A 57,671-nucleotide genomic window follows, 5' to 3' on the forward strand; every position below is an offset into this window, starting at 1 on the left:
ACTCCACGCGGGCCGCCCGCTGCTGGTCGAAAGCCTGGCCGTGCGGTTTAGCGCCTGGCCCGTCGGCACCTGGAAGGAGGCGCCCACCCAGGCCCTGCTGTTGCCCCTGCAGGCCGGCCCCAGCAGCACCGGCACCACCAACATCCTGATTGTGGGCCTGAGTGCCCGCCGGCCGCTGGACGAGGCCTACCACACCTTCTTCGACCTAGTGGCCGACTACGCGGGCCGGGCGCTGGCGCGGGCTACCGCCACCCACGAGGCCCAGCGCCTCAACCAGGCCCTGCGCGAGGCCAATACCTCCCTGGACTCCTTCGTGCACATCGTGGCGCACGACTTAAAAGCGCCGGCCACGAATCTGCGCAGCCTGCTGGACGTGTACCGGGAAGAGGCTCCCGGCCCCACCAAAGACCACGTCCTGACGCTGCTGGACCAGGAAATCGACCGGCTTACCGGCACGGTGCAGGGCCTGCTGCGGGTGGTGCACGCCCAGCACGGGGCGGCGGCCCCTGCTACCGAAGTAGTGGCCTTTGCCGACGTGTTTGCCACGGTGCGGGCCGAAGTGGCCGAGTTGCTGCACCAGCAGCAAGGCCGGCTCACGGCCGATTTTCTGGCGGCCCCCCGGGCGCTGTACCCGCGCATCTACCTGGAAAGCATCCTGAAAAACCTGGTGCACAACGCCCTCAAGTACCGGGCCGCCGACCGGGCGCCGCTGATTCACGTGCGTACCCAGCGGCAGGGCGCGGAAGTGGTGCTCACCGTGGCCGACAACGGGCGCGGCATCAACCTGCCCCGGGACCGGGCCCGCCTGTTTCAGGCCTTCACCCGCCTGACGGCCGAGGGCGAAGGCGCGGGGCTGGGCCTGCACATGATTCAGTCCATTATCCAGCAGCGCGGCGGCACGCTGGACGTCAGCAGCACCCCCGGCCTCGGCACAACCTTCACCGTGACCCTGCCCGAAGCCGGTCCGGCGTAAGAGGCGGCCCAACGCTGCCCATCATTTCCCTGGGTTTGCTTCCGCCACCCGGCCGCGTGCCGACCAACAATGCAGCCGCAAGGACGGCCGGCCGTGGGGTAGGCACACTATGCAATCCGCTTTCCATCCTAAGACATAGACGACGGGCATTTCCGACCCCAGACCTGCCTGCACCAAGCGGCCGGCCCACGCCGCCAAGCCCATCAGGCAGCCGCTGGTCAGCATCGTGGCCCGCAACGCGGGCGTAGCCGGGGGCGCTGGTAGAAGCGGCGGGGCGTCTGTTTCGGGCTAATAGTTCATATTGCAAGCGGAACGGCCGGCCGCGACGCGGCGGTTGTTCCCCGCTTATTATTACCACCTTATTCCCTTGTTGCATGGTTAACAACGACCCGCCCGCTGCCGAGCCGGCCCTGCTTACTTCTTTGCCCGTCGCGGCCCTGCCCATCAGCGCGGGGTGGGACCTTACGCCCGCAACTGATGCGCAGCCCGCCCAGCTGCAAGTGGCGCTGAGCTTCGACCACCGCCCCTACGAGGGCCTCTACCAGCTGGACGCGGCCGATGGCCAGCACCTGGTGGCCGCCTTCACCCTGCCCCTCGACCCGGCCTCGGCCCTCGACCCGGCCAACTATACCGTGACCCGACGGGTTCCGAAGGGCGGTACATTCGTTATCGAACCAGTCGCCGTGCTGGCGGTGGCCCTGAGCCCGGATCAGCGCGTGGTGACGCTGACCGTGACGGAAATGTCACATGACCTTCGCTACCGGCAGCTCATCCCGACTCCCATCACCGTTACCCTGGGCGCTATCCAATCCAACTACGCCGCCAGTCCGCTGACTTTCTCCGGGGTGTTCGAGCTGATGTACGGCGCGGTGAAAATGCTCGTCAGCCTCCCCGTGGCGACCCGCGCGGCCCAGGCCCGGCAGCAGCTGGCGCTACTGCTCCAGCCGCTGGGCCAGGGCGCGCGGCTGGGCGTAGCCACCGGGCTGCTACAACAGCCGCTGTACTGGGAGCCGGCCCGGGCGACGGAACTGGTGGAAATCTGGCTGGTACCCCTCGATAAATTTCTGGCCGACCGGGCCGCCGGGAAAGCGGAAGTGGCCACGCCGTTCCTCGACTACAGCATCGAGCTGCCGCTGACCAACCTGGCCGTAACCGACGCCCCGCTGGTGGAGCTGACCTGGCGGCTGACGCTGGCGCCGCCAGCCCCGGCTCCGGGTCCTGCGCCCCAAGCACCGGCCCACGCCAGCCCTAGGCTGGAGGTGCTCATCCCGCCAGCGGCCAACACGGCGGATGACCTGGCGGCCCTGGCCGGCAAGCTCGAACAGCTCCTGTACCAGCCGGGCCAGCACGAAATCAGGGTGGCACTGGGCCCCGAGCCAGCCGGGGGCGGACAGTCGCTGTGGGGCATCCGCACCGAGGCCAACAAGCGGCCGGGCCACCAGCTGGCGGAGCCCGGCCAGCCCGTGGTATTTGCGGCAGCGGCGCTGGCTCCGCCGCTGAGCTCGGCGGCCGACGTGCCCCTGTATGATTTTCAGCCGGCAACGGGCATCGACTTTACCCGCCCGGCGCAACACGTTTCCTTTGCCCAGGTCGACGTGAATGAGTGGGAACGGCTGGTAATTGACACCTTCGACGCGCTGACCACGCCCACTTACCAAGCGGCTATCCGGCGGCTCGACGAGCTGGCCGGCACCTCCCACGAAGCAACGCTGCGAACAAACAAGGACCGGTGGGCCGGCGTGCTGCAACACCGGCTGCGCCCGGTATTCGCGGCCCAGGCCGCTACCAACCCGGCCGCCGCCCGGGCAGCGTTCCGCCAGCACCTGGGCGCCGGGCCGCTCGGGGCCGTGTACCGCGTAGCCGCCCTGCAGTTTGCCACCCCGCCGGCACCGACGTCAACGCGGCCCTTGGGCCAGGTGCCCCACCTGGTTGGGGAGGTCAGCCAGACAGAGCCGGCCGGCCAGGCCCTGACCACGCCGCCGCTACCCCTGGCCCCGGCGGCGCCCCTGTTGGTCTTTGCCGAGTCGCCGGCCACCGACCAGGCCGGGGAGCAGCCCCACTCAGCCCCTTTCTTCGACTTGGAACTGGCGTATACCGGCCGCCAGCTGGAGCTCTGGCCCGGCGGTGAGAAACCAGCCGATCCGGCCGCGGCGGAGCTCCGCTTTCTGACGCCGGCCGGGCAGCAGTGGGCCGCCACCCCGCTTACCTCGAACCTGGGAAAATGCCGGGTTCCGGTATTCCAGCACGATTTCCGGCCCCTGGTGCTGATTGCCCAGGAAATGCTGCCCGCGGCCGGCTCCACCCCCGACGCCCTGCTACGGCGGGACTGCCGCCTGACCTACCAGCAGGACGCGCACTACCCGCCGCAGCAGCTCACGTTTACGGTTGCCGCCAACATGGCCGCGGCGGAGTCCCAGTCCCAGCTCCTGCCGGCGGCTCCCCCGGTGCCGGCCGGCGTTTTTGCCGAACTGGCCCAGCTGCGCAGCGTCTACCCCGCCCTGGCGCCCAACCTGCTCCCGGTGCTGGCCGGCATCAACGCCACTACCGCCGCCGACCAGCCGGCCGTAACGACCGGCGCGGTGGCCCTGGGGGCATTCAATACGATGATAAGCCGCCTGGTGGCCGCCTCGGAAGGCGCGGCCCTGGTGCAGAGCCCCGCCGACGCGGCCGGCCAGCCCCCGGCTGCCCCCGGGGTAACTACCTTCGGGCTGCGGGAAGGCACCGCCCCCATCGACGCGGTGGAGGCGCTGGTTATTCACGTCAGCCCGCCGGCCCCGGTGGGGCTGCCGATGCCCGTGGTAGCGCTGGAAGGCTATACCACGCAGGTCCATACGGCGGACCAGGAGGGCACCTGGTACTACTTCCAGGATGCCGAGGGGCGCGTGCTGGCGGCCGCCGACAGCCTCCCGCTGACTCAGCGCGTGCTCACTCTGCCCGGCCTCCGTATTCTGGCCTACCAGAGCTTACAGGTGCAGGTAACGGCGACCTACAACGCGGAGCTGGTGCCCGGCCAGGCTTCCGCCCCGGCCTTTGTGTATACGGCACCGCCCCTTTATTTCCCCACCGACTCCCGGCAGCCCAGTGACCCGCCAACCGAGCCGCTGGATATTGCCACGCTGCGGCCCGATGGCGAGCCGACGCACACCCGCCGGACGCTGGCCGGGCATCTGCACCAGCTCTTTGAGTACTTGCTGCCCCCGCAGATGCCCCCGGCCCTGTACCTGCGGCTGGCAGGCGTGTATACCTCGCCCCTGGCCCCGGGCCTGCCGCCGGTAACGACGCCGGTGCTGCAAATGCCCGTTACGCTGCTCCAGCTTCCGCCGGCTCCCGCCCACCCCACCGCCGCCCCGGACCTGGCCCGGATAATCAGCGAAGTAGCGGCCGGGCTTGCGGCCTGGTACCAGCAGACCCGCCCCGAGTCGGCCGAGGGAGCCTTCGTCTTCGACCTGGACCTGCTCTCCGGCCTGGGCCCGCAGCCGCAGCCCCTGCTCCAGCTCACCGATCTGAGGCTGGGCGTAGCCGACATCACGGATTTGCCGTGAGCCGGGCCGGTTGAAGATTCGGTGAAGCCCGGGTAGCACTAAGGCTGCCCCCTAATGCCCAACAGCCGCTTCGAGCGTATCGGAGCGGCTGTTGGGCATTTTAGAATAGACTATCGGTTGCCGGTAATCTATTGAGGCGTATCGGCTGCTACAGCAGCGCCGTAATATCGCGCACGCCCACGGGCCGCTGCCGGGTGAAGCCTTCCCCGAACTCGACGCCGATGATGTGGCCGAACTCCCGGGCCCGGGCTTCCATAAACTGGGTAAACACCGGCGTGGACAGGTACGTGACCGGCTCCTGGCTGTTGGGGTCGAAGAACTGGGTTTTGTAAGCTTGGATGGACGCCCACTTGCCGGGCCAGAACTCGGTGATGTCGACCACGAAGTCGGGGGCAATCTGCCGGTCCTGGATGTAGTGGTACACGGTACGGGGGCGCCAAGGCTGCTGGGGCTGGCCGTCGGCGTCGAAGGTTTCAATCATGCGCAGCCCGCTCAGAAAGCAGGCTTCCGAGGCCAGGCTGGCCCCGCGGCCGTGGTCGGGGTGCCGGTCCTGAATGGCGTTGCAGAGGACCACGTCGGGCTGGTAGCGGCGCAGGGCGGCAATCAGGGGCAGCTGGTGCTCCCGGTCGTTGCGGAAGAAGCCGTCGGGCAGCCCCAGGTTTTCGCGCGCGCTCAGGCCCAGAATCCGGCTGGCGGCCTCGGCCTCGGCGGCCCGGGTGGCCGGCGTACCGCGCGTGCCCAACTCGCCGCGGGTGAAGTCCACGATACCGATTTTCTTGCCCAGGGCCGCGGCGGCCAGCAAGGTGCCGGCGGCCGACATTTCAACGTCATCGGGATGGGCGCCAAAGGCCAGAATATCGAGTTTCATGCGGGGTGGGATGTTGGGGTGGTTTATTGCAAAAAAAGAACTGTCATCCTGAGCACAGCGAAGGACCCTACAACGGCAGAACAAGTCGTTGTTACGCTTGTCGTACGAACGTGATAAGGTCCTTCGCCGTGCTCAGGATGACAGCTGTTTAAAAACTACTGCGGTTTCTACTCTACTTAATCCGCAGGGTTTTGCCGGGGCGCAGGGTTTTCACGTTGCCGTTCAGGCGCCGCAGCTGGGCCTGCGACACGCCGTACTTCTGGGCTACTTCCGACAGGGTGTCGCCGCTGCGGATGCGGTGCGTGACCACGCGGCGGGCCGCCGAGGCCGCCGCTGCGCTGCGCTGCTTGGCGGCGGCTTTGGCCCGCAGGGCCTTGCTGTAGTAGTCAAACAGGGCCGAGGTAATCTGGAAATTGTCCTTGAGCAGCTTGTAGTCGGGGAAGTCGTACATCCGCTCCGGGTCGATGGGGTTGCCCTCGTAGCGCACCTCGAAGTGCAGGTGGGAGCCGGTACTACGCCCGGTGCTGCCCCCGCGCCCGATCAGCTGCCCGGCTTTGACGAAGGTGCCCGGCGCCACCAGGGCTTTGCTCAAGTGGCCGTAGAGGGTTTCTACGCCGTTGTAGTGGCGCACGAGCAGGTAGTTGCCGTAGCCGCCGCCGTCCCACTTCGAAATGCGCACCACCCCGTCGAAGGCGGCCCGCACCGAGTCGCCGGTTTCCAGGTCCAGGTCCACGCCGTAGTGCCAGCGGTAGCCGCGGAAGCCGAAGTCGGACGTGAGCGGGGTCGTGCGCAGGGGCATTTTGGCGAAGCGCTGCTTGCTGGGGTCGGTGAGCCGCAGGTTTAGGGTATCCCGGATGCGGCGGCCATCGACCCGGTAGGGGTTGATGTTGCGCGTATCCCAGATAGCATAATAGCCGGCCACCTTAATCCAGGAACTGTCGATCAGCACTTCCTCCGACATTTCCACGATCTGCTGCTCGCCCTCGTTGAGCGTCGTGGTATCCTCGCTGACGATGGAGAGCTTCTTGGCGGGGTTAAAGAAAATCGATTTGGCCTCGTCCGAGGTGTCGTCGGGCAGGTCCTTGGTTTCAATCAGCACGGTCGTGTCGGGCCGCACGTACCGGATTTTGGGCGACTTAATGCGGAAGAAGTCTTTCCGCTTGCCCGCCGAGCCGGCCTTGGCTTTGGGCTGAGGCACCTTGCGGCGCTGCGCCAGCCCCTGCTCGGGCGCGGCCACCAGCAGCACCAGCAGCAGAAACGGCCCCAGCCAGTATTTCACAAATTTCAACAAGAGCAAAAGCTATTTAGTGATTTAGTGATTTAGCGACTTAGTGAGTTAGTGAGTTTGACGTTCGATACTGCGCAATTGGCGCAAGCCGAACGAAAACTCACTAACTCACTAAATCACTAAATCACCATTAATGAACTCCCAGCGCAGCCAGGTAGCGCTCGGCGTCGAGGGCGGCCATGCAGCCCGAGCCGGCGGCCGTGACGGCCTGGCGGTAGGTGAAGTCCTGCACGTCGCCGCAGGCAAACACGCCGTCCACGTTGGTTTTGGCCGAGCCGGGAATCGTTTTGAGGTAGCCCTGCTCGTCGTGGTGCAGGTAGGGCTGAAAAATCTTGGAGTTGGGCTCGTGGCCGATGGCCACGAAAAAGCCTTCAACGGCCAACTCGCGCGTTTCGTGCGTGAGCAGGTTTTTCACCCGCACGCCCTCCACGGCAAACTGCCCCAGAATCTCATCGGTCGCCGTATCGAAGAGCACCTCAATCTTGGGATTGTCCAGCACCCGCTTCTGCATGATCTTCGAGGCGCGCATCTCGCCTTTGCGCACCAGCATGTATACTTTGTTGCACAGGTTAGCCAGGTAGGTGGCTTCCTCGGCGGCCGTGTCGCCGGCGCCCACAATGGCCACGTCCTTGCCCCGGTAGAAGAACCCGTCGCACACGGCGCAGGCCGAGACGCCCGAGCCGTTCAGCCGCGCCTCCGACTCCAAACCCAGCCACTTGGCCGAAGCCCCGGTGGCAATGATGACGGAGTCGGCGGTAATCTGCTTGGTTTCGTCGATAGTCACCCGGTGCGGGTGGCCCGAGAAGTCGACGGCCGTGGCCAGGCCGTAGCGGATATCGGTGCCGAAGCGGGCGGCCTGCTTCTTGAGGTCTTCCATCATTTCCGGGCCCATAATGCCGTCGGGGTAGCCGGGGAAGTTTTCAACGTCGTTGGTAATCGTCAGCTGGCCGCCGGGCTGCAAGCCCTGGTACATAACGGGCGCCATGTTGGCTCGGGCGGCATAAATAGCGGCCGTGTAGCCCGCGGGCCCCGAACCGATAATCAGACACTTTACGTGTTCCGTGGTATTCTCCATGAGAGTAGGAATGGCAATTTTGAACTGCAAAAGTAAGCTTCCCGCGGCTTTTCAACCGTCGGGGCCAAACATTGATTGGGCGCTAGCCGAAACTGAGCCATAACCCCGAGTATGCCGAATCGTCAGAGCCGCCGGGGCTGGCTTATCCAGAACGGCAGGAGCCCGGGCGCGGGGCAGCACCCTGGCCGGACCCGACTGTACTTTTCCGGCGTCATTGACTTACCACCAAAGAAAAACCCCAACGTTCTGCTGGGGTTTTTCTTTGGCGGATAAGTAGAAAACTTATCCCAGGTAGGGCTTCAGGGCCTTGCTGCGCGAGGTGTGGCGCAGGCGGCGAATGGCTTTTTCCTTGATCTGGCGCACCCGCTCGCGGGTCAGGTTGAACTTCTCCCCAATTTCTTCCAGGGTCAGAGAATGCTCGCCGTTGAGGCCGAAGTAGAGCGTAATAACGTCGGCTTCGCGCTTGGTGAGCGTGCTCAAGGCGCGCTGCACTTCCTTGCGGAGCGAGTCGTTCATCAGGCCGGTGTCGGGCGACTCCTCGTCTTCGTTTTCCAGCACGTCCAGCAGGCGGTTCTCTTCGCCTTGCACGAAGGGAGCATCCACCGACACGTGACGGCCCGAAATCTTGAGCGTGTCCACAACTTCGGAAGTCGTGAGCTCCAGTACTTCGGCAATTTCTTCGGGCGAGGGCTCCCGCTCGAATTTCTGCTCCAGCTCGGAAAACGACTTGGAAATCTTGTTCAACGAACCTACGCGGTTCAGGGGCAAACGCACGATGCGGGACTGCTCGGCCAGGGCCTGCAGAATCGACTGGCGAATCCACCACACGGCGTAGGAAATGAATTTAAAGCCCCGGGTCTCGTCGAAACGCTTGGCGGCTTTGATCAAACCCAGGTTGCCCTCGTTGATCAAGTCGCCCAGCGACAAGCCCTGGTTCTGGTATTGTTTGGCCACCGACACCACGAAGCGCAGGTTGGCTTTGGTCAGCTTTTCCAGCGCTTGCTGGTCGCCTTCTCGAATGCGTTGCGCCAGCGTTACCTCCTCGTCGGGGGTTAGCAAATCCACCTTGCCAATTTCCTGGAGGTATTTATCCAGCGACTGGCTTTCGCGGTTGGTGATTTGCTTGCTGATCTTTAGCTGTCTCATTGCGGGCGCGGAAGTAGAGTATTTCGGAAAATGTTAAACATCGGGTACCCTTTCTACGGGTATCGGCTAATTGTGACCAACAGACCGATACCCGCGAAAGTTCTACGACGGGAAAATGGTTAGGCTTGCGCTTCGCCGTTGCTGCTGGCGGCCCGCTCGGGCTTGGGCAGCAATACTTTGCGCGAGAGACGGTATTTACCCGTTTTCTTGTCGATATCCAACAGCTTCACGTCGATTTCCTGGCCTACTTCCAGCACGCCTTCCAGCGTGGCCAGCCGCTCGTGCGACACCTCAGAAATGTGCAACAGACCGTCTTTGCCCGGCATGATTTCCACGAAGGCGCCGTAGGGCTGAATGCTGCGCACTTTGCCTTTGTAGGTTTCGCCCACCTCGGGCGTCGCGGCAATGGCGCGGATCCGGCCGATGGCGGCCTCCATGTCTTCCTGGTTGGAAGCGTAGATGCTCACGTGGCCTTTCTCGTCCTTCTCCTCGATGATAACCGTGGCGTTGGTGTCCTTCTGGATCTGCTGAATAACCTTGCCACCGGGTCCGATGACGGCGCCGATGTACTCCTTGTCGATCAGCATCTTGTGCGAGCGGGGCGTATGCGGCTTCAGCTCGGCGGCGGGCTGGCTGATGGTCTTAGCCATTTCGCGCAGGATGTGCAGGCGGCCCTCACGAGCCTGGTGCAGGGCGGCCGTCATGATTTCGGCGCTCAAGCCCTGGATTTTGATGTCCATCTGGCAAGCCACGATACCCTTCTCGGTACCGGTTACCTTAAAGTCCATGTCGCCGAGGTGGTCCTCGTCACCCAGAATATCCGAAAGCACGGCGTATTCGCCGGTTTCCTTGTCCTGCACGAGGCCCATAGCAATACCCGAAACGGCCGCGCGGACGGGAATACCCGCATCCATCAAAGCCATTGAGCCGGCGCAAACGGTAGCCATCGACGAGGAGCCGTTCGACTCCAGGATGTCCGACACGATACGCACGGTGTAGGGGTTCTCGTCGTCCGAAGGCATTACTTTCTTCAACGAGCGCAGCGCCAGGTTGCCGTGGCCGATTTCGCGGCGGCCGGGGCCGCGGTTGGGCTTCACCTCGCCGGTCGAGAAGGCCGGGAAGTTGTAGTGCAGCATAAACTTGCTGTAGCCCGAAGTCATGGCCGTGTCGATGATCTGCTCATCGAGCTTGGTGCCCAGGGCTACGGTGGTCAGCGACTGGGTTTCACCGCGGGTAAACAACGCCGAGCCATGGGCGCCGGGCAGGTAGTTCACCTCGCTCCAGATGGGACGAATCTGGGTCAGGGCGCGGCCGTCGAGGCGGGTGCGCTCCTTGATCATCATGTCGCGGATGGCCTTCTTCTCGGCCGACGAGTAGTAGCGGCCGAACATCTTCATGTCCAGCTCGGGCTGCTCTTCCAGCAACTGCTCGGTCAGCGTCTTCTTGATAACACCGAAAGCTTCCTTGCGGCCGGCCTTGCTGGTGTTGCCCGACTTGGCTACTTCGTAGGCCTGCTGGTACACGCCTTCCTGAATGCGCTTTTTCAGGTCGTCGTTTTCCTCGTACTTGGGGTACTCGCGCTTCACGTGGGACTTCTCCACTTCGGCGGCCAGTTCCTGCTGCACGCGCACCTGCTCCTTGATGGCTTCGTGGGCGTAGGCAATGGCTTCCACCATTTCTTCCTCGCTCACTTCGTTCATCTCGCCTTCCACCATGGCAACCGAGTCGGCGGTAGCACCCACGATCAGGTCGATGTCGGCGCGGGCAATGTCGGCGGTCAGGGGGTTGATTTGCAGCTTGCCGTCGATACGGGCCACGCGCACCTCCGAGATGGGGCCGGCGAAGGGAATATCCGAAATCGAGAGGGCAGCCGAGGCGGCCAGGGCGGCCAGGGCGTCGGGCTGCACGGTCTTATCGGCCGAAATCAGGGTAATCATTACCTGCACCTCGTAGTGATAGTCCTTGGGGAACATCGGGCGCAGGATGCGGTCCACGATGCGGCACACCAGAATCTCGTAGTCCGAGAGGCGGCCTTCGCGGCGCTGGAACGAGCCGGGAATGTTGCCGGCGCCGCCGAACTTCTCTTGGTAATCAACCGACAGGGGCAGAAAATCCACGTCGCCGCGGGCGCTGGGCTGCGACACGACGGTAGCCAGCAGCATGGCGTCGCCGAGGCGTACCACTACGGCACCGTCGGCGAATTTGGCCAGCTTGCCGGTTTCGATGGAAATCTGCCGACCATCGGGCAGGGTAATGCTTTTGGTAATAGCGGTGTAATTGGGCATCTTCTCAGTTTGCTTGAAAAAGCGACAGCGGGCGAGCAGCCTGGAAAAACAAAGTCCGGCATCGGACCTGGTTTTGCTCTGGGGTAAGCGCGAATCGTAGGGGCAACAACCCGCTGGCACCGATTCGTTACCAGCTAGGCCAAAAAAAGAGCAGGGAACCTTCGTAAAAAGGCTCCCTGCTCCAGGCGGGCGAGGTTACTTGCGGATACCCAGCTCTTTAATGATTGCGCGGTAGCGGTTGATTTCGCGGTGCTGCAGGTAATCCAGCAGGCGGCGACGCTTACCAACGAGCTTCAGCAGACCCAGGCGGGTCGAGAAGTCCTTCTTGTTCACCTTCAGGTGCTCGGTCAGGTGAATGATACGGTGGGTAAACAGGGCAATTTGCGATTCAGCCGAACCCGTGTCGGTTGCAGTCTTGGTCAGGCTGTTCTTCGCGAAGATTTCCTGCTTAATTTCGGTAGTGAGTTTCATCGGCAGATAGGTTTTCCCCGTCTTGGATTAAATATGAAAAGAAATGTCACCCCGCACCTCGGGGTGGCCGCAAAGGTAGGGATTTAATGGTTAATGTGCTAATGTGTTAGAATGTGCTCATATGCTAATACGTTGAAATGACCCATGGGCTGGTCATCCGTCCTGGCGCGTCGCTGATGCTTACTCTGCGCGGCAACCAAAGCCCTTTGGCCGAAAAGCCCTCAACCGTAACCACGATTGAGGGCTTTTCAGGAAAGGATGCTCATCCCACGTTGCAGGACGAATTGCTCCGTCTCAGCTTCATCCGCGGAATGCTTGCATCACGCGTTTAGCACATTCAACCCCATGAGCACTTGAGCACATTACATCAAACCGCCTTCTTGTAGCCGCGGAAAGGCAGCTTGATTTTGCGGAAGAGGCGGCCAAAGATGTCGGTTTCGAGCAGGCCGGAGTCGCGGCGGGCCTGGTTGAGGAAGAACAGCCCCACGGGCAGCAGCAGGGCCGTGGCCATCCACATGCCCGCCCCCACGGGCATCACGCCTTCCCGGCCGTACTTCTCGCCGATGATGGACAGCACGTAGTAGACGATAAAAAAGACGATGGAAATCAGCACCGGCACGCCCAGGCCGCCCTTTTTGATGATGGCGCCCAGCGGGGCTCCGATCAGGAACATGAGCAGCACGGCAATGGACTGGGTGTACTTGCGGTAGATTTCGATGCGGAAGTTACCGGCTTCCTTGGCCAGATTGCTCATGTGCTCGGAGGTGCTGCCCACGTAGGTCCGCAGGTTGCGCACCCGGTTTTCGGCCTGGTCGACCAGGGCCGTGTTCAGCACCGGCAGCTTGGCGGGCGGCACCTGCCAGCCTTCCACGCGCCGGTTGAGGGCCCGCCCGGTGGTATCGAGGCGGATGTAGGTGTAGTAGGGGTTCAGCTGGCGCGGAAACGTGCGGCGCTCCACCACCAGCTTGTCGTGCAGCGAGTCGGTGAACTGCTCCAGCTCCGGGATGTTCTTCATCATCTTGTTATCGACGAAGAGTTCCTTTTTGGTGCGTCCCAGGTCGAAGGAGGCCAGCGAGAAGGTAATGAGGTTGCGGTCGAAGCCCTGGCGGATAAAGCTGGCCCCGGCCCGGTCGCGGGAGTCGGGCTGCTCCACGTAGGTGCGGCCGTGGTAGAGCTCCAGCCCCAGGTAGCTGCCCCCGAAACGGGTAAACATGCGGCCCGAGTCGGCCAGAATCACGGTGGAGTTGCCGCGGCCGTTGGTGTGGTCGTAGATCATGACGCCCTTGAGCAGGTCGCCATTTTCGCCTTCCTTCTTGTTGACCTTGATGGTGTAGCCGGGCAGGCCGTTGTAGAACACGCCTTCCCGGATGTCGAGGGCCAGCTTCTGCTGGCGCACGTCCCAGAGCAGGCTGAAGGTTTCCAGGTTGGCGCTGGGCACGATGCGGTTGTTGAACCAGAAAGCCAGCCCGGCCAGCAGCACGCTCACAATCAGCACCGGGCGCAGAATGCGGATCAGCGAAATGCCGGAGCTTTTAATGGCCGTCAGCTCGTGGTGCTCGCCCAGGTTGCCGTAGGTCATCAGCGAGGAGAGCAGCACGGCCAGCGGCAACGCCGTGGGAATGGTGATGACGCTGAAAAAGAAAATCAGCTTGGTAATCACCTGCCAGCCCAGATCCTTGCCGATCAGGTCATCCATGTACTTGAGCAGGGTGACCATGAGCAGGATGAACTGCACCACGGCGAAGGTGAGCAGGAATGGCCCGGCAAAGGCCCGCAAAATCAGCTTATCGAGTTTTTTCATGGCAGGCTCTCCCCTGCCCGGCTACCGGGTGTGGCCGCCGCGGGGAGCAAAAGACAAACGAAGATACGGCTCGTTTTGCTCTTGCTCCCCCAAGTTTATTTTTTGGCAACTCAGCCGCCCACCAGCTCGCGCAGCTTCAGAATGAGGCTTTCCCACATTTCCTGCAGCTCGATGTCGTCGGTTTCCTCCGAGTAGTCAATCACGCGCAGGTACACTTCTTGGGTAAGCTGCGACTCCTCCAGGCTAAAATCGAGGTAGTTGGCGTCGGGCGTGTGGCGCTTGTTCTGATCCAGGAAAACGTAGCGCACCGAGCGGTTGGTGCGGTGCGAGTTCATTTCCGCGTAGTGCGACTGGTTGTCCCAGATAAAATTGTAGCGGTGGTCTTCATCGATCCGCACGTCCTGGCAAAACCACTGGGAAAGGCCGGAGGCCGAAGCCAGATACGGGTAAAGGATTTTGGGGGAAGCATTTACGGGAAGTTCGACCGTAAACCGATGCTTGGAACGAGTAGCAGAAAGAGGCATAAGCGGAACAAAACAAGGAAAATAGGGAGAGCCCCCAGCCAGGCAGGCCATGGGTTCAGCCAATATACACGGCTTTTTTTTTACACAAGGCTTGCGACAGTCGAAATCTTGTCATTACCTTTGCACCACCAAAACAGGGCGGGGTAGCTCAGTTGGTTAGAGCACAGGATTCATAACCCTGAGGTCACGAGTTCAACTCTCGTCCCCGCTACACGATAAAAGGCCTTCCTAATCCAGGAAGGCCTTTTTGTTTTTCTGGTCAGTATGCTTCTTCTCCTGGCTGATCCGGCTCCTACGGATGAGACAGGATTTGCGCCGGCGCAAGTAGCACCGCTTTTCCAGCGTGGCCACTTATCGTACGAAGGAAATAATCGACCTGATCCGGCAGGCCGGCGGCAGCAAGGCCGGCCACACGGCTGCAGTTGTCGCCGGCGCGGCCAATTCCTGACTACTGCTACGCGCGGCAGGATACCTTATGAGCAATGCCTCGACCCTGCTCTTAGGGCACCAAAGCTACCAGAGAAGTCATCAGTTGCCCAGCCAGGCCAAGAGGCCACTGCTACCGCCGCCGGAACCGGATAACCCAGACCCACTCGTTTCGCGCCCAGGCCGTCGGATAAATGGCCGTAATCAAGGCGCGAAAGGCTGCTACGGCCGACCCCGCGGGCAGACTGTCCGGATGGCGCGGAGGGGCGCCGCAGCCCGTAGCGGGCCCGGTTCCCGGGGTGGATTCCCTGAGGCAGAGGTCTACTCCTTCAGCCCATGCTTCGGCTTCGGTAATGGCCTGCACCGGCTCGGCCCGCACTTCCGTTATTTCCAGAACAAGGTCGGGCTCTTCGGTTACGCGCAGCAAACTACCCGGCGGGCCAAAAGGACAGGGAATACGCGCGGGATGCGGGGCCGCGCCAGGCTCACCCACTTCAAAGAGGGCGCTTCCCTTATCCATGCCAAGAAACCGGTAATGGGCCGGCTGCTCTTGGATACCGAACCCGGCAGCAATGCGGCGCCGGGTAACGGTTTTCCGGTTGGCCCGCAGCGCCTCGCGCATAGGCCCGTTGAAGGAAAGTAGGCCGGGAACCAAGCCAGGCATAGTCTTCTAGAATAAGAGCGGTGATTAGGTCGTCAAGATAGCGCAGCCAAGCGAAAACGTCGGCGGCGAAGCGGGATGGTGCCCGGCGCGGCTTGCGGATAACAGCCTTGCCCGAGCTAGGCGCGTGAGCTGGCTTACCGCTTCTGAGGCAATGACGCGCAAAGCAAAAGCCCGCTGGCAGGGCGGGCTTTTGAAGGCGGTGAGCAGCTGTTAGCTAAACAGGGCAATGAACCCCCGGTTCGGGTTACCAGGCCCTTTATAGCGTTTGTAGTTTGGCCGGTGGATAGTGCGCCCGGATTTTGCCTTATCCCGGGGTGTTCTTTTCAGCAACGACACGGAGGGCTTAGCTGAACCACTGCCGACGGTGGCTGTACCAGCGGCCGAAGATGATGCAACAGCACCCAGCAGCAGACCAAAAACAAGAAGTAGCGTTTTGTACATAGTAAGTTTGTTTAGAGCTCGGAGTATGTACAAAGATAAATTCAAACAAACACCATATCAAGCACTTATCTTATTTTATAGTATAAGTCAAAGCTCGTAAAAATTAAATCCACTTTCGCTTTTATATAACTATTCAACTACTCTCTTGATCAGCACGCCTACGTTTATATTCTAAAATAATTTAATCCCACTGAATACAATTATCGCAACAGTAATCAGATCATTTACAATTTTATTTTTCACTTTTCCAGTACTCGCCTACCCTTCGTCGCCGGTGGTTGCCTAGCCAGATTTGTTTTGTCCCTGCTCCTACTTGCTATACTTTACAGCCATTGTTCTAGCCCAGATTTCGCCTAGCCACGGCTTTAAAAGCAAAAGCCCTCGACCAGCAACTGGTCGAGGGCTTTTGGTAAGCGGTCGGGCTGGCAAGCCAGCCAAGGCTACTTACTTAATCTTGTCCACAATGCCTTTGAAGGCAGCGGGGTGGTTGAGGGCGAGGTCGGCCAGAACCTTGCGGTTCAGCTCGATGCCAGCCTTCTTCAGGCCACCCATCAACTGCGAATACGACAGACCATGCTCGCGGGCACCAGCGTTGATACGCTGAATCCAGAGGGCGCGGAACTCCCGCTTCTTGGTTTTCCGGTCGCGGTACGCGTAGAGAAGACCTTTCTCAACGGCGTTCTTGGCTACGGTCCATACGTTCTTGCGACGGCCGAAATAGCCTTTCGCCAGACGCATTACTTTCTTACGACGGTGGCGCGAGGCCACGTGGTTTACACTTCTTGGCATAACCTACTCTTTTTTGGCGGCCGGTGACTATACAAGTGAAGTCTTCGAGACCGGACGCCGGGTTGAAAATTGGGTGATTGTTGATAGTTGGTTGTTGATTGTTAAACGAATAACAGTCAACAATCAGCTTTCAGCAAATCAGATAACCAGCATGTCCTTCACGCGGTTCATGTCCGCGGAGCTAACCAAGGTTACGTGCGTCAGGTTACGCTTCTGCTTGGTCGACTTCTTGGTCAGGATGTGGCTTTTGAAGGCGTGCTTCCGCTTCACCTTGCCCGAGCCGGTGAGCGTGAAACGCTTCTTAGCACCGGATTTCGTCTTTACTTTCGGCATTGTGGTATGAATTGAGAAAAAAGAAAAAGCGGATTGAGAGGCAGTTGCCTACTCCTGGGCTTCCTTGGGCTGCGCTTCTTTCGGGGCCGGAGCTCCGTCTTTCGCGGCCGGGGCAGCGGGCTTCGGCTTGGCCACCGACGGCGCTACTTTGGGAGCCAGGTACAGGAACATGCGCTTGCCTTCGAGCTTGGGCAGCTGCTCGACTTTGGCCAAGTCTTCCAGAGCCTGGGCAAACTTGAGCAGCAGGATTTCGCCCCGCTCCTTGAACACGATGGAACGACCCACGAAGTGAACGTACGCCTTGATTTTGGCGCCTTCCTTCAGGAATTCCTGGGCGTGCTTGAGCTTGAAAGCGAAGTCGTGGTCGTCGGTGTTGGGTCCGAAACGAATTTCCTTCAGGACTACTTTCGTAGCCTTGGCCTTCATTTCGCGGGTGCGTTTCTTCTGCTCGTATTTAAACTTCGAGTAGTCGATAACGCGACACACCGGAGGAGTAGCCGTGGGCGAAATCTCGACCAGGTCGAGGTTCTGCTCCTGGGCCATCCGACGGGCCTGCTCGATAGAATAAATGCCTTGCTCGACGTTTTCGCCGACCAGGCGTACTTCCCGGGCCGTAATCTTCTGGTTGATTTTGAACGGCTCCTCGACCTGAGCGCGGGGAATGTAGCGGCGGTTTGGGGTTGCTATGAGTTGGTCCTCCTTCTGAAAGGTGAGCTGATTGTCTTGATGAGCTGGTTGAATCTGACACGACCTAGGCCGCGAGGGTTCAATCAGCGGGCAAATATCCGCCTTTTTTTCCAAACCCTCAATATTTTAATGGGCTAATGCTAGGTTAATGTGCTGATGTGCTAATGGGAAGAATGTGAAGAATGCCCTGGGGAAAGGCTACGGAATGTCCTTACCAGAAGACAACACTTTGATTTTTAACAGAATACTATTACAGAAAACCCCGCTACCTTTCGGTAGCAGGGCTTCTTATAATAGCAGAGACGTATTCTTAGGTATAGGGAGTCATTTCTCCCTTTTCCCACACTAGCACATCAGCCCATCAACTCAGACCGCCGTCATTTCGGCGACCTGCTCCTGGAAGCTGCGGATGAAGGAATCCAGCGGGACGCTGCCGATGTCGCCTTCGCCGTGCTTGCGCACCGAGACGATACCGTTTTCCTGCTCCTTCTCCCCTACAATCAGCATGTACGGAACTTTGGACAACTCAGCATCCCGGATTTTGCGGCCGATTTTCTCGTCGCGGCTGTCGAGGGAGCCGCGCAATTCGGCCTGCACCAGCTTGTCATATACCTGCTGGGCGTACTCCTGGTACTTCTCCGAAATGGGCAGCACGGCAAACTGCTCGGGCGAGAGCCACAGCGGGAAGTTGCCGGCGCAGTGCTCGATGAGCACGGCCACGAAACGCTCCAGCGAGCCAAACGGGGCGCGGTGCAGCATCACGGGGCGCTGCCGCGAGTTGTCGGGGGCCACGTACTCCAGCTCGAACCGCTCGGGCAGGTTGTAGTCCACCTGAATGGTGCCCAGCTGCCACTTGCGGCCCAGCGCGTCGCGCACCATGAAGTCGAGCTTGGGGCCGTAGAAGGCGGCTTCGCCCAGCTCTGTTACCGTAGGCAAACCCTTCTCGGCGGCAGCTTCCTGGATGGCGCTTTCGGCCAGGGCCCAGTTCTCATCGGAGCCGATGTATTTAGCCTTGTTTTCGGGGTCACGCAGGGAAATCTGGGCCGTATAGTCTTCGAAGCCCAGCGAACGGAACACGTAGAGTACCAGGTCAATAACCTTGATAAACTCTTCCTTTACTTGATCCGGGCGGCAGAAGATGTGGGCGTCGTCCTGGGTGAAGCCGCGCACCCGCGTCAGGCCGTGCAGCTCGCCACTTTGCTCGTAGCGGTACACCGTGCCGAACTCGGCCAGGCGAATTGGCAGGTCGCGGTACGAGCGGGGCTTGGTCTTGTAGATTTCGCAGTGGTGGGGGCAGTTCATCGGCTTGAGGAAGAACTCCTCGCCGGGGTTGGGCGTCTTGATGGGCTGGAACGAGTCGGCGCCGTACTTCTCGTAGTGGCCGCTGGTCACGTACAGCTCCTTGGAGCCGATGTGGGGCGTCACCACGGGCAGGTAGCCCGACTTGATCTGGGCCTTGCGCATGAACTGCTCGAGCCGCTCGCGAAGGGCGGTGCCCTTGGGCAGCCACAGCGGCAGGCCTGCCCCGACTTTCTCGGAGAAGGCAAACAGCTCCAGCTCCTTGCCCAGCTTGCGGTGGTCGCGGCGCTTGGCTTCCTCCAGCTTTTCGAGGTACTCGGTCAGCTCCTTGGCTTTGGGGAAGGTGATGCCGTAGATGCGGGTGAGCTGCTTGTTCTTCTCGTCGCCGCGCCAGTAGGCGCCGGCCACGTTGAGCAGCTTCACGGCCTTGATGGGCGAGGTGTCGGGAATGTGGGGGCCGCGGCAGAGGTCGGTGAAGTCGCCCTGCTGGTAGAAGGTGATGCTGCCATCGTCGAGGCGCTCCAAGAGGTCGAGCTTGTAGGGGTCGGCCTTTTCGGTGAAGTACGCAATGGCGTCGGCCTTGCTTACCTCGCGGCGCTCGTAGCGGCTCTTGTTTTTGGCCAGCTCCAGCATCTTCTTCTCGATTTCGGGGAAGTTATCCGTCGAAATCGTGCGGCCTTCGCCCAGGTCGATGTCGTAGTAAAAGCCGTTTTCGATGCTGGGGCCGATGCCGAGTTTCACGCCGGGATACAGCGCCTCGAGGGCTTCGGCCATCAGGTGGGCCGAGGAGTGCCAGAACGTGGCCTTGCCGGCGGTGTCGTTCCAGGTCAGGATTTCGAGGTTGGCACTGGCGTCGATGGGGCGGTTCAGGTCGCGAACCTCCCCGTTGACGCGGACGGCCAAGGCATTGCGGGCCAGGCCCTCGCTGATGCTGGCGGCCACGTCGTAGCCCGTGGCGCCGGCTTCGAACTGGCGGACCGAGCCGTCGGGAAGCGTGATGTCAATCATGAGTGGGAAATAAAGTAGCTATACAAACAGCGTTAGCCCGCAAGTTAGCAGCTTGGGGCGGTTTTTAGCGGGCAAGAATAGAATTGACCCGATATGAGCCCTGATTTTTGCCGGTCTACCGGTAAACAACCGGCAGTTCCTGCGGCCTAACCGAGACGCAACTGGCGCTGCTGCTCCCGGCCTTAGTCAATAGCCGAGGGCTTGAAACGCTGCACCAGGGGCGCGATTGGCTCCACGGCCCGCCGCCGGAACAGCGTGTCGTTGCGCAGCTGCCGGGCCTTTTCCCCAGCTTTCCAGACTTTGAACGTCCAGTGGCGGTTGCCGGGGTTTTCGGCCACCAGCAGCCGGTACTGCGCCAGGGCGTCGGCGTTACGCCCCAGGCTTTCGTAGCTCTCGGCCAGCATCTGCCGGGCTTCGGGCAGGCGCGGCGCCCGGCGCACGGCCCGTTGCAGGTGCGGAATGGCCACCGCGTACTGGCGCTGCCTGAAGGCGGCCAGGGCCAGGCGGTAATCGGCGCGGTAGAGGGTGGTATCGAGCAAAATAGCCTTGCCGTAGCAGCGCAGGGCACTGTCGGGCTGGTTCTGAAGCTCGAACTGCCGGCCGTGGTCGTACCAGAGCAGGCCGTAGGCAGGGGCCAGCTTCAGGCCCCGCCGGGTGTAGACCACCGCCTCGGCGGGCAGGCGGTAGGCATTGGAGAGAAAAGCCAGCTGGTGCAGGGTTTCGGGCTGGCGCGGGTCGCGGGCAATGCTGGCGCGCAGGTATTGCAGGGCCTGAGCGGTGTCGGTCAGGGCCTGGTAGGCCACGCCCTTGTAAAACAGCGCGGCCGCATGGTCGGGCTCCTGCTGCAGGGTCCGGTCGAGCTGGTCGATGGCGTCCTGGTAGTGGCGGGCGGCCAGGTGGGTTTCGCCCACCAGCAGGTTGAGCTCGGGGGAGGAAAAGCCGCGCCGCGAAGCTTCCTGCGCTGCTTCCAGGGTGGCCTGGAGGCGGTTTTGGGCCCGCAGGGCCCGGGCTTTGGTAAAGTAAAACTCCCCCGGGGCGTCGTCGAGGTCCAGGGCTTGGTTGATGTCCTGCAGCGCGGCCGGCACCTGGCCCGCGTCGAGGCGGAAGGCGGCCCGGCGGGCATAAAGCGAGGCATTGCGGGGCTGGCGGGCAATGGCCCCTTCCAGCTCCTGGGCCTGAATGTGGGGGCCGCTCTGCACCGAGGTCAGGTTGACCATCGTTTCGGCCCGGCTGGCCGGGGCATTCTCGCAGGCGCTCAGCAGCGGCGCCCCCAGCGCTAAACCCAGAAAAAAACGAAGAAGGCGCACGGCAGGCAGAGGAAAAAAAGGCAACGACAGCAAAGATACTCGGCCGAGGCACAATGCCGCCGCTACAGCGTCTTTTTGACTTTGTGGTGCAGCTGCTTGAGCATTTTCTTGTTGAGCTGAATCAGCATCACGCGGCAGCGGCGGCTCATTTCCAGCTCCTCACTGGTCACGGGCGTGAGCTGGGCGGCCTCCTGCAGCACGTTGCTGGCGCGGGTGCGCTGCCCCTGGTTGAGGTGTACCCGCGCCAGGTCGTAGCAGAACTGAATCTTTTTGGGCTCCAGCTCGTGGGCTTTCACCAGGGCTTCGATGGCGCGGGGCGTGCTGGCGCTGCCGGGCATGCCGCCCAGAAAAAACTGGCTGTAGAACTTTTCCAGGGGGTTGTAGTGGTCGACGCGGTAGTGCCAGCGGCCCAGCAGCTGCCAGGCATCGGCCCAGCCGGGCGCTTTGTCGACGGCCTTGAACACGTGGGGCTTCATTTCCTTGTAGGCCACCAGCCGGCCGCGCGAGCTGAGCAGCGTGGCCTGATTTACCAGGGCCAGAGCCTCGGCGTAGTTCGACTCGGCGCCTTCCGGCTTCACGACCAGGGCGCGGGTGGAATACAGGCGGGCGGCGGCGAAGTAGGCCGCTTTCCGGGTTTCGTCGGTGTAGCGGGTGCCGATGTGCACGCTCAGCACCGAGGCCTGCCACAGAGCTTCGTAGTGGCCGGGCGCCTGCCGGAGCACCTGCTCGTACTTGGCCAGGGCCTCCGATTCCTTGTACTGCTGCTGCAGGCTCCGGGCCTCGGCCAGCAGCTTGCTGATGTCGGGCGCGGGGGCCTGACTGAACGCCCGGGCGCTACCGCTCAGCTCCGCTCCCGCTACGACCAGCAACAGCAACAGCCACTTTTTAGCAAAACGAACCAGGTAAGCAGGCATGAATAACAAAGAAACGAACCACGGCCGCCCGGACTTGGGCCACCAAATCTGGCCTTGTTTCGCAAGAACACAAAAAAGTACCCCAGCTTCTCAACCGGGGTACGTTTTAATTTAAAACAAGCCGAGCTGGGCCTTGGGTCGGCGCAGGATGGCCTGGGCCCGCTCAATGTCTTCATTCGTGACATCCACCGGGCCGGTCAGCTCGGGCAGGGGGCCGGTGGCTTCGGGGCCAGGCGCGGCCGGGCGCGGAATGGTGGCCGGACCTTTCTTCTTGGCCACCTGCCGGCGCTCCGGCTCGGGGCCTTCATCGGTGAGCAAGGCCACCGAGTGAATCTTGAAGTAGTTGAGCTTGTTGCCCATAGCCTTCCACCCTTTCACGTCGATGAACTCGTGCAGCCCGATTTTCTCGGTTTCCTTGTCGGCCTTTTTGTCGCGCTGCAGCTTCACTTCCACCTGCGGCTCCTGGAAGCAGGTGGCGCAGAGCAGCTTCGAGCCTTTGGTTTCGGAAATGAAGGTAAAGCGCTTCTCCAGGGTGCTGGTTTCAATCTTGAAGCGCTTGACGTAGTGGATTTTGGTTTCGCCCTCGGCGTACACGGCGCTGAGCACGGTGTCGGGCTCCAGCTTGCGCAGCAGCACGATGTTGGGCACGTCGAAGTGGTAGGCCGGGTCGGGCGACTTCAGCTCGTAGCTGCCGTCCTTGTAGACCACCAGCACCGTGTTGTCGGTGTCGAAGGTGCCCAGGTAGCGGCCGTGGCCGGCGGTGTTGAGGCGGCCCACCACGGAGTCAAAGAACACCTCCCGGCCGCCCAGCGTCGAGTCGCCGAGGCTTTTCTGGGTGATTTTCTTGATGGGCTGCTTGGTCACGATGTTGCCCATCGAGCCCTTGCCCTTGATGGCCAGCTCGGCAAAGTCGAAGTCGAACTGCTTGACGCGGGCCGGGGCCTTGTCGGAGAGCTGCACGCTCACGATTTCCGACTCCGAGTTAGGGTTCGCCGTCAGATACAGCGTTTTGGTACCCTTGGTGCCCTTGGTCAGGTCGTAGACTTTGTCGCGGGTGATGCCCGTGACCAGGAAGCGCTTGGCGAAGCTGATGCCCGAGGCGCCATCCAGGTAAATCATGTTGTAGACCAGCCGGTCGTCGTTCTTGTTGTAGACGCCCACGTGCAGGATATCCTTGCCCACGAAGGTCTTCTCGGCGATTTTAGTCACCACAAACGTGCCGTCGCGGCGGATGGCAATGATGTCGTCCAGGTCCGAGCAGTCGCAGACCGTGACGGCGCTTTCGTCCTTTTTCAGGCCGTAGCCCACGAAGCCGTCGGCGTAGTTCACGTAGAGCTTCTGGTTGGCCACGGCCACTTTCTGGGCCGTTACCACGTCGAAGGTGCGCAGCTGGGTTTTGCGCTCCCGGCCCGCGCCGTACTTCTTGAGCAGGTTCTCGAAGTAGGCAATGGCGTAGCGGGTGAGGTGGGCCAGGTTGTCGGCCACCTCGGCCAGCTCGGTTTCCAGCTTCTGAATGTACTCGTCGGCCTTGAAGCCGTCGAACTTGGAGATGCGCTTGATGCGGATTTCGGTCAGGCGCGTGAGGTCGTCCTCGGTGATGGGGCGGCGCAGCACGATGCGCTGGTCGTCGGCCTTGGCCTTGGAGCCCTCCACGCGCACAAACTTGCTCAGGCCCTTCTCAATGGTATCGAGAATGTCCTGCCAGGTTTCGCACTCCTCGATTTTGCGGTAGATGCGGTTTTCGATGAAAATCTTCTCCAGCGAGGCCGAGTGCCACTTTTCCTGAAGCTCATCCTGGCGGATTTCCAGCTCCCGCTCCAGCAGGCGCACCGTTTTCTGGGTGCTCAGCTTCAGCATGTCCTCCACCCCCACGAAGCGCGGCTTCTCCTCGATAATCACGCAGGTGTTGGGCGAGATGGAGATTTCGCAGTCGGTGAAGGCGTACAAGGCGTCCATCGTGAGGTCGGGACTCACGCCCGTGGGCAGGTGGACCTGGATTTCCACCTCGGCGGCCGTGTTGTCGACCACCTTTTTGATCTTGATCTTGTTGGCTTCCGAGGCCTTCACGATGCTTTCCATCAGCGCCGTAGTGGTGGTGCCGTACGGAATGTCGCGGATGACGAGCATGGTCTTGTCGACCTTCTCGATGGTGGCCCGCAGGCGGATTTTGGCCCCGCGCAGGCCCCCGTTGTAGTTGGTCACGTCGCAGAGGCCGCCGGTCGGGAAGTCCGGAAACAGCTGGATTTCCCGGCCCCGGAGCACGTCGATAGAGGCCTTGCACAGCTCGCGGAAGTTGTGGGGCATGATCTTGGTGCTCAAACCCACGGCAATGCCTTCCACGCCCTGGGCCAGCAGCAAGGGGAACTTCACCGGCAGCGTGGTCGGCTCGCGCTTGCGGCCGTCGTAGCTCATCTGCCACTCGGTGATGTCGGGGTTGAACACCACGTCGAGGGCAAACTTCGAGAGGCGGGCCTCGATGTAACGCGGGGCGGCCGCGCCGTCGCCGGTGCGGATGTCGCCCCAGTTGCCCTGGGTTTCGATCAGCAGGTCCTTCTGGCCCAGGTTCACCATGGCGTCGCCGATGCTGGCGTCGCCGTGGGGGTGGTACTGCATGGTCTGGCCGATGACGTTGGCGACTTTGTTGAAGCGGCCGTCGTCCATTTCCTTCATGGCGTGCAGAATGCGGCGCTGCACGGGCTTGAGGCCGTCCTCAATGGCGGGCACGGCCCGCTCCAGAATCACGTAGGAGGCGTAGTCCAGAAACCAGTTCTGGTACATGCCGGCCACGGTGGCCACGTCGTGAATGGTTTCGCCGGGGGCAAACTTGGGCTCCTCCTCGGTTTCTTCCTCCGTCACGGGCTCGGCCTCGGTGTGAGTTTGCACGTCGGCGGACGACTCGGCCAGCAGCAGCTCGCCGGCTTCACTGACGACAAACTCGGGAGTTTCCGCGCCGGCGGCAGCGTCGGCGGCGGCATCCGGGGGCGTGGCGGACCCGAACTCAAAGGAGTCGCCGGCGCCAAACAGGTTGGGCTGCTGCTCTTCGGAATGGGGGTCGTGGGGGTTCTTCTCTTCTGACACGGTGGGGTGTGGCGCCTGCCACGGTTTATGTTCTTGTACCTCTCTTCCGGCGGTGGGGCCGGAAGGCTTTTTACTCTAAACGGCCTGATTCCCAGCGGAAGCCGGCCAAACGACGAACTCCGCTGAGCCAGCCAGGGGAAAAGCTACGAAGAAAATCGGAGCCGGCCGGGCCGCCAGGGGGGGCAGCCCGGAATATCAAAAGTACCGTTAGCTGCGCAGAACGCAATATTTCTAATGCGGCAGCCGGCCATAAAGTTCCTAAAAATATTAGCCAAAGACAAATTCACCACGTAGTTTTAGCTCGGCAATACTCCTCTTGCGCTTATCTAACCACGAAATACATACCAAAATAATTAGTACTCTAAAAGCAGGATACTCCCTTTCATCCGCCTACCGGCACAACTGGCGCCGGGCAAAGTACCATCTGTTACCAGCGGCAGGCCTGCACTCCGCCGATCTGAGGCTATAGCTCATCTTACGGCTGCGGACTTATGCTTTTCTTTCCGGCTTTCACTCGAACCCGGTGGAATTGAAAATGAATCTTCTTCCGCTCGGTCAGCCGGTACCCAAGGCCTTCAGTTGGCCCGGATGGAATTGCCCCCCGTGGGCGAAGCCGACGCGGTAGGGCTTTCAAACAGGAAATCGGACCAGCTAGAATCGAAACTTGCTCATTTCATTGGTGACGGTATCAGCCAGCACGCAGGAAATCGGACCAGCTAGAATCGAAACAGGTAGTCCATCGTGCCATTCGGGTAAAACCAGTTACCTCAACCGGACCAAGCCGGAATAGCGGCGAAGAGTATATCTGGCAGCAACTTTGTTACCGGTTTTAAAAAAACAAAAACTTGTAACGGCATTCCTGTTACGGGTTTTCGTATTTTTTAAAACCGGTAACCAACCTTCTCTATTATGACAACTGCTCCGGGAGAGCTTCTTCCCCTTATTCGCTCCTACCTGGGAGTGTCCCAATTGACCCTGAGCAAGTATCTGGGAATTGGGCGCGAGCAGCTTGCCTACGCCGAGTTGGGCACCCGCCCCCTACCACGCGTCGCCTTGCTCCCTCTGAGTCGGTTGGTGCAGGCCCTGCCAGCGGAGGCGCTGAGTCCGTTAGCTGCCGGAGAGGCGGCGGCTAACGGCGGCCCGCTGCCGGAGCTGCCCGCGCCCGCAGCCCTGGTGCAACGACAACAGGAGTGCCTGCGGGAAGCCGGGCAGCTGCGCACCGAGCTGGCCCGCTTACAGATTCGGGCGAATCAGAGTGCCGCCCGCCTGGTCTTAGCCACGGCCTTACGGGCCGCCCCACCACCCCCGCCGGCCGGATCACTGCAGGAGCCGGAAGCGGTGTGGCTAGGCCGGCTGACGCGGCAGGCTGTCGCCCAGCTCGCCGCGGGTGGTGCCACGGCTCAGGCCTTGCTCGGGCTGCGCATCCGCGCCCTGGAGTACGAAGCTGACGAGGCCCACAAACTGGCGGTAATTTATTTGCAATAAACGCAATAAGATGCGTGCAGATCAGTTTAAACCGTGCAGCCCGCGGGTGCGGGCTGGCATAATACTCACCCTTCTTATTTTTCATTACCGTATGAATTATTCCCTAAATCAGTTGGGTTCCGCCGCCGAGTGCGACGAGGTGCTGGCCGCCGCCCAGAAGGAGCGGGCCATCCTGACCAACCGCCGGCAAAACCGGGAGTTTGAGAGTGGCAACCTGGCCACCACGGCGCCCCAGGTGCAGGCGGAGCTCACCACCATTACCGCGCAGCTTACGGGCCTGGCTACCATGCTGCCCACGCTACCCGAGGGCCCAGCCAAAGACAAGTGGCTGACCGAGAAAGAGCGCCTGGAGTATCAGCAAAAGGTACTGAACCGGCGCGTAGGCAGCAACGGCATCCTGGCCCTGCTCGGCCGGGAGCTGGACCTGGCCCGTCTCAACGCCGAACTGGCGGAAGTCGATGCCTTTATCGCCGCCGTGCAAGCGCGCAAAGCCGCCCTGTAGAGCACCTCACTACAAGTACACTTATTGCTATTTCGACGCCCCTCCCAGTTACCGGGAGGGGCGTTTTGCGTACCAGAAGCCGAGGGCTGAACTGATGCGAGCGGGGTAGCATCTCTGGCGAGGCCTCGGCTGCAGGGTATGGTAACGGCCGCCGGCCGCTCCGCAGAATGGTATTTGATCCTACCTACCTACCTACCTACCTACCTACCCTGGGCACCGTGCTAATACAACTTGCAAAACCAGCCCTGGTGCAAGTGGACAAGCTACGTGCCGCAACCATCAGTCAGAACGGTGTAAGACAGCAATAAAGCACGAAAAAAGATAAAAATATAGTTGTATAGCTCAAGCTAATCCTTCTTCTTGTGGCTACCTAATGGCTAATATTTTTAGCTGCTATTTACCGTCCTATCAGAAACCAGAAGAATGCGCTTACAGCTTTACCTCACGGGCAGCCAGGCTGTTCCGTTCGACCACCTTCCCCTGCTCAAAGGAGCATTCCATCGTTGGCTGGGTCATAATGACGAGCTGCACGACGGGCTTTCGCTGTACTCCCTCTCCTGGCTGCGGGGCGGCCAGGGCCGCCGCGGCGGCCTCTGGTTCCGCGACGGGGCGCACTGGAGTATCTCCGCCCACGACCCGCAGCTCATCCACACCCTCGTCGGCGGCGTTGTCCGGGAGCCGGAGCTGGGCCTGGGGCTGCGGGTGCGCGATGCCCAGCTGCTCACTCCTCCCCCTTTCCAGGACGGCGAGCAGGCGTTCCGGGTGCTGAGTCCGGTGTTTATCAAGTGGGAAGCGGAGCCCGGCAAACCTGCCGACCACCTCACCTACGAAAACCCACGCACCGACGAGCTACTCACCGCCACCCTGCGCCACAAGCTCCGGCAGGCTGGACTGCCAGACGCGGGTGCATCCGTCCGCTTCGACCGGGACTACGCCGGGGCCAAAACCAAGCTGTTCCGCTATAAAGCCGTGCAGTGCCGCGCCAGCCAGTGCCCCGTCATCGTGACGGGCACGGCCGAGCAGATTCGGTTTGCCTGGTGCGTGGGGGTCGGGAATAGCACGGGGCTGGGGTGTGGGGCTTTGGAGTAGGGTTTTACACGATTTATTGAGTTTGCACTATGCTTTACGTGGTAAAGTACACAGGCCCGTTCGGCTATCTAAAGCCATGGACGGCTGTTCGGGATGGTGAGACATACTCCCAGCAATTCCTTACCCCCTCCGTCATTGAAGGAATGCGGCAGAAGCTGGGCGTGACACAGATCCTCCGTCATAAACTCAGTTACACCGGGTTGAGTATGCAGCAAGAGCAGACGCAGCCCCGTGGTTGGATTCATGAGAAGAAAAAGCAGCAGATGACGCGACCCCACGCTATTCTGGTGCGGGGAGTTCTGCTAGAACCGGAGCTACATCTGGCTTTTGCCAGCGCAGAGGATGCTGACCTAGCTGCGACCCAGCACCTGTGCTTGTGTCGTAACGAAGACATTGTGCTGCCTGTTGAGCACCGAACGTTGGAAGAAGCCGACTTTGATGCCTTGATCGGCTTCGAACTGCGGCCCGCTGACGCCTCCGAAACTGGAGCATTTCTGGTAGGTTTCAACCGCTTCGCGGAAGGTGCCCCAATGCACGGCCGCTTGGAAATTACCGGAAACCCTATTCGCCAGGTGGCAGCGGTATTATGAACACGGACGATATCCTAGCCAAGAGCGCCAGTCATGGGGGTGAGCTAAGTCTGGAAGATCATACCCGGCATGTGATGGAGGCCGCCGTCGCCGTGGCGCGGGCTACCGGGCACGATGAACGATTGGCGATGCTTGGAGCCGCACTACACGATTTAGGCAAGGCGCACCCGGCCTTCCAGAGCAAGCTACGGGCCATGAAAACCGTCCAGGCCTCCAATACCATCCTACACCGACATGAATTATCGTCGCTGGGGTTTCTGCCGCTGGTCGACAGAAGCGACTGGCCAGCTATCATCGATATGGTGGTGGCTCACCATAAGCCCATGCATCAGCCCAACGATATGTTCGGCAAAGGCATTCTGGACTTGGAAGACCGGAGCCACACCTGGCAGCAAGACCATCTGGCTGGTTGGGACGCCTGGGCACCCGGTGCGCTGGCCGTGCTGGAAAAGCTCGGCGTTGCCACCCACCCCATCCCCCGGGCCGAAGCCGAAACCGCCATACAATTTGCCGTGCAGCACTGCGAAACTAAGCGTAAAGGCTGGTCGGCATGGCGGGGCGTGTTGCAAGCCGCCGACCACTTCGCTTCCGCGCTGCAACATGATGCGGTCGGGCAACTGCCGACGCTTTTTGACGCACCGGACTTATCATTCTTCAACCGGACAGCCCCGCTCTACCCTCTTTCGCTGGAAGGTGCCGACCAACCTCAGCAGCATACGCTGATAGTGGCCCCTACGGGCGCGGGTAAAACCGATTATCTGCTGCGCCGGTGCCGGGGACGGGTATTCTATACATTGCCCTTTCAGGCATCCATTAACTCCATGTTCCGGCGAATGCTGGCAGCTAATACAGGGGGGCATGTGCGGCTACAACACGCTATTTCGCAGCTGGTGGAAGAACGGGGCGCGGTAGAAAAGCAGCTGCAATCCTTGGTGGGGGCTTCGGTGAAGGTGCTGACTCCTCATCAACTGGCGGCCGTCGTGTTCGGGACGCCGGGCTATGAGGCCGTGATACTGGACGTGCGCGGGGCCGACATTATTCTGGACGAGGTGCATACCTACGCGGCCCAGGCCCAGTCGATGGTACTGGAAATTGTGGCGGCGCTGGCCCGGTTGGGTTGCCGTATCCACATTGGCACGGCCACCATGCCCTCGGTACTGTACCAGGAGCTGCTGCGCCGCCTGGGTGGCCCGGCGGCCGTGGCGGAAGTAGCCTTACCCGCCGAAACCCTCCGGCAGTTTGACCGCCACGCAGTGCACAAGATTGCCCGCGACCCCGAAAACCCAGCTGCCTGGCCCGAGGAAGCCGACGATATCCTAGCAGCGGCGCTGGCAGCCGGCGAAAAGGTGCTGGTCATCTGCAACACGGTGCAAGGGGCGCAGCAGCGCTACAAGCAGCTTCGCCGCCAGTTTCCCGAAATCAAGCGCCTGCTGCTGCATAGCCGCTTCAAGCGCGGCGACCGGGCCGAGCGGGAGCAGCGCCTCGAACAAGACTTCAACGACCCCGCCAAGCCCGGTCCTTGCCTCGTGGTTTCCACGCAGGTAGTGGAAGTGAGTCTGGACATCAGCTTTGACCGGATGCTCACCGAAGCCGCGCCGCTGGATGCGCTGGTGCAACGCTTCGGGCGCGTGAACCGCCGCCGCACCACTGAAACCATCGGTAAGCTCAAGCCGGTCCACGTACTGGAACCCGCGCCCAGCTGCCTGCCCTACGACCGGGCCATCGTGCAGGCCAGCTTCGCTCAGCTGCCCGAACACGGGCAGGGACTCCCCGAGCAGGAACTGCAGGCTCGCATTGATATAGTATACCCAGCCCTGGAAGTGTCCAACATCAGTACCCACGTCATCTGGGATGGCGACCGGTGTAGGCTGCGGGAGCTATGCAATAATGCCCGCTCAGTATTGGTGGATGTACTCGATATCGAATCTACGGCTTGCATTCTGGAGGCTGACCGTCAAGCTTACCTTGATGCCAAGTGGGAAGCACGCACGATGCTGGAAATTCCAGTCAGCTGGCGCAGCATGTACGCCCACAAAACCAAATACGAGCGGCTGGAGGTCGGCAATATGCCCTTTGTGGTGCCCGGCAACGAGGACTACGAGGAACTAGGCCTCCAGTTTGAAGACCATGATTCATTTTTATAAACTCTTCCGCCATGTATACCAGCTATATCGGCCGGCGGCTGCTCATGCTTTACCGGGAGAGAACCGGCGAGGACCTGACGGCCCGGCAGTTTTTTGAGCAGCAGCTTTACCCGCTTTTCTATGCCCATAAGCGCTACCTGCAATGGGTGCCTAATTCTCCCTTCGCTCAAAAAGTAGCACAGGGCAACTTAGTTGCAGGTAAAACAGAGTCGGATATTCAGTTGGCGACATTCCACCATAAGGTTGCCTCTGTCGTTCCAGATGCAAGCTTTGTTATTGGATTTCCGGCAGCTGGCGTAGAAGGCACCACCTCAGGCCAAGTATCGAACATCGGCCCGAAAATCGATAACGAAGACATTTACTGCTCCTGGATAGGCGGAGCATTAGGTGTTGGAGTAGGTAGCGGGTTTTCACTATTAATTAGTGAGGACGATGTTTTATGGACATTATTCCAAGGGTGGAAACACTACCGAACCTACCTGGAGCAACGGCCTGGTTTGAAGGGTAATCAAATTGATACTTGGAATGGCCATTGGTTGGCCCATTCATTCAACCGTCATTTCGAGCCAAACCATCCGCTAGATGAGTTTGAAATCAAGCTTGTGGAAACAGCTGGTGTCTTGTCCATCCCTACTCGTGAGTGGGTGCAAATTTTGTTTTCGCTGGCATATCACTACCCTGATCAGAATCTCATGGCCTATGCTTATTGTCTGGCAAAGGATAATAAAACTATTGGCTTTGTGCCTTTGCAGTTAGGCAGTATAAATCGGCTATGCGACCTGAATAGCAAACTGTTCCTGTTCCCGGAAGCGGTGCAAAGTGCAGGCACAGATGCGCTGTTGCGGCTTTACGCTACTCATTATGGCTTCGCCCGGGCCTGTCAACTGGGGGCAATTGGTCTGGCGGCCATCGAGCCGGCCAAGCTGCGCGACTACGTGGGCGGCCCCGACTACGCACCCAAACCCCTTTCCATTAAAACCGAAGAAGCTGCCATTCAATTTGCCTTTCAACAAATCTGGATACTTGCCATGCTCAACAATCAGGAACTCTATACCGCTGCCGACCGATTGGCGGAGGCTCTGCATCAGTTTACCCAACGTAACGACCACCGCGACAGTGGGCGCGGCAAGAAAAATCTGGACCGGCAAGCGGAGGGCGTATTTGTGCGTAACCGCGCTGCCTTTATTGACCGCCTGACCGACATTCTAGCCGAATCCGGCAGCCAGGCCGGGTCCTATCTCGACGTGTTTGATGAGGCCGTCCGTCAGGCCACCCTCATGCCCGTGGATAATTTCCCCTTGTTCATCATTCTGACGCGCTTCCGCTACGTCGCGCGCCAAAGCCAGGGCAGCCTTGCTATTCCAACCGAATCTTCTCCCGCTTAATTTCTTGCTTATATGAATCCCTACATCTACCTGCGAGGCCTACGCCACGCCGAACACACCGTCTTTGCCGTGCAGGATGGTCAGAAATATTATACCGACGCCCAGTTTGGGGTTCGGCAAGCCTATTCCAGCGGCCAGCAGGTAAAGCGCAGTATTATGGATGCGCTGACTACCGGCCTGAACGTGCCACCCGCGCCCATTACCTTCAACTGGCAAATCAAAAAGGGCAAGAATGCCGAAGTGCAGTTCGAGCAAAAGGAGCCCTGGTCGCCCTGCGACCCGACGCACGTAGACCAGTTGCTGGGCGGCTATATGCGGGCCGAAACCGGGGAGTTCACCATCAAGCGACGTAGCCCGCTCTCTATATCGGCTATGCGGCCATTGCACCCGCTGCTGGGCGGCCTGGAGCGGGAGCGGGAAAACCTGACTTTCGACCGGACCTCTCACCCTACTCACCACCCGGTGCGCGTGCGCGACGAGAAAGGCAATGAGCTGACGCAGGAAGACGTGGACACCCTGCTGCTGAATACCAAGCGCAACCTACCCAACCGCATCTGGATTCCCGACCACAGCCGCGCCTCTGGCCTATTCGTGTACGATGTGTGCGTGGATTTGCGCACCTTATTCTGCGTTTCCACCAATACGCTGGAACCGGAGTTGCACCCGTCGAAAGTGCAGGAGCTGAAAGATAAAGGCTGGACTGAAACGCGTAACGTGTTCGGCCCTTGCCTGCTAGCTCCCAAAGAGCACCGCGACAAATACATTCCGGCCCTAGCCCATGCCCTCATCAACTGGCGCATCACCAGCAACCAAGCCCGCACGTTCAGCCTGATGGAAACGCTGGCTCTGGCTATAAGCGACAACGCCAATCATCTGGCCGGAGCTATTCGGGGCCAATTGCGCGAAGACACCGAAAAGCCAACGGCGAAGCCACTGCTGGACGAAACGGCCGGAGCCTCCATTTATGTTGCCCTACCTGCGGGTGGCTACATTGCCGGAGCATATGGCGCCGCCGACGCCTTGGACCGAGCCGAGCAGCAGCTAATTGCGCGGCTACAAGCTTTTGACTATGAAAATCAATTAGCCGGCTGACAAGAAAGGAATGAGCCGTTTCAGCACTGAAACGGCTCATTCCTTTCTTGTAAATCTATAGCAGTGCCATGCACATCACGGGCAAGCATATCAACTACTACCACATCTGCCACCGTAAGCTATGGCTGTTTCATAACGGCATCAGCTTTCAGCACACGCACGCCAATGTGGCCGACGGCTCACTGCTGCACCTGACTGCCTACCCGCAGCGGGCGGCCCGCTACCGCGAAATCCAGATTGACGGTATCAAAATCGACTTATATGATCCGCACGAGCGGGTAATTCATGAAATCAAGCGCTCCGATAAATTGGAGCACGCCAGCATCGCGCAGCTGCAGTATTACCTCTTTGTGCTGGAGCGGCACGGCGTGGCAGGCCCCACCGGCATTCTGGAATACCCCAAGATCCGGCAGACGCAGACCGTAGTCCTCACCGACGCCGACCGGGCAGCCATTCCGCAGTGGGAAGCCGGCATTGAGCAAGTCGTGACGGCCCCCGAGTGTCCGCCGGTCATCAACAAGCCGCTGTGTCGGCAGTGCAGCTACTACGAGTTCTGCTACGTGGGCGAGTGAGCGGGCTTTGCTGAATGCCACCGCGAAGCGCACGTATCCCAACTACACCCGTAATTCTATGCGTAAGACCTACTATTTGTTCAACCCCGGCCGGCTTAGCCGCAAAGACAATACGCTGCAATACACGGCCTACGACGAGCAAGGGCTGCCGGGGCAGGTGAAGTATCTGCCGGTGGAGGACGTGGCCGACCTGTACGTGTTCGGGTCGCTGGACGCTAACTCCTCGCTCTATAACTTTCTGGGCAAGCAGGGCATTTCGGTACACTTCTTCGACTACTATGAGCACTATACCGGCTCTTTTATGGCGAAGGAATACCTGCTGGCCGGCAAGCTGCAGGTGCAGCAGACGCAACACTACACCTCCAAAACCAAGCGTATTGTCCTGGCCCGCAAGTTTGTGGAGGGCTCGGCCTTCAACCTGCTTAAGAACCTGCGCTACTACCAGGGCCGGGGCCGCGACGTGGCGCAGGAAATCGGCCAGATTGAAGGCTATGTGGCGGCCCTTTCCTTCGCCCCGGCCGCACCGGAGCTGATGGGCTTGGAAGGCAACATTCGCCAGACCTACTACGGGGCCTTTGACCGGCTGGTGCCGGCCGACTACGCTTTTGGCACCCGCACCACCCAGCCCCCGCAGAACGAGCTAAACGCGCTGATGTCGTTTGGCAACATGCTCTGCTACTCGGCCTGCCTCTCCCAGATTTACCACACCCAGCTCAACCCGACCATCAGCTTTCTGCACGAGCCCGGCACCCGCCGCTTCTCCCTGGCCCTGGATCTGGCCGAAGTCTTCAAGCCGCTGCTGGTAGACCGGCTCATCTTCCGGGTGCTCAACAAAAAGGAAATCCGCCCCAGCGACTTCGTGCAGGACCTGGGCCGGTGCGTACTCAAGGAATCGGCCCGCAAAACGGTGGTGCGCGTATTCGAGGAGCGGCTGAAGGAAACAATTCAGCACCGCAGCCTCAAGCGCAGCGTGAGCTACCAGCACCTGATCAAGCTGGAGTGCTACAAGCTCACCAAACACCTGATGCAGATGGAGGAATACAAACCGTTTAAAGCCTGGTGGTAAGATGTACGTATTGCTGGTGTATGATATCCGGGAGAAGCGCGTGGGCAAGATGCTCAAGCTCTGCCGCCGCTACCTGAACTGGATACAGAATTCAGTGTTTGAAGGTGAAATCTCGGAGGTCAAGTTGAAAGAGCTCCTGGCCAAGGCACACGAATTTCTGAACCCCGATGAGGATAGCGTGCTGATATTTAAAAGCCGCAGTCAGCAATGGCTGGAGAAGCAGGTCGTGGGCCAGGAGCGCAACCGGCTGGATACCTTCCTGTAGCCCGGGAGTCGTCTATCAGCCCTAAACCTTGTAGCTGCACTGCTTAAGGAAGTTGCCGTAAAGATTAAGTAATTGATTACCATGGGTCGTCGCTGCCTGGGTAAAAGCTTGTTATTGCCGAGCGACGACTTCGTGCGTTCAGTTTACGGACAAAAATGTAGCTTCAAGCTTTAGTAAGAGCCTTTTTGCGTCGGGCCTCAATCGGACTGTGTGGAATTGAAATAACAATCGGTCGTTGTGGGGCACCCGGGCGGCGTTGCCTCAATCGGACTGTGTGGAATTGAAATGACTGGTTAATCAGCAGCACGTCGATGACGTTGTCGGCCTCAATCGGACTGTGTGGAATTGAAATTATGAAATGATGGAAGCTAAGGACGGGAAAGAGCCCGCCTCAATCGGACTGTGTGGAATTGAAATAGGCTTTTGCCGAAGCCGACAGGCTCGACGCGGCAAGCCTCAATCGGACTGTGTGGAATTGAAATAGGTGAAGATTCCATAATTGTCAGTGGTTTAGTGTTGCCTCAATCGGACTGTGTGGAATTGAAATCTTTCGGAACAGGGCAGTGTAATTAGGGGTGTTCCAGCCTCAATCGGACTGTGTGGAATTGAAATAACCTGAACGACGCCGCGCTGCGGGCCACGTTGCAGGCCTCAATCGGACTGTGTGGAATTGAAATAGGAAAGTTGTATCGAGCTGCTTTTTCAGGTCGCCGGCCTCAATCGGACTGTGTGGAATTGAAATGCCGGCACCCACGTTGCAGCAAGCCCTGGCCGCTCAGGCCTCAATCGGACTGTGTGGAATTGAAATATTTCCAGGGAGCGGGGCTGGCGGCCTCCGCGCGTTGCCTCAATCGGACTGTGTGGAATTGAAATAGTAGAAGAACACTACAAGACCAACCCCGAACGAGCGCCTCAATCGGACTGTGTGGAATTGAAATAGCGTTGGCCAGGGCTTTTTCCTATTTACGACACCAGCCTCAATCGGACTGTGTGGAATTGAAATAGCATCAGGCCCAGGCTGCCTTCCCCATCGGCCGGGCCTCAATCGGACTGTGTGGAATTGAAATGTTAAGATGAAGTCGCACAGGGCCAGGATGCGCCGGGCCTCAATCGGACTGTGTGGAATTGAAATGCTTTACTTCTTGCTCGGCAGGGGGCGGGGTGGCAGGCCTCAATCGGACTGTGTGGAATTGAAATGGGCAAGTTCACTGTGAGCGTATCCCAGCACCTGTGGGCCTCAATCGGACTGTGTGGAATTGAAATGTAGCCAGAATGTAGTTGATGATGCTGTAGGCGGTGGCCTCAATCGGACTGTGTGGAATTGAAATAAGTCAACCCGCCGCGCCTACGCGCTTCCTTGCAAGGCCTCAATCGGACTGTGTGGAATTGAAATCGGTGACGGGGTGCGGTTCAAAGGCCGGGGGCTGATGCCTCAATCGGACTGTGTGGAATTGAAATGGCGCTGGCTTTCACGCGGGCGGTATCCGAATCGAAGCCTCAATCGGACTGTGTGGAATTGAAATTTCGTAAATAACCACCGGGGAAACCGGAGCCGAGAAGCCTCAATCGGACTGTGTGGAATTGAAATTGCAAGAAGAGATCTGGGCTGCCCTGTTCGGGTGCCGCCTCAATCGGACTGTGTGGAATTGAAATAGGTTCGGGCTTTGCTGAGTGGCGGGGTGTTCGTTGCCTCAATCGGACTGTGTGGAATTGAAATCGCACAGACCGGCTTTACCGTGCTGGGCGGGGCGGTGCCTCAATCGGACTGTGTGGAATTGAAATAATAGTCGCTGGGTTTGGTATCCAGCAGCGCCCCTTGCCTCAATCGGACTGTGTGGAATTGAAATTGAAGCTGACCAAGGCAGACCGGGAAGCGGCGGAAGGCCTCAATCGGACTGTGTGGAATTGAAATACCGTTTTTGCTGGCGGGAGGCGTGTAGCTTCGGCCGCCTCAATCGGACTGTGTGGAATTGAAATGCCGTAACGTTACCCGGCTGTTCTTCACTACCGCCTTACCTCAATCGGACTGTGTGGAATTGAAATAGGGGCAAAGCACCGTGGCCAGCGGCCTCAACGCCAGCCTCAATCGGACTGTGTGGAATTGAAATTCCATTTTTTCGGAGCAGTAGGTAGCCGGGCGCGGCGCCTCAATCGGACTGTGTGGAATTGAAATAGCTGCGGTACCACGTCGCCCACGCGCACAAACCAGGCCTCAATCGGACTGTGTGGAATTGAAATGGGCCAAGTTCTTCCTGGCCGGCCTCACCTATAACCGCCTCAATCGGACTGTGTGGAATTGAAATAGGTTATCGTGCCCGGGCTCCTGCACCAGGTTGCGCAGGCCTCAATCGGACTGTGTGGAATTGAAATAGCTGAGCACGGCCTTCATGAAGTCCTTCATCGGGGCCTCAATCGGACTGTGTGGAATTGAAATTCGACTTCGCCGCCGCCTCCCGTGGGCAGGACAACGCCTCAATCGGACTGTGTGGAATTGAAATAGGTGCTAAGCATTACCTACGCGACGGACACCGATGGCCTCAATCGGACTGTGTGGAATTGAAATAGTGTAGGCGCTGCTCGGGGAATCATCCCCTAACTCCGCCTCAATCGGACTGTGTGGAATTGAAATTCGACGGCTGCCAGCTTGAAGATGCGGTGCAGGCGCGGGCCTCAATCGGACTGTGTGGAATTGAAATGTTTTCTTGGCGGCGTAATCTGCCTGCGTCTTGATGCCTCAATCGGACTGTGTGGAATTGAAATTTATGTTTTCCGTCGAGGAAACCTGTGTCATCATGGGGCCTCAATCGGACTGTGTGGAATTGAAATGTTACCGACACGTCCGAAGATGGACTCCGGCTGCTGGCCTCAATCGGACTGTGTGGAATTGAAATTGGGTGTTGGCGTAGTTGAAGATGCCGCCGGCCCGCGCCTCAATCGGACTGTGTGGAATTGAAATGGGTCAAGGTCCTCCAGTAGCGGGCTGCTCTGGCGGGCCTCAATCGGACTGTGTGGAATTGAAATCCTGGCCACACTGCGCGCCGCGCGCGACGTGGTGCAGCCTCAATCGGACTGTGTAGAATTGAAATAGGAGATTAACAACTCCCTGCGCTCGATGAAGAAGGGGCCTCAATCGGACTGTGTGGAATTGAAATTGATCTGTGTACTACCCTAGAAGATGGAACAGTACCGCCTCAATCGGACTGTGTGGAATTGAAATGAGGCTTTCCAGCGCAGGGCGGGTCAGGGGTTTGTGCCTCAATCGGACTGTGTGGAATTGAAATGCTACAATCCCAACGACCCTCAGCACTTCTAGCCATGCCTCAATCGGACTGTGTGGAATTGAAATTGGGCTGCAGCGGCCCGGCTGATCTACTTGTGTCGAGCCTCAATCGGACTGTGTGGAATTGAAATGTAGATCATCACGGTTTTGTTCTGGTGGTCGGCGTAGCCTCAATCGGACTGTGTGGAATTGAAATACTACAGGCGGGAGCACCAGAAGCGTTTGCACAACGCCTTAATCGGACTGTGTGGAATTGAAATTCAGCAATTTCACCGACTCCTCAATCGGACTGTGTGGAATTGAAATACCAGCATCAGCATGTTCACGCCAGACGGCTCCTTCGCCTCAATCGGACTGTGTGGAATTGAAATCGAAGCAGCTCGGTGAATCTGTTGCCTGGGCCGTGCGCCTCAATCGGACTGTGTGGAATTGAAATGGTACATGGCTTTTATTATGCGCTCTAGCTATCAAAGCCTCAATCGGACTGTGTGGAATTGAAATTGCTCTGGGACGGGCCGCAGGGCCTGTATCAGCAGTGCCTCAATCGGACTGTTGTGTGGAATTGAAATTATCTGGTGGACTCGCTGCAACTGCCCAAGCAGGGCGCCTCAATCGGACTGTGTGGAATTGAAATGTGTAACCGCCGCGCATACTGGTCAGCACAAACGTGGCCTCAATCGGACTGTGTGGAATTGAAATAACTCCTGCGCGGCCGTAGCCTGGCTGATATACCCTGCCTCAATCGGACTGTGTGGAATTGAAATTGGATCAGCAAAATCCTGAAAATCTACCGGCCTTCGAGCCTCAATCGGACTGTGTGGAATTGAAATCTTGAAAATTCATACAAAACCTCGCTTCGTTGTTCAGCCTCAATCGGACTGTGTGGAATTGAAAGCGGCCTGCGCGAGTGTAATGCTTACGCTTCTTACTCCTTCATAGCGAGATTATTGTCATCGTTGTATTCGCACGCTTTTACACATACCAGGTATATATCCGCCACTCCGGGGGCTCGGTTTGACGGCTTGCCAAACACCTATAGCTGTTGCTTGTCGAAACCCTATAACTTACGCGGCACTCTTACCATTCTAGTTTTCCTGCCCTATGCTCGACTTAGTTATCAACGCCCGCCAGGCATCCATCAGCGCCGGCTTCGACGTGAAGCGGATTCTGCCCTTCCGGGCGCGGCGCATGGTGGGGCCCTTCGTGTTCATGGACCACGCCGGCCCCATCAGCGTGCCGGTGGCCCAGCTGCCCGACCTCGACGTGCTGCCCCACCCCCACATTGGCCTGAGCACGGTCAGCTACCTGTTCGGCGGGCAGGTCACGCACCGCGACAGTCTGGGCGTGGAGCAGATCATCCGGCCCGGCGAGGTCAACTGGATGACGGCCGGCAGCGGCATTGCCCACTCCGAGCGGTTTGAGGATCCGGCCGCCCTGGCCGGCGGGCAGCTGGAAATGATTCAGACCTGGGTGGCCCTGCCCGAGGCCGACGAGGAAACGGCCCCGACCTTCACCAACTACCAGCCCCACGAGCTGCCCATCTTCACCGAGCCCGGGGTGTGGATGCGCCTGATTGCGGGCAACGCCTACGGCCTGCGCAACGACGTGCGCACCCACTCGCCCCTGTTCTACCTGCACGTGGTGCTCCAGCCCGGCACCCGCTTCGGCCTGCCCCAGGGCTACCAGGAGCGCGGGGCCTACGTGGCCAAAGGCCAGGTGGAAGTAGCCGGCCACTTCTACGCGGCCGGGCAGCTGCTGGTCTTCACCCCCGGCCAAGACCCCATTATCATGGCCCGCGAAGCCACCACCCTGATGCTGCTGGGCGGCGAGCAGCTGGGGCCCCGCTTTATCTGGTGGAACTTCGTGTCCTCGCGCCCGGAGCGCATCGAGCAGGCCAAGGCCGACTGGGCCGCCGGCCGCATTGCCCTGCCCCCCACCGACAACCACGAGTTCATTCCCCTGCCCCCGGACAAGTCGCGCCCGGCGTCTTCGGGCCCGGCCGCGCCCGAGCCGCTGTCGTAGCGCCGGGCCGCCGGCAAAACCCGGAAGGCCCCTGCCGAGTAGTCGGCAGGGGCCTTTTTTAGGGGGTAAGCCCGGGCTTAGCGGATGTTGAGCAGGGACAGCACGCCCGGGTGCGGACCCGGCGCTTTGACCTGCCGGCTCACGATCAGCAAGCTGAGCAGGGCCAGCAGCAGCAGCCAGCCCGTGGCGCGCTGCCGCCAGGGCGAAGAACCAGTAGGGCCCGACTGCGAGGAGCCGGCGGGAAAAGAAGGTAGTGATGATGCCATAGGTGCGAGGAAATAAGGAGCGGAGTAGTGCCTATACGGGCTACCACAAATAAAGTCGCGGCCCCCATACGGCGGTATCACATAATGATGTGTGCCGCCGGCAAGAAACCGCCGGAAAGGCGCCCGGAATACCGGGCTTTTTTCGTACTCTGCCGCCGCTTACTTTCTTATTCTTATGGCTGATACCCCCGACACCCCCCCCGCTACTCCCCCATCCGGCCCCCGCTCCGAAGCCGACATCCTGGCCGACCCGCGCCTGCGCGAATGGCTCGACGCCTACCGCCCACTGTTTCACGACACCTGCCTGAAAAGCTACGCCTATCTGCTCCAGGACCTGTACGACCACGGCAAGCGCTACGAGGACAGCCTGGAGTACCTGCTGCACCAGCACGACAAGGCCGCCTACAAGGGCCTGTGGCTGATTCAGCACCAGAAGCTCTTCGACCTGGAGTGCCAGTGGCGGGCCGGGCTGCTGACGGTGCCTGGGGCCCAGCTCACCGGCAACTTCGAAGACTGGCACGACGACATCCGGGCCTGCCCGGTGCTCACGCCCGTCAGCGAGGACGAGGTGGCCGTGCTCGACGCCTTCCTGGCCCAGGCCGACTACCCCGACGAGCTGGATCTGGGCAACCCCAGCAACGACTTCTGGCGGCACCGCCGCTACCCCCACCTGCGCGACGCCGACCCGGAAGACTTGGAGCAGGACCTGACCGAGTTTACCCAGTTCTGGGATCTGCACCGGGGCACCGGCTACCTGCGCCAGCTCCCCGACCCGCGCGGCGAGCAGGAAGCCCACTACGAAAAGGTGGCCCGCGCCGAACGGCGCCGCCTGAACCCGCCCCCACCGCCCGCCCCCGACGACCCGCGCCCCCACGCGCCCACCTTTGGCCCGGAGTTCCACGACCTGGTCCGGGAGTGGCTGCGCCGCTATGAGCCCGCCCGCACCCTGCGCCGCTTCGAGGCCAAGCTCCAGATGGCCGCCCGCCTGGAGGGCAACCACGAAACCGACCTGGAGGTGGCCCTGGCGCGCCTCCAGGAGGCCGGCCCCGGCCTGGTGCCCATCCAGGCCCACGCCGACTGGCGCCAGGGCATCATCGAGGCCTCCAACCGCTACTACCTCAGCCAGGTGCGCGCCGCCCTGCCCCACGTCTACGACGAGTATTGCCAGCGCGAGCAGCTGGGCATCCGGCAGGCCCCCACCGGCGAGGGCCGCCGCCGCCGCAAGAAGGACAAGGGCCACTTCGACTGGCAGCAGGAGCTTATCCGCGAGGGCCGCCGCCTGCTGGGCGAGCCCGACGACCTGGCGTTCTAGCAAATAACCACGGACTAGCCCTACAGACGACGCGGGCCCAGATTCATTACTTGACTCACAAACTCGGCCAGGTCGAGGTAGGCGATGGGCTGGGCCCGCTGAATTTCCCGGAGCAACGCCTGCATCAGCCGGTTTTCCTCCACGTTTTCCTGCTTGCAGAAGTCGATGAAGGCCGGCAGCTCGGTGGGCAGCCCCAGCGCGGCCAGCGCCAGGCCAGCTTCTTGCGCGGCCCGGAACAGCCAGGTGTCGCAGGCCGGGTTGAGCACGATAAGGTATTGGTTGGGCAGCTCCGGGTGCTGCAGAATCTCGTGCCACTCCTCCTGCCCCCGCCGGGGCCGCTCCATCGGCCGGAACTTAGCCAGCTCCGGAGCCTGGGCAAACTTCTTGTCCCGATCGACCATGCCCACGACCACGCGCCCGGCCCGCGCGGCGGCCTGCTGCTCCACCAGTACGCGGGCCACCTGCCCGATGCCCTGGCGATGGCTCACAAACGTGTAGCGGAAGGCCACCAACGACAAGGTCAGGGCGGTATCCACGTTGCATTCGGGCACGAACAGCGCGTACTCAGCCATGGGCGGGACGCGGAATGTAGCGGGCCATGTTGTAGAACACATCCACCGAGTCGCCCCGGATGGCCTGCACTTCCTCGTCGCTGAGCTGCTTCACCTTGGTCTGGTAGTCTTCGTAATACGCCACGAAAATAGCCAGCTCCTTGGCCTGCTCCTCGTCGGGCAGCATCTGCTCCAGCACCTCAGTAATCAGATACGGGCTGTGCGTCGCCACAAAAAATTGGTTGTTGCGGCTCTCCACCATCCGCTTACCCAGCATCGACACATACATCGGATACGAGTGCGCCTCGGGCTCTTCCAGCAATATTACCGCGTCGTCGTTGCTTTCGATAGCGGCAAGGTAGAAGATAATGCGTTGGAGGGTATCGGCGATACTGGAGTATGGGTAGGAATAACTAATCCCATCCATATCCTTCACTATCTCTAAGCGGCGGGCGTCTATACGTAGAAGTAATTTTAGTCCATATAGATCAAACATTCGCGCAATTTCCTTCCGCAGCTCAGGAAATGCCTGAATAACAGTAATAAGATTTTTACCGTCAGGGGTCAATAACGAAGAATGATATGTATCAACATCGATGACGCCATTTTTCGCATAATTATAGACTTTCACTCCATATTCTATGGGCTTTTCCCCCACCTTAGCTGATGACATATAATAATGTGACTTCATTTTTTTGCCATTAAAATCCATCTTAATGTAGGCACCGGGACTAAGCCTTGCATCATCACTAAGTTTATCCTCTTTATCTACTCTGGCTTCCAAATTTTGAAGTAACCAACCATCCTCCGTGTCGAAAGGATAATTGTAGGCTGGGGATTGAGCTTTTTTAGCAGCTTCTTTCAAGCGCATAAATGCTTCCTTCGCAATCCAAAATAACTCTAATGCGTCACGCTTATCATTTACACCAAAAAAAACATACTGCTTGTCAGTTTCGATTTTAACAGAATTACGAATCAAATTATCACGAAATATCTGACGAATTTCTTCATATCGAATATATTCATTTTTTTCCCCCTCACCTCCCCCCAGCAAACTCATTGCTTCCAAAATATTACTCTTGCCCACATTAGGCATCCCGATAATTAAATTCACGCGGCGGGGCTCCATCGTTACGTCCTTGATGGACTTGAAATTCTGGATGCGCAGGGTTTTGATGTTGTTTTCCATGACGTAGGCTAGTGCCCAAAGATACTGATTCGGGCCGCTTGCCCCGGCGGGCGGGCCGCTTACCTCCTATTCGGCCCAAAACCGCTTCTACACCCTGCCAGGCCACTTTTTAGCCGTAGCAAATGCACGCGCTGAGGTTTCATACGCTCGCGGCGGGGTTTCATACGCTCGTGGCGAGGCTTCGAAAGCAGCTGCCGAGGCTTCAGGAGCAAAGGCCGCCGCTTCAAAAGCCCGGCGGCGGGTTTGGAAGGCTCCGGCGGAGGCTACGAAGCCTCGCGGCCGGGTTGCGAACGGGCGTGGTGGCCGAAAATCAGACCGTTGCAAATCTGCGGGCAATTATGCAGCTTACTGGGCCGCTGGCGGAGCGCACCGGGCTGGCAGCTATTGTTTTATCCTCTCTACTATATCCATGAAAAAGAAAGCAGAAATTGCCCATTACAACATGTCGCAGGCCGACCTGGTGACCACGGCCAGCGAGAAGCTGAGCCACCTGCGCCGCGACGTGGCCGACCTGGCCCGCTACGGCGTGACGCCCGCCCGCCTCGACGAACTCCAGCGGCTCACGGCCGCCTTCGTGGCCCTGCCCACCGAAACCGAGGGCGTGCAGCAGGCCGCCACCGCCACCCTGGCCAAGGAGGCCGCCCGCACCGCCGCCCTGGGCACCATGCAGCGCATTATGGGCATGGTGAGCCTGCTGCACAACGACCGGACGCCCCAGTACAAGGCTTTCGGCACCAGCGGCCTGAACTCGGCCTCCGACGGCGACCTATACCTGGGCCTGGTGCGCGTGGGGCGGGTGGGCCGGGCCAACCTGGCTACCTACGCCGTCAAGGGCCTCACGGCTGCCGACCTGAGCCTCTTGGAAGACCAGAACGCGGCCCTGCTCAAGACCGCCGGCGAGCAGCACGACGCCGAATCGGGGGCGGCGGGGGCCACCCAACAGCGCCTGAGCGCCGGCAACACCCTCTACGACGAGCTGGTGCAGCTCTGCGAGGCGGGCAAAGCGGCCTTCGTGCAAACCGACGTGAGCCGGCACCAGGACTACGTGCTGTACGACGCGCCGGCGGCGGCGAACTAAAGCGGCAGCCCCGGTGCGCCCCTTACCCCAACGCCCCATCTGGCCGGAGCCGGGTGGGGCGTTGAGCTGCTGGCGGCGTTAGAAGCCGCCGGCGGGCGTGTGCCAGTAGATGGTGAAGGTAGTGCCCTCCCCGAGCGTGCTGCTGACGGCCAGGTGCCCGCCCTGACTGCCCACGATGCGCTGCACCAGGTAGAGGCCCACGCCCGTGCCCTCGACGTGGGCGTGCTGACGGGCAAAAAGCTGGAAAACCGGGTGGGCCGGGTCGTCGATGTGCATGCCCAGGCCATTGTCGCGCACTTCCAGCACGGGCTCCTCGTCTGGGGTGAGGTAGCTGCGCAGCAGGATGTGCGGGGGGCGGGCCGGGTGGCTAAACTTCAGGGCGTTGCTGACCAGGTTGTGGACCACTGAGCGCAGATTGGCCCGGCTGTAGCGCAGGCCCGGGGCCTCGCCCACGTTCACATCGACGCGGGCTCCGCGCTGCATTATCTCGGGGCGCAGGCCCAGCAGGATTTCTTCCAGCAGCAGGCCCAGATCCAGCACCTCCACGGGCTCCTGCTGCTGGCGCTGGGTGCGGACGGTGGTGGCCAGGTCGAGCAGGGTTTTGTCGAGCTCAGCCAGGGCGTTGTCCACCATTTCCAGCATCAGCCCCTGCTCAGGGTCGGCGAAGGTGGCGGCCCGGCGCAGCTCCTCAAACAGGCCCCGCAGGTTGTTGGTGGGCTGGCGCAGGTCGTGGGAAGCCGCGTACACGAACGTGTCGAGGTTGTGGTGGGCGCGGGAAAGCTCGTCGTACTGGGTTTGCAGCACCTGGCGCAACCGGTACTGCTCCTCGATGTCGGAGCAGGTGCCAAACCAGCGCGGGCCGTTGGCGTCGCTGAGCTGCCGGGCCCGGATGGTGTGCCAGCGGTACACGCCGTCGTGGCGGCGCAGCCGGTACTCGCCCTCGAACGCCTCGCCGCTGGCCACGCTCTGCACCCAGCGGCGGGCCGCGGCGGCCTGCTCGTGCAGATAGAGCAGGCCCACCCAGCCGGTCGGGCCCAGCTCGTCCTTGGTCAGGCCGGTGTACTCGATAGTGAACTGGTTGTAGTATTCGACCAGACCCTCGGCCGAGGCCGTCCAGATCAGCTCGGGAATGCTGTCGGCCAGAAACCGCAGCTCGGCTTCGCCCCGGCGGCGGGCCTCGCTTAGCTCGCGCGCCAGGTGCACCTCCGTCAGGGCGCCGTGCCAGAATACGGGAGCGTCGGGCGGGTGCACCTCGGGCAGGGCGCGGCTCAGCATCCAGCGGTACACGCCGTCGAAGCGGCGCAGCCGGTACTCGTAGCTCCAGCCCGTGCCGGTCCGGCGGGCCGCCTCGGCCTCGTAGAGCACCCGCAGCCGGTCGTCGGGGTGCACCAGCAGGGGCCAGATGGCCGTCAGGTCGATGGTGGGGGGCTGGCCGGTGAAGCGGTACCACTGGGGGCTGACGTAGGTAACCATTCCCCCGGCGTCGGTGGTGAAGGTCATCAGCGGGGCCGTTTCGGTGAGCACCCGCAGACGGGCATCGAGGTGGCGGGTGGTGAGGGCCAGCTCGTGGGCGCGCTGCCGGGCGGCCTCCTGCTCGCTCACGTCCAGGGCCAGCAGCAGCAGGCCGGCCACCTGCCCCTGCTCGTCGTGGAAGGGCTGCACGGCCAGGTCGTAGCAGTGCTGGGGGCCGCAGGTGCAGGCCTTGGCCGTGTATTCGGAGCCGTCGGCGTAGATGCGCGGCAGCACGTCCAGCAGCACCGCGGGGAGGTTACCGGGCGCATCGGCTACCCGCTGCCCGGGTTGCCCGTCGCCCACCAGCTCGCGCATCCGGTCATTAATGAAGCCGTAGCGCAGGTCGGGGCCGACCAGCGTGGCCACGCCGGCCGGAAGCTGGCCCAGCATCTGCTCAAAGGGGAAGGAAGGTATCAAGGACGAATAGCGGGCTACACCGGCGCCGGGCTAGTGCGGGTTAGAGGCAAAGATACGGGGTGGCGGCGGGCCGGGAGCAACACCACGCTAGTGCGCGGTGGGCAGGGCGTGCTGGTAAGGCAACGAGGGGTCGGGGCCGAAGACGGCCAGCCGCACCAGCTCAACCAGCATCGAGTCGGCAATGGGCAGCGACTCCGGGGGGGGTGGCACGTGGTGGGGCAGCAAAAAACCCTGCAGGGCTTCGAAGCCCTCGGTTGCCAGCGGATGAAAGGCCATCGACCAGCCGGAAAAGCTGCGGGTGGTAATTGGCTTGTCGATGAGCTTGCGCACGTGCGAGTGCCGGCTATCGACGGCGATTCGCTCGAACAGCGTATCGGCCACCTCATCTTCCCCCTCAAATAGTTGGGCGATGTTGCCGTGGCTGTAAAACAGCACGCCGGTAATCCCGTGGCGGGCATTGTCGTGGCGGCTCTGGTCGAGCAGGTGTTGCAGGTCGTGGTCGGTAAGCGGGCGGACGGCGCGGCTCAGGTAGACAATATGCTTCATACGTTCCTCCTACAACGAATTAACCCGGGCCGTGGTTTGCCGCCGCCCCCGCGGCGGGCCTGATTGGCCGGATTTCGTTGCCCCGGGCTTTTGACAGCAGAACGCCCCACTTGTCCGGAGAGAAGCGGGGCGTTGGGGTAAATGGTGTCCGTGGGGCGGCTAGGCGAAGGCCAGATCTTCCTCGGCCACTTCGCTCACGGGCAGCACGTCGGAGGTCACCAGGTCTTTCTCCAGGCGCAGGTTGTCAATTATTTACTTTAAAATGCCTCTCAGCAGAGGCACTTTGGTCCAAAAACGCCGCAGTATTTCAACGTGCTTACTGGGTAGCAGTTCAAATATTCGGCCTTCATGCCAGGCTTTTGCAATTTCAGACAAGGTTTCGTTTACTAGCTGCATCACTCGTTCAGGGTCGCCGCCGCTTGCTTGCGCCAAGCGGCGGAACGCAGCCTCATCCGTCTTATCTGGTTGCTTGGAACCGGCAAAGTGCAAAGCCCATTCTGGTGACAGCCAAGCCACTACGGCCACTTGATCATACAGGGGAGTGAGTACGGCATTAACACCGTCGGGATATAGAAACGACCAGTTTTTTAGATGGGCATCGGTGTTGCCCGAAGCTACCATAAAAACCAAGCGTCGAATAAACTCTTCGTACTGAGCATTTCCGCTTACTTGGCGTACTATCGCGGCACAGGTTTCATAAGACCAATGGTCATACTTTTTGTCGGGTTGAAGCCCGGCTACCTGGGCAAAATCCTCTTGGTGAATTCGTTGGAAACCAATTCGGTCATATCGCCGAATCAGAAAAACTTCCTCATGCATACCTACTTGGGTGCGCAGCAACTCCGGCAATGATGCCCCCGGCAGTAATCGACACTCTGGCACCTCGAACCCTGCTTTGTCTGCCCACTGCATAATGGCATATTCATTGGCGGGTAGATCTGGGTACGTGGCCGAGCCGAACTTCACAATCCAGTTGCCTAGCTCATTGCGCATCGGTAGGCGCAGTTTATCAGCATCCAGGAGAACGGAGAATTTCATCTGCACCCCACCTAGCGAAAATCGAAACGCTGCCACCTCATCTGTCAGAGGTTCAGCCGCAGCATCGGCTACCAGCGGTTGTGTAGCATCCAATAAATGTGCTCCCTCCGTGCCAGGACGCACTTCTACGGCTCCGGGCAAGCCTTCACCCAATGCCACCAATAGAGCCAGGTCGTCACGAGAGGTAAGCCCCAGTGAGTGTTCAATTAATTGCCGCAGGGGTCCCTTTTCGGGAATAAGATTGGCAAAAAAGGCTGGCAGTTTCTGTGATTTGCCCACGTATCTTGCTTTGGGCTTATCCTCGAACTGTTGGCCCAGCACCGGGCGCGGCCAGAGATGACGATACTCATCCAGCAGCGTGAATACCACTTGCTGGCCGGGCGGCCGCCCAATCTTGCCTGCCAGCACGCCATTAATGAAGACGTCGAAAATCTGCATTACTCCGCTTGTAGCGTTTTTGCCACAATTTGGTCGATGGACACTCGGTCGGGCTGCCCCCAGGCGGCTAGCCGGTCGCCTAAGTTGCGTACAGCTGTCTGTACTATATTGCGCCGCCGCTGGAGAAACGTTTCGGCATCACCTTGCTGCAGAGCAGCAAAGGCGGGCTCATCAATGGCGTGGGAGGCGAGGAATTTCTTGTTATCCGCATAATTTAATTGCCGCAATTGCTCATAGGAAATACCCCGCTGGTATTGGCCTTCCTCGTCTTCTTCAAATAGATCCTGCTGCTCGTTAGTGGGCTGGGTTCCCGGCAGCAACATCCGATTCGCGGGACTAGTCATCAACTCGCTCCTGCTGGCTTTCGCGGGAATGATAGTTCGCAGCCCCGCTTTTTTTCGGCTTGCCAACAACTCCGCTAAGTCCACCGGCTCGCCAGTGTCGAGTAGTGGTTGCAATGAGTACATACCCAACAGAGCCAGCCGACTTTCGGCGGCTCGGGCGTCGAAACGGGTTGGTAGCGCATAGCGCAACTGGCCCGGCAACTCATGCGGTATTAAACGCAGTAATTTCTGGGCCTGCATTTCGTCGTTACCATCCTCCAGCGTGAGGACGCCATGCCGGAGAATAGTTCGCTCGTCAAACAAAGCGCCGCCTAACAACACACGCCACGTCCAACGCGTCAACAACTCCAAGCTGCGTTCGGAAGGATGAGGAAATAAGCTGAAATACCGGGTTAGGACAGCCATTGGCAAAGCCAGCGGCAGGAGCTTTACATGCGGTATTTCGGCTTCCTGACGCAGGAAGTTCAGAGCACGAACAATGACGGGTAATGCATCATGTACGGCATCTTCCATTTTAACCATTGCTTCGTCTCCCCGACGTTCATGTTCTGCCAACGTACGAGATGCGTCAAGTCCACGGGAGGCCATTACGTAAGTAAGAAGGTTGCGCAACGTGGGGCTACCCATTTTTTCAGCTTCAAGGGCTTCAGCTAATTGTGGCAAAGTGGAAGGATACTTACCCTTGTTACCAAATAAGGCTGCATGAACATCTGGCCAGCTCATTTTCTTGCCGTACGTGTTTGTACGGTTGAAAATATCGCGCAGAACCTCTTCGTCCTCTGTCTCAATGGTGTAAAGTGGCACGTTGTACTCCCGAAGCCGCTGACCAGCTTCAAAAACTGCGCCTCGCAACTCAGCGTCATGTACGTGCTGCCACCCATAAACCCATTCGCTCAGCACCGCTGAATCGAACAATTGCGCTACCGGAACCCAAGTGCTCGGCACACTTCCATTATAGGGAGGAGATGCAAACGTCTGGTTTTGCGCATCGAAATACACCACATAGGCATCAATGGGCTTTTCGGGAACCGGCAACTTCCGGGCTAACCCCGCTGCCAGGGAAATAAGACGCTGCTGACCATCAACCACCCAGAATGCGTCTGGTGTATCCGGAGCTTGTATTGTTAGTGGCCCAATTGATAGCAGCTCGGCCGGAGCGGCTCGTTTCTGCAGTAGCAAAGAGCCAATGGGATACCCCTTATATATGCTATCAAACAAGGCAACCACTTGAATGGCACCCCATTGCAGCGGCCGCTGAAAAGCAGGAATTCGCACTTGCCCCTTTACAACCCGCTTTACTAGGCGTTCTACAGTTAGAGTACCTGCTTCCGGTGTAACAGCCAGTTTCTTTCCCGCTTTCATCGTAGTTGAGTTATGTATGCTTAGTACGGACTAAGATGTACAATGCATCGTTTAGGCGAAGGCCAGGTCTTCCTCGGCCACTTCACTCACGGGCAGCACGTCGGAGGTCACCAGGTCTTTCTCCAGGCGCAGGTTGTCGATGATGAATTCCTGGCGGGCGGGGGTGTTTTTGCCCATGTAGTAAGTCAGCACCTGCTGAATGCTGCGGTCGGACTGCAGAATCACGGGCTCGAGCTTGATGTTGTCGCCGATGAACTTGCCGAACTCGTCGGGCGAGATTTCGCCCAGGCCTTTGAAGCGGGTGATTTCGGGGTTGCGGCCCAGCTTGCGCATGGCTTCCTGCTTTTCCTGCTCGTTGTAGCAGTAGATGGTGGTCTTCTTGTTGCGCACCCGGAACAGCGGGGTTTCCAGGATGAACACGTGCCCGTTGCGGACCAGGTCGGGAAAGAACTGCAAAAAGAAGGTCAGCAGCAGCAGGCGGATGTGCATGCCGTCCACGTCGGCGTCGGTGGCAATAACCACGCGGTTGTAGCGCAAGCCCTCGATGCCTTCCTCGATGTTGAGGGCGTGCTGCAAGAGGTTGAGCTCCTCGTTTTCGTAGACGATTTTCTTCTTGAGCCCGAAGCAGTTCAGGGGCTTGCCGCGCAAACTGAACACGGCCTCGGTTTCCACGTTGCGGCTCTTGGTGATGGAGCCCGAGGCCGAGTCGCCCTCGGTGATGAAGAGCGTGGTCAGGGCTTCGGCTTCCTGCTTGCCTTCGCCGAGGTGGAAGCGGCAGTCGCGCAGCTTGCGGTTGTGCAGGTTGGCTTTCTTGGCGCGCTGGTTGGCCAGCTTTTTCACCCCGGCCATGTCCTTGCGCTCCCGCTCGCTCTGCTCGATGCGCTTCTTGAGTGCCTCGGCCACGACGGGGTTCTTGTGCAGGTAGTTGTCGAGGTGCTCCTTGAGGAAGTCCAGGATAAAGCCCCGCACCGTGGGTCCGTCCTCGCCCATGTTGATGGAGCCCAGCTTGGTTTTGGTCTGGCTTTCGAACACGGGCTCCTGCACCCGCACCGAAATGGCGGCCACGATGCTGGCCCGGATGTCGGCCGCGTCGTACTCCTTGCTTTTGTTGGTCTTGGCAAAGAACTCGCGCACGGTTTTGACCACCGCCTCGCGGAAGGCCGCCAGGTGGGTACCGCCCTGGGTGGTGTACTGGCCGTTGACGAAGGAGTAGTATTCCTCGCCGTAGTCGTTGCCGTGGGTCATGGCCACCTCAATGTCGGGGCCCTTGAGGTGGATGATGGGGTAGCGGACCGTCTCGGCGTCGGCTTTGCGGGCCAGCAGGTCGAGCAGGCCGTTTTCGGAGTAGTACTTCTGCCCGTTGAAGTTGATGGTCAGCCCCGCGTTGAGGTAGACGTAGTTCCAGATCTGGTTTTCCAAGTACTCCGGAATGAAGCGGTAGTTCTTGAAAATCGTGTCGTCGGGCTGGAACACCATCAGCGTGCCGTTGCGCTGGCTGGTTTTCACCGGCTTGGGGTCCTGCTTGAGTACGCCGCGCTCAAACTCGGCGGCTTTCAGCTGGCCCTCGCGCACGCTCTGCACCAAAAAGTAATTGCTCAGGGCGTTAACTGCTTTGGTGCCGACCCCGTTTAAGCCCACAGACTTCTGAAAGACCTTGGAATCGTACTTGCCGCCCGTGTTGATTTTACTGACCACATCCACCACCTTGCCCAGCGGAATACCGCGGCCGTAGTCGCGCACCTGCACCCGGCTGTCGGAAATCTTGATGTCGATGGTGCGGCCGTGGCCCATCACGTGCTCGTCGATGGAGTTGTCGATAACTTCTTTTACCAACACGTAGATGCCATCGTCGTAAGCTGAACCGTCGCCGAGCTTACCGATGTACATGCCGGGGCGCAGCCGGATGTGCTCGCGCCAGTCGAGGGAGCGGATGCTGTCCTCGGTGTAGCCGTGGTCGGGAGTTGCAGCGATGGGTAGTTCTTCGTCAGCCATTGTACTTTTCGCAAATCAAATTTGAGGTAAAATAACGCAGAAAATTGGCGTTTTCCGCGCTTTGTTTTCGCTACTAAAGTTAGCAAAACCGTTCTTCACAACCTAAAGCCCCACGGCAAGGTTCCGCCTAAATTCCGCCTGCTGCTTTCCAGCGAGGCTTTTACCCACCCCTACACTCTCCAACCCGATTAGCAATATGCTCCCTCCCGTTACCCAACATCATTTGCCTCCTTCCGGCCACAAGCCCCAGCCCGAAGTCAAGCAGCGGCCCATCGTGCAGTTTACCTTCGTGCTGCTGGCCGGGGTGCTGCTGGTGTATGCGCTCAAGGCCCTGGACGACGTGCTGCTGCCGCTGGCTTTCGCGGCGGTGTTTACCTTGCTGCTGCTGCCCATCTGCCGGTGGCTGGAAAGCAAGGGCCTGGGCCGCATCTGGGCCATTATCCTGTGTCTGCTGCTGCTGATCGTCATTTTCGCGGGCATCGTGCTGGCCTTCGGCTCCCAGCTGACGCAGTTCAAGGACGAGATTCCCAAGCTGCAGACCAAGACCATGGAGTTCTTCAACCAGGCCCAGGAATGGGCCCACCAGCGCTTCGGCTACAAGCCCATGAGCATTGAGGAAGTGAAGGAGTCGACGGTGAAGGCCCTGAAGAAGTCGGGCGGCACCTACTTGGGCACCACGCTGAACACCACCACCAACGCCCTGAGCAACCTGGCCCAGGTGCTGATCTACATCTTCTGCTTGCTGCTCTACCGCGACCATCTGCGGCAGTTCATGTTCCGCTTCGTGACCCCCGACAAGCGCACGATGGTGCTGCACACCGTGGACAACATTCAGACCGTGGTGCAGGCGTATATCTCGGGCCTGCTCAAGGTCATCGTCATCGTGGCCGTGCTCAACGGTATCGGGCTGGTGGCGCTGGGCGTGAAGTTTGCCATCTTCTTCGCCATTTTCGCCTCGGTGCTGGCCGTCATTCCCTACATCGGCATTATGATCGGGGCCACTATTCCGGCCATTATTACGCTGGTCGAAACCGGCTCCCCGCTGCAGGCCCTGGGCGTTATCGGCGTGTTCGTGTTCGTGCAGTTTCTGGAAGGCAACTTCATTACGCCCATGATTACCGGCTCCCAGGTCAGCATCAACCCGCTGGCCGCCATCCTGGCCCTGATTCTGGGCAACGAGCTGTGGGGCACGCCGGGCATGATTCTGAGCATTCCGATTATGGCCGTCATCAAGGTGGTGCTCGACGCCAGCAAAACCACCGAGCCCTGGGGCTTTCTGCTCGGCGACACGGCCGAGGGTGAAGACTCCACCAAGCCCGACAAAGACAAAAACAAGGAGCTCAGCTGGTGGCAGCGGCTGCTGGGCCGCAAGCCCGATACGGCCAACTAGCCCACCCCTTTTCGGGCTTCTTTTGCTACCCCGTCGGCCTTGGCCGGCGGGGTAGTTTTGCTTTACGGGTCTTGGTATTGACCAACCCTGCCTAAATTTTATAACATCTTTTTAGTAACCCTACCGTCGGGCCCGGGGTATAAAAGCCCAGGTTGGCCACCACGCGCCGACTTTCTGAATCCTTACTTCCACCTAACCTTTTCTTGTCTTATGGCAATTATCACCGGAGAAACCGCCCGCGCTTATAACGACCTCGTAGAAATCAACAAAACGGCCGCCAAGGGCTACCAGGAAGCCGCCGAAGGCGTGAGCAGCCCCGACCTGAAGTCGAAGCTCAGCGAGCTGAGCCAGCAGCGCGCCCAGTTTGCGTCCCAGCTCAGCCAGCAGGCCCAGCAGATCGGCATTAATACCGAAGACGGCAATACCCTGGAAGGCGTCGTGGCCGATGCCGCCGCCGCCGTACACCGCGGCTGGATCAACATCAAATCGGCCATTACGGGCCAGGACGACTCGGCCATTCTGGGCGAGTGCGAAACCGGCGACGCCACGGCCCTCTCGGCCTACGAAACGGCGCTGAAGTCGCAGGAAATTCCGGCCCAGGCCCGCACCGTCATCGAAAAGCAGCACAGCGAAATTCTGTCGGCCAAAAACTGGGTAACCCAGCAGAAAGGCAGCCGCTAGGCTCTCTTTTCTTCCTTAAAAAAAGCCCGCCCGCAACGGCGGGCTTTTTTTGCGCGGGTTTTCCGTGGCTCACCCTTTTTCCGGGGCGGCGCCAGCAGGTCAACTGCTTGCAGGGCCGAAAGCAGTGGCAGAGTACTACACCGCACCAACCGGCGCGGGCGGGCCGCGGGCAAACTTCCCGGGCTGCAACCTTCAAGTGTGTTATCTTTGTTACCAATCAAATTAGCATCTTCTTTTACCTGAATCCGCGCCGCTTTTGTACGCCATCATTGACCTTGAAACTACCGGAGGGCAGCCCACGCAGGACCGCATCACGGAAGTAGCCATATTTATTCACGACGGCGAAAAGGTCGTTGACCAGTACAGTACGCTCGTTAATCCCGGGCGCCCCATCCCCTTTTTCATCACCCAGCTCACCGGCATCACCGACGACATGGTGCGCGACGCGCCCAAGTTTCACGAGGTGGCCCGCAAGATTGTGGAGCTGACCGAAGGCTGCGTATTCGTGGCCCACAACGTGCGCTTCGACTATTCCTTCATGAAAAAGGAGTTTGCCGACCTGGGCTACAACTACTCGCGCAAAACCCTGTGCACGGTGCGCCTGAGCCGTTCCCTGATTCCGGGCCAACCCAGCTACAGTTTGGGCAAGCTCTGTCAGAACATCGGTATTCCGCTGGAGGGCCGGCACCGGGCCGCCGGCGACGCCGCCGCCACGGCCGTCCTGTTTGACCGGCTGCTCAAAATCAGCCAGCAGGACGAGGTGCTGCGCAACCCCACCATTTCGGCCGCCGACACGCTGGCCTCGGTTGATGCGCTGGCGCCCGTGGGGCGCGCGCCGAAGGGCACCGCTCCGGCGGCCGCGCCAGCGGTGAAACCAGCCAAGCAGCCCAGCCCGAAGCGGGTAGCGGCCGTGCAGGAAGCCATTCGCACGGCCCTGCTCCCGCCCAACATCACCCCCGAGAAAGTGGCCGCCCTGCCCCAGGAAGCCGGGGTGTACTACTTCCACAACGAGCAGGGCGAGGTTATTTACGTCGGCAAGAGCATCAACATCTACAAGCGGATTCAGCAGCACTTCGCCGTCGATTACAAGTCGCGCAAGTCGCTGGAGTTCAAGAACAGCATCTCCGACATCACCTGGGAGCTGACCGGCTCGGAGCTGGTGGCGCTGCTCTACGAGTCGGCGGAAATCAAGCGGATGAAGCCGCTGTATAACCGGGCCCAGCGCCGCTCGGTGTTTCCGGCCGGCATCTTCCTGCGCACCGACGAAAACGGCTACAAGCGCCTGTATTACGGCAAAGCCGACGACCACGCCGAGTCGCACCCGCTCATTGCCCTGGGCAACCAGTACAAGGCCAAGGGTTTCCTGTTTCACAAGGTGGCCAAGTTCAACCTGTGCCAGAAGCTCTGCGACCTGTACAAAACCACCGGCTCCTGCTTCGACTACCAGGTGCACCGCTGCAAGGGCGCCTGCCTGGGTTTGGAGCCGGCCGAGGAATACAACAAGCGCGTGGAGGAAGCCATTGAGAGCTTCACCTACGAGCACGGCTCCTTCGTCGTGATTGGCAAAGGCCGGCGCGACGACGAGCAAACCGTGGTGGTGGTGGAGCACGGCCGCTACCTGGGCTTCGGCTACGTGGACTCCGACTTCTCGGCCCGCAAGCTCAACGACTTCAAGGAGGTCATTACCCGCTACAACGACAACAAGGACGTGCAGCAGATCATCCGGCAATACCTGCGCACCAAGCACAAGGACAAGGTGAAGGTATTCAAGTAGCCCCGCCCGGCTTCCTATCCGACGCGAGCCGGCGGCGCATGCGCCGCCGGCTCGCGGGCTTTTGGGAGAAAGTCAACCCGTTGAGCCGGCGTTAATATATCTTTTACTATATTCAATGCCCAGTACTCCGTTCTCTCCGCCTCGTAAACTGTTGATGCTATGCAAACATTGTTTACTTCTCCCTTTCTGCGTATTCACCACGACGGCTACGCCCACGCCCTGGAGCTGGAATGGCTCGATTTCGCCAATAGCCCGCAGCTGCGCACCGGCCTGAATACGGGCCTGCAGCTGGCCGAGCAGTACCACGTCCGGGCCTGGATCGGCAACCTCAAGCGGATGCACGTCATTCGCCCCCTGGATCAGGACTGGATCAACTCGGACTGGTTTCCCCGCTTTTCCCGGCTCGATATTCTGCACATGGCCGTAGTCGAGTCGGATGACGTGCTCAACCGCCAGGGCGTGACCCGGGTGATGCACAACGCCACGGGCCTGGCCCCGCTGAGCACCGCTTATTTCCAGACCGTGGAGGAAGCCCGGCACTGGGTGCGCACCTACGCCTACGCTTTTTAGTCAGCAGCCCGCTTATTTATCCGGCTTACTGCCAGCATTTTGCTGGCAGTCCGGCCCGGCGCGCCCCGTTAAAAAGCAATAAACCCCGCAAAATAACAGCCGGATCAGTGGGCTTTCCGGCAAAATTATCCGTACTTATAGCTACCCCGTTCCCGTTGCCCCGCTACCACCTTATTGCATTTGTTGATCCTTTTAGGCTTGCCCTGCGCAAGGTGTAGTTATGGCGCATCTGCTTTATCCCAACAACGCCTCGTTGTACTATCATAACGAGCTGGCCAGCGTCGTGGAACACGCCGACGGCTACGTCCGCATCGACTGGAATCCGGTGCCGATTCGCAGCAGCTCCCTGCGGGCCGTGTACGAGCAGGTGCTGACCTTGCTGCGCCAGCAGGGCTTTGCCAAAGTGCTGTCCGATCATCAGCTGCTACCTCCCATTCAGCCTTCGGACCAGGAGTGGCTCTCGCAGGATTGGGTGCCACGCGCCGTGGCCCAGGCCGGCTACCGGTGCTGCGCCCTGGTGCAGGCCCACGACGTGCTCAGCCAGATTTCGCTCACCCACATTGTCCGGCAGCTGGGTCCGGTGCCCCTCATCGTGCGCTACTTCGAAGACAGCAGTGCGGCCGAGCGGTGGATCCGCTCCTGCTAACGGGCTTGAGCTGCGGACCGGCTTTTTCATCCGCAATGCCCGGGTTAAAACAAGCGGTGCCGCAGCAGCCAGCCGGCCGCGTCAAACTCGGTGGCGGCGGGCACGTAGGGTTCCACTTTCACGGGCTTGGCCACGGTGATGAGGTTACCGTCGC

44 protein-coding genes, 1 tRNA gene, 1 pseudogene and 2 CRISPR repeat arrays (2 of these 48 only partly in view) are annotated in these 57,671 nt (G+C 60.0%); of the genes and pseudogenes, 21 read left to right on the plus strand and 25 right to left on the minus strand.

What is annotated here, in order from left to right:
- Positions 1-973, plus strand: partial view of a sensor histidine kinase gene (locus tag E5K00_RS04150; protein WP_135461982.1) — the 3' portion only. The gene continues 779 nt to the left of window position 1, outside the view; the window shows 973 of its 1,752 coding nt (coding positions 780-1,752); its start codon lies beyond the left edge, outside the window; it ends in the stop codon at positions 971-973.
- 374 nt (positions 974-1,347) lie between these two features.
- On the plus strand, positions 1,348-4,515 hold the full coding sequence (locus E5K00_RS04155) for a hypothetical protein (protein ID WP_135461984.1): 3,168 nt from the start codon (positions 1,348-1,350) through the stop codon (positions 4,513-4,515).
- A gap of 148 nt (positions 4,516-4,663) precedes the next feature.
- Here E5K00_RS04155 and bshB1 read toward each other — a convergent pair whose 3' ends face one another.
- From bshB1 to E5K00_RS04195, 8 genes are all read right to left on the minus strand, one after another.
- On the minus strand, positions 4,664-5,383 hold the full coding sequence (gene bshB1 / locus E5K00_RS04160) for a bacillithiol biosynthesis deacetylase BshB1 (protein WP_135461986.1): 720 nt from the start codon (positions 5,381-5,383) through the stop codon (positions 4,664-4,666).
- Between the two features lie 172 nt (positions 5,384-5,555).
- A complete protein-coding gene (locus tag E5K00_RS23250) occupies positions 5,556-6,662 on the minus strand; it encodes a M23 family metallopeptidase (protein WP_317128869.1) in 1,107 nt (368 codons plus the stop codon).
- A gap of 139 nt (positions 6,663-6,801) precedes the next feature.
- The gene (gene trxB, locus E5K00_RS04170; RefSeq protein ID WP_135461988.1) at positions 6,802-7,746 is read right to left on the minus strand and encodes a thioredoxin-disulfide reductase; all 945 of its coding nucleotides are present in this window, start codon (positions 7,744-7,746) and stop codon (positions 6,802-6,804) included.
- Positions 7,747-8,028: 282 nt separating this feature from the next.
- Positions 8,029-8,892 carry a sigma-70 family RNA polymerase sigma factor gene (locus E5K00_RS04175; protein WP_073111364.1) on the minus strand — a complete coding sequence of 288 codons (864 nt, stop codon included), beginning with the start codon at positions 8,890-8,892 and terminating at the stop codon, positions 8,029-8,031.
- 119 nt (positions 8,893-9,011) lie between these two features.
- The gene (pnp, locus tag E5K00_RS04180) at positions 9,012-11,177 is read right to left on the minus strand and encodes a polyribonucleotide nucleotidyltransferase (protein WP_135461989.1); all 2,166 of its coding nucleotides are present in this window, start codon (positions 11,175-11,177) and stop codon (positions 9,012-9,014) included.
- A gap of 195 nt (positions 11,178-11,372) precedes the next feature.
- Positions 11,373-11,648 (minus strand): 30S ribosomal protein S15, encoded by a 276-nt coding sequence (gene rpsO, locus E5K00_RS04185; RefSeq protein ID WP_100336017.1) that lies wholly within the window; start codon positions 11,646-11,648, stop codon positions 11,373-11,375.
- A 367-nt stretch (positions 11,649-12,015) separates the two neighbouring features.
- On the minus strand, positions 12,016-13,449 hold the full coding sequence (locus E5K00_RS04190; RefSeq protein ID WP_135461991.1) for an LptF/LptG family permease: 1,434 nt from the start codon (positions 13,447-13,449) through the stop codon (positions 12,016-12,018).
- A gap of 110 nt (positions 13,450-13,559) precedes the next feature.
- Positions 13,560-13,973, minus strand: coding sequence for an START-like domain-containing protein (locus tag E5K00_RS04195; RefSeq protein WP_135461993.1), 414 nt, complete (start codon positions 13,971-13,973; stop codon positions 13,560-13,562).
- 137 nt (positions 13,974-14,110) lie between these two features.
- Between E5K00_RS04195 and E5K00_RS04200 the strand changes: the two genes are divergently transcribed.
- A tRNA-Met gene (locus tag E5K00_RS04200) sits at positions 14,111-14,184 on the plus strand.
- Positions 14,185-14,532: 348 nt separating this feature from the next.
- Here E5K00_RS04200 and E5K00_RS04205 read toward each other — a convergent pair.
- The 8 genes and pseudogenes from E5K00_RS04205 to E5K00_RS04245 all read right to left on the minus strand — a co-directional run bounded on the left by E5K00_RS04205 (position 14,533) and on the right by E5K00_RS04245 (position 24,697).
- The gene (locus E5K00_RS04205; RefSeq protein ID WP_135461995.1) at positions 14,533-15,021 is read right to left on the minus strand and encodes a hypothetical protein; all 489 of its coding nucleotides are present in this window, start codon (positions 15,019-15,021) and stop codon (positions 14,533-14,535) included.
- A 927-nt stretch (positions 15,022-15,948) separates the two neighbouring features.
- Positions 15,949-16,293 carry a 50S ribosomal protein L20 gene (gene rplT / locus E5K00_RS04215; RefSeq protein WP_100336011.1) on the minus strand — a complete coding sequence of 115 codons (345 nt, stop codon included), beginning with the start codon at positions 16,291-16,293 and terminating at the stop codon, positions 15,949-15,951.
- A gap of 138 nt (positions 16,294-16,431) precedes the next feature.
- On the minus strand, positions 16,432-16,626 hold the full coding sequence (gene rpmI, locus E5K00_RS04220; RefSeq protein ID WP_100336010.1) for a 50S ribosomal protein L35: 195 nt from the start codon (positions 16,624-16,626) through the stop codon (positions 16,432-16,434).
- A 138-nt stretch (positions 16,627-16,764) separates the two neighbouring features.
- Positions 16,765-17,313 (minus strand): annotated as a pseudogene (gene infC, locus E5K00_RS04225) (translation initiation factor IF-3); the annotation flags it as partial.
- A gap of 366 nt (positions 17,314-17,679) precedes the next feature.
- Positions 17,680-19,620 carry a threonine--tRNA ligase gene (gene thrS, locus E5K00_RS04230; protein ID WP_135461999.1) on the minus strand — a complete coding sequence of 647 codons (1,941 nt, stop codon included), beginning with the start codon at positions 19,618-19,620 and terminating at the stop codon, positions 17,680-17,682.
- A 182-nt stretch (positions 19,621-19,802) separates the two neighbouring features.
- Complete coding sequence (locus E5K00_RS04235) at positions 19,803-20,927, minus strand: tetratricopeptide repeat protein (RefSeq protein ID WP_135462001.1); 1,125 nt, start codon at positions 20,925-20,927, stop codon at positions 19,803-19,805.
- A 62-nt stretch (positions 20,928-20,989) separates the two neighbouring features.
- The gene (locus E5K00_RS04240; RefSeq protein WP_135462003.1) at positions 20,990-21,841 is read right to left on the minus strand and encodes a tetratricopeptide repeat protein; all 852 of its coding nucleotides are present in this window, start codon (positions 21,839-21,841) and stop codon (positions 20,990-20,992) included.
- 111 nt (positions 21,842-21,952) lie between these two features.
- Positions 21,953-24,697, minus strand: coding sequence for a DNA gyrase/topoisomerase IV subunit A (locus E5K00_RS04245; RefSeq protein ID WP_262710085.1), 2,745 nt, complete (start codon positions 24,695-24,697; stop codon positions 21,953-21,955).
- A 1,182-nt stretch (positions 24,698-25,879) separates the two neighbouring features.
- Here E5K00_RS04245 and E5K00_RS04250 point away from each other — a divergent pair.
- The 11 genes from E5K00_RS04250 (at position 25,880) to E5K00_RS04300 (ending at position 40,411) form a co-directional block, all read left to right on the plus strand.
- The gene (locus E5K00_RS04250; RefSeq protein WP_135462004.1) at positions 25,880-26,404 is read left to right on the plus strand and encodes a hypothetical protein; all 525 of its coding nucleotides are present in this window, start codon (positions 25,880-25,882) and stop codon (positions 26,402-26,404) included.
- A gap of 91 nt (positions 26,405-26,495) precedes the next feature.
- Positions 26,496-26,906 (plus strand): hypothetical protein, encoded by a 411-nt coding sequence (locus E5K00_RS04255; protein WP_135462006.1) that lies wholly within the window; start codon positions 26,496-26,498, stop codon positions 26,904-26,906.
- Between the two features lie 423 nt (positions 26,907-27,329).
- Entirely contained in the window at positions 27,330-27,995 is a 666-nt protein-coding gene (gene cas6 / locus E5K00_RS04260) for a CRISPR-associated endoribonuclease Cas6 (RefSeq protein WP_135462008.1), read from the plus strand.
- A gap of 29 nt (positions 27,996-28,024) precedes the next feature.
- Complete coding sequence (locus E5K00_RS04265; RefSeq protein ID WP_135462010.1) at positions 28,025-28,585, plus strand: hypothetical protein; 561 nt, start codon at positions 28,025-28,027, stop codon at positions 28,583-28,585.
- Positions 28,582-30,729 carry a CRISPR-associated helicase Cas3' gene (gene cas3, locus E5K00_RS04270; RefSeq protein WP_135462012.1) on the plus strand — a complete coding sequence of 716 codons (2,148 nt, stop codon included), beginning with the start codon at positions 28,582-28,584 and terminating at the stop codon, positions 30,727-30,729. Before E5K00_RS04265 ends, cas3 begins: the two co-directional genes overlap by 4 nt.
- 11 nt (positions 30,730-30,740) lie before the next feature.
- A complete protein-coding gene (locus tag E5K00_RS04275) occupies positions 30,741-32,114 on the plus strand; it encodes a hypothetical protein (protein WP_135462014.1) in 1,374 nt (457 codons plus the stop codon).
- Positions 32,115-32,126: 12 nt separating this feature from the next.
- Positions 32,127-33,206: a CRISPR-associated protein Cas7 gene (locus E5K00_RS04280; protein WP_135462016.1), complete on the plus strand. Its 1,080-nt coding sequence runs from the start codon at positions 32,127-32,129 to the stop codon at positions 33,204-33,206.
- A gap of 68 nt (positions 33,207-33,274) precedes the next feature.
- Positions 33,275-33,778 (plus strand): CRISPR-associated protein Cas4, encoded by a 504-nt coding sequence (gene cas4, locus E5K00_RS04285; protein ID WP_135462018.1) that lies wholly within the window; start codon positions 33,275-33,277, stop codon positions 33,776-33,778.
- A gap of 58 nt (positions 33,779-33,836) precedes the next feature.
- Positions 33,837-34,844: a type I-B CRISPR-associated endonuclease Cas1b gene (cas1b, locus tag E5K00_RS04290; protein ID WP_135462020.1), complete on the plus strand. Its 1,008-nt coding sequence runs from the start codon at positions 33,837-33,839 to the stop codon at positions 34,842-34,844.
- 1 nt (position 34,845) lies between these two features.
- Positions 34,846-35,109 carry a CRISPR-associated endonuclease Cas2 gene (gene cas2 / locus E5K00_RS04295; protein ID WP_135462022.1) on the plus strand — a complete coding sequence of 88 codons (264 nt, stop codon included), beginning with the start codon at positions 34,846-34,848 and terminating at the stop codon, positions 35,107-35,109.
- A gap of 194 nt (positions 35,110-35,303) precedes the next feature.
- Positions 35,304-38,650: a CRISPR direct-repeat array (repeat unit 29 nt; unit sequence GCCTCAATCGGACTGTGTGGAATTGAAAT).
- A gap of 344 nt (positions 38,651-38,994) precedes the next feature.
- Positions 38,995-39,284: direct repeats of the CRISPR family, unit length 29 nt; unit sequence GCCTCAATCGGACTGTGTGGAATTGAAAT.
- A gap of 206 nt (positions 39,285-39,490) precedes the next feature.
- Positions 39,491-40,411 (plus strand): pirin family protein, encoded by a 921-nt coding sequence (locus E5K00_RS04300; protein ID WP_135462024.1) that lies wholly within the window; start codon positions 39,491-39,493, stop codon positions 40,409-40,411.
- A 77-nt stretch (positions 40,412-40,488) separates the two neighbouring features.
- Here E5K00_RS04300 and E5K00_RS04305 read toward each other — a convergent pair whose 3' ends face one another.
- The gene (locus E5K00_RS04305) at positions 40,489-40,677 is read right to left on the minus strand and encodes a hypothetical protein (protein WP_135462026.1); all 189 of its coding nucleotides are present in this window, start codon (positions 40,675-40,677) and stop codon (positions 40,489-40,491) included.
- Positions 40,678-40,852: 175 nt separating this feature from the next.
- Here E5K00_RS04305 and E5K00_RS04310 point away from each other — a divergent pair, with 175 nt between their 5' ends.
- Entirely contained in the window at positions 40,853-41,989 is a 1,137-nt protein-coding gene (locus E5K00_RS04310; RefSeq protein WP_135462027.1) for a hypothetical protein, read from the plus strand.
- Positions 41,990-42,009: 20 nt separating this feature from the next.
- On the opposite strand, the gene E5K00_RS04315 is transcribed toward E5K00_RS04310, so the two are convergent.
- Positions 42,010-42,561, minus strand: coding sequence for a hypothetical protein (locus E5K00_RS04315; protein ID WP_135462029.1), 552 nt, complete (start codon positions 42,559-42,561; stop codon positions 42,010-42,012).
- A complete protein-coding gene (locus E5K00_RS04320; protein WP_135462031.1) occupies positions 42,554-43,729 on the minus strand; it encodes an AAA family ATPase in 1,176 nt (391 codons plus the stop codon). Before E5K00_RS04320 ends, E5K00_RS04315 begins: the two co-directional genes overlap by 8 nt.
- Positions 43,730-44,138: 409 nt before the next feature.
- Here E5K00_RS04320 and E5K00_RS04325 point away from each other — a divergent pair, with 409 nt between their 5' ends.
- Positions 44,139-44,807, plus strand: a complete 669-nt coding sequence (locus E5K00_RS04325; protein ID WP_135462032.1) for a hypothetical protein — start codon at positions 44,139-44,141, stop codon at positions 44,805-44,807.
- Positions 44,808-44,885: 78 nt separating this feature from the next.
- Here the strand turns inward: E5K00_RS04325 and E5K00_RS04330 are convergent, their stop codons facing one another.
- The 5 genes from E5K00_RS04330 to E5K00_RS04350 form a co-directional block, all read right to left on the minus strand.
- Complete coding sequence (locus E5K00_RS04330) at positions 44,886-46,736, minus strand: sensor histidine kinase (protein ID WP_135462033.1); 1,851 nt, start codon at positions 46,734-46,736, stop codon at positions 44,886-44,888.
- 87 nt (positions 46,737-46,823) lie between these two features.
- On the minus strand, positions 46,824-47,282 hold the full coding sequence (locus E5K00_RS04335) for a BLUF domain-containing protein (RefSeq protein WP_135462034.1): 459 nt from the start codon (positions 47,280-47,282) through the stop codon (positions 46,824-46,826).
- A 252-nt stretch (positions 47,283-47,534) separates the two neighbouring features.
- Complete coding sequence (locus E5K00_RS04340; RefSeq protein WP_135462035.1) at positions 47,535-48,758, minus strand: type II toxin-antitoxin system HipA family toxin; 1,224 nt, start codon at positions 48,756-48,758, stop codon at positions 47,535-47,537.
- Positions 48,758-50,464, minus strand: coding sequence for a DUF262 domain-containing protein (locus E5K00_RS04345; protein ID WP_135462036.1), 1,707 nt, complete (start codon positions 50,462-50,464; stop codon positions 48,758-48,760). The genes E5K00_RS04340 and E5K00_RS04345 overlap by 1 nt, the downstream gene beginning before the upstream one ends.
- Positions 50,465-50,515: 51 nt before the next feature.
- Positions 50,516-52,456, minus strand: a complete 1,941-nt coding sequence (locus E5K00_RS04350; protein ID WP_135462037.1) for a DNA topoisomerase IV subunit B — start codon at positions 52,454-52,456, stop codon at positions 50,516-50,518.
- 196 nt (positions 52,457-52,652) lie between these two features.
- Between E5K00_RS04350 and E5K00_RS04355 the strand changes: the two genes are divergently transcribed.
- From E5K00_RS04355 to E5K00_RS04375, 5 genes are all read left to right on the plus strand, one after another.
- Positions 52,653-53,846, plus strand: a complete 1,194-nt coding sequence (locus tag E5K00_RS04355) for an AI-2E family transporter (protein WP_135462038.1) — start codon at positions 52,653-52,655, stop codon at positions 53,844-53,846.
- A 210-nt stretch (positions 53,847-54,056) separates the two neighbouring features.
- Positions 54,057-54,527: a ferritin-like domain-containing protein gene (locus E5K00_RS04360; protein WP_135462039.1), complete on the plus strand. Its 471-nt coding sequence runs from the start codon at positions 54,057-54,059 to the stop codon at positions 54,525-54,527.
- A 256-nt stretch (positions 54,528-54,783) separates the two neighbouring features.
- Positions 54,784-56,301, plus strand: coding sequence for an exonuclease domain-containing protein (locus E5K00_RS04365; RefSeq protein WP_135462040.1), 1,518 nt, complete (start codon positions 54,784-54,786; stop codon positions 56,299-56,301).
- 159 nt (positions 56,302-56,460) lie between these two features.
- Positions 56,461-56,871 (plus strand): hypothetical protein, encoded by a 411-nt coding sequence (locus E5K00_RS04370; protein ID WP_135462041.1) that lies wholly within the window; start codon positions 56,461-56,463, stop codon positions 56,869-56,871.
- 220 nt (positions 56,872-57,091) lie between these two features.
- A complete protein-coding gene (locus E5K00_RS04375; RefSeq protein ID WP_135462042.1) occupies positions 57,092-57,517 on the plus strand; it encodes a hypothetical protein in 426 nt (141 codons plus the stop codon).
- Between the two features lie 44 nt (positions 57,518-57,561).
- On the opposite strand, the gene E5K00_RS04380 is transcribed toward E5K00_RS04375, so the two are convergent.
- Positions 57,562-57,671, minus strand: partial view of a hypothetical protein gene (locus E5K00_RS04380; RefSeq protein ID WP_135462043.1) — the end only. 1,498 nt of this gene lie beyond the right edge of the window; only the last 110 of its 1,608 coding nucleotides appear in the window; its start codon lies off the right edge, out of view — the gene reads right to left on this strand; the stop codon is at positions 57,562-57,564.

The organism is Hymenobacter aquaticus (genome assembly GCF_004765605.1).
Taxonomy (GTDB): Bacteria; Bacteroidota; Bacteroidia; order Cytophagales; family Hymenobacteraceae; genus Hymenobacter; species Hymenobacter aquaticus.

What these genes read in the sequence shown, in the direction of transcription:
- E5K00_RS04375 (WP_135462042.1), top strand. Translation starts at nt 57,092, where the DNA reads ATGGCGCATCTGCTTTATCCCAACAACGCCTCGTTGTACTATCATAAC.
- cas3 (WP_135462012.1), top strand. Translation starts at nt 28,582, where the DNA reads ATGAACACGGACGATATCCTAGCCAAGAGCGCCAGTCATGGGGGTGAG.
- E5K00_RS04275 (WP_135462014.1), top strand. Translation starts at nt 30,741, where the DNA reads ATGTATACCAGCTATATCGGCCGGCGGCTGCTCATGCTTTACCGGGAG.
- trxB (WP_135461988.1), bottom strand. Translation starts at nt 7,746, where the DNA reads ATGGAGAATACCACGGAACACGTAAAGTGTCTGATTATCGGTTCGGGG.
- E5K00_RS04355 (WP_135462038.1), top strand. Translation starts at nt 52,653, where the DNA reads ATGCTCCCTCCCGTTACCCAACATCATTTGCCTCCTTCCGGCCACAAG.
- rpmI (WP_100336010.1), bottom strand. Translation starts at nt 16,626, where the DNA reads ATGCCGAAAGTAAAGACGAAATCCGGTGCTAAGAAGCGTTTCACGCTC.
- cas2 (WP_135462022.1), top strand. Translation starts at nt 34,846, where the DNA reads ATGTACGTATTGCTGGTGTATGATATCCGGGAGAAGCGCGTGGGCAAG.
- E5K00_RS04360 (WP_135462039.1), top strand. Translation starts at nt 54,057, where the DNA reads ATGGCAATTATCACCGGAGAAACCGCCCGCGCTTATAACGACCTCGTA.
- E5K00_RS04315 (WP_135462029.1), bottom strand. Translation starts at nt 42,561, where the DNA reads ATGGCTGAGTACGCGCTGTTCGTGCCCGAATGCAACGTGGATACCGCC.
- E5K00_RS04155 (WP_135461984.1), top strand. Translation starts at nt 1,348, where the DNA reads ATGGTTAACAACGACCCGCCCGCTGCCGAGCCGGCCCTGCTTACTTCT.
- rplT (WP_100336011.1), bottom strand. Translation starts at nt 16,293, where the DNA reads ATGCCAAGAAGTGTAAACCACGTGGCCTCGCGCCACCGTCGTAAGAAA.
- E5K00_RS04345 (WP_135462036.1), bottom strand. Translation starts at nt 50,464, where the DNA reads ATGAAAGCGGGAAAGAAACTGGCTGTTACACCGGAAGCAGGTACTCTA.
- E5K00_RS04265 (WP_135462010.1), top strand. Translation starts at nt 28,025, where the DNA reads ATGCTTTACGTGGTAAAGTACACAGGCCCGTTCGGCTATCTAAAGCCA.
- cas4 (WP_135462018.1), top strand. Translation starts at nt 33,275, where the DNA reads ATGCACATCACGGGCAAGCATATCAACTACTACCACATCTGCCACCGT.
- E5K00_RS04335 (WP_135462034.1), bottom strand. Translation starts at nt 47,282, where the DNA reads ATGAAGCATATTGTCTACCTGAGCCGCGCCGTCCGCCCGCTTACCGAC.
- rpsO (WP_100336017.1), bottom strand. Translation starts at nt 11,648, where the DNA reads ATGAAACTCACTACCGAAATTAAGCAGGAAATCTTCGCGAAGAACAGC.
- cas6 (WP_135462008.1), top strand. Translation starts at nt 27,330, where the DNA reads ATGCGCTTACAGCTTTACCTCACGGGCAGCCAGGCTGTTCCGTTCGAC.
- pnp (WP_135461989.1), bottom strand. Translation starts at nt 11,177, where the DNA reads ATGCCCAATTACACCGCTATTACCAAAAGCATTACCCTGCCCGATGGT.
- bshB1 (WP_135461986.1), bottom strand. Translation starts at nt 5,383, where the DNA reads ATGAAACTCGATATTCTGGCCTTTGGCGCCCATCCCGATGACGTTGAA.
- E5K00_RS04175 (WP_073111364.1), bottom strand. Translation starts at nt 8,892, where the DNA reads ATGAGACAGCTAAAGATCAGCAAGCAAATCACCAACCGCGAAAGCCAG.
- E5K00_RS04300 (WP_135462024.1), top strand. Translation starts at nt 39,491, where the DNA reads ATGCTCGACTTAGTTATCAACGCCCGCCAGGCATCCATCAGCGCCGGC.
- E5K00_RS04350 (WP_135462037.1), bottom strand. Translation starts at nt 52,456, where the DNA reads ATGGCTGACGAAGAACTACCCATCGCTGCAACTCCCGACCACGGCTAC.
- E5K00_RS04240 (WP_135462003.1), bottom strand. Translation starts at nt 21,841, where the DNA reads ATGCCTGCTTACCTGGTTCGTTTTGCTAAAAAGTGGCTGTTGCTGTTG.
- E5K00_RS04255 (WP_135462006.1), top strand. Translation starts at nt 26,496, where the DNA reads ATGAATTATTCCCTAAATCAGTTGGGTTCCGCCGCCGAGTGCGACGAG.
- E5K00_RS04340 (WP_135462035.1), bottom strand. Translation starts at nt 48,758, where the DNA reads ATGCAGATTTTCGACGTCTTCATTAATGGCGTGCTGGCAGGCAAGATT.
- E5K00_RS04370 (WP_135462041.1), top strand. Translation starts at nt 56,461, where the DNA reads ATGCAAACATTGTTTACTTCTCCCTTTCTGCGTATTCACCACGACGGC.
- E5K00_RS04195 (WP_135461993.1), bottom strand. Translation starts at nt 13,973, where the DNA reads ATGCCTCTTTCTGCTACTCGTTCCAAGCATCGGTTTACGGTCGAACTT.
- E5K00_RS04310 (WP_135462027.1), top strand. Translation starts at nt 40,853, where the DNA reads ATGGCTGATACCCCCGACACCCCCCCCGCTACTCCCCCATCCGGCCCC.
- E5K00_RS04205 (WP_135461995.1), bottom strand. Translation starts at nt 15,021, where the DNA reads ATGCGCGAGGCGCTGCGGGCCAACCGGAAAACCGTTACCCGGCGCCGC.
- E5K00_RS04305 (WP_135462026.1), bottom strand. Translation starts at nt 40,677, where the DNA reads ATGGCATCATCACTACCTTCTTTTCCCGCCGGCTCCTCGCAGTCGGGC.
- E5K00_RS04320 (WP_135462031.1), bottom strand. Translation starts at nt 43,729, where the DNA reads ATGGAAAACAACATCAAAACCCTGCGCATCCAGAATTTCAAGTCCATC.
- E5K00_RS04190 (WP_135461991.1), bottom strand. Translation starts at nt 13,449, where the DNA reads ATGAAAAAACTCGATAAGCTGATTTTGCGGGCCTTTGCCGGGCCATTC.
- E5K00_RS04325 (WP_135462032.1), top strand. Translation starts at nt 44,139, where the DNA reads ATGAAAAAGAAAGCAGAAATTGCCCATTACAACATGTCGCAGGCCGAC.
- thrS (WP_135461999.1), bottom strand. Translation starts at nt 19,620, where the DNA reads ATGATTGACATCACGCTTCCCGACGGCTCGGTCCGCCAGTTCGAAGCC.
- cas1b (WP_135462020.1), top strand. Translation starts at nt 33,837, where the DNA reads ATGCGTAAGACCTACTATTTGTTCAACCCCGGCCGGCTTAGCCGCAAA.
- E5K00_RS04280 (WP_135462016.1), top strand. Translation starts at nt 32,127, where the DNA reads ATGAATCCCTACATCTACCTGCGAGGCCTACGCCACGCCGAACACACC.